General features: G+C 52.9%; 53 protein-coding genes (2 of these 53 running past the window's edge). 20 read left to right on the top strand and 33 right to left on the bottom strand.

Annotation, left to right across the window (positions count from 1 at the left end; all coding sequences use genetic code 11):
- The 3 genes from ispA to ACJY2G_RS11805 all read left to right on the top strand — a co-directional run.
- Positions 1 to 169 carry the end of a (2E,6E)-farnesyl diphosphate synthase gene (gene ispA / locus ACJY2G_RS11795; RefSeq protein WP_430318894.1) on the top strand. 761 nt of this gene lie to the left of the window's left edge, so the window shows 169 of its 930 coding nt (coding positions 762-930); the start codon falls outside the window, past its left edge; it ends in the stop codon at positions 167 to 169.
- Between the two features lie 18 nt (positions 170 to 187).
- Complete coding sequence (gene dxs, locus ACJY2G_RS11800) at positions 188 to 2,050, top strand: 1-deoxy-D-xylulose-5-phosphate synthase (RefSeq protein WP_129638313.1); 1,863 nt, start codon at positions 188 to 190, stop codon at positions 2,048 to 2,050.
- Between the two features lie 151 nt (positions 2,051 to 2,201).
- Entirely contained in the window at positions 2,202 to 3,176 is a 975-nt protein-coding gene (locus ACJY2G_RS11805; protein WP_159281240.1) for an aldo/keto reductase, read from the top strand.
- Positions 3,177 to 3,265: 89 nt separating this feature from the next.
- Here the strand turns inward: ACJY2G_RS11805 and pgpA are convergent, their stop codons facing one another.
- The 6 genes from pgpA to nrdR all read right to left on the bottom strand — a co-directional run bounded on the left by pgpA (position 3,266) and on the right by nrdR (position 7,618).
- Positions 3,266 to 3,760, bottom strand: coding sequence for a phosphatidylglycerophosphatase A (pgpA, locus tag ACJY2G_RS11810; protein ID WP_113876254.1), 495 nt, complete (start codon positions 3,758 to 3,760; stop codon positions 3,266 to 3,268).
- A gap of 62 nt (positions 3,761 to 3,822) precedes the next feature.
- Complete coding sequence (thiL, locus tag ACJY2G_RS11815) at positions 3,823 to 4,809, bottom strand: thiamine-phosphate kinase (protein WP_120160810.1); 987 nt, start codon at positions 4,807 to 4,809, stop codon at positions 3,823 to 3,825.
- A gap of 166 nt (positions 4,810 to 4,975) precedes the next feature.
- Positions 4,976 to 5,389 carry a transcription antitermination factor NusB gene (gene nusB / locus ACJY2G_RS11820; RefSeq protein ID WP_013576663.1) on the bottom strand — a complete coding sequence of 138 codons (414 nt, stop codon included), beginning with the start codon at positions 5,387 to 5,389 and terminating at the stop codon, positions 4,976 to 4,978.
- Positions 5,390 to 5,409: 20 nt separating this feature from the next.
- Positions 5,410 to 5,880 (bottom strand): 6,7-dimethyl-8-ribityllumazine synthase, encoded by a 471-nt coding sequence (gene ribH, locus ACJY2G_RS11825; protein WP_095924936.1) that lies wholly within the window; start codon positions 5,878 to 5,880, stop codon positions 5,410 to 5,412.
- A gap of 124 nt (positions 5,881 to 6,004) precedes the next feature.
- Entirely contained in the window at positions 6,005 to 7,159 is a 1,155-nt protein-coding gene (ribD, locus tag ACJY2G_RS11830; protein ID WP_430318893.1) for a bifunctional diaminohydroxyphosphoribosylaminopyrimidine deaminase/5-amino-6-(5-phosphoribosylamino)uracil reductase RibD, read from the bottom strand.
- A gap of 9 nt (positions 7,160 to 7,168) precedes the next feature.
- Positions 7,169 to 7,618, bottom strand: a complete 450-nt coding sequence (gene nrdR / locus ACJY2G_RS11835) for a transcriptional regulator NrdR (protein WP_015698341.1) — start codon at positions 7,616 to 7,618, stop codon at positions 7,169 to 7,171.
- A 160-nt stretch (positions 7,619 to 7,778) separates the two neighbouring features.
- On the opposite strand from nrdR, the gene ACJY2G_RS11840 reads away from it, so the two are divergent.
- Positions 7,779 to 8,366 carry a DUF3251 domain-containing protein gene (locus ACJY2G_RS11840; RefSeq protein WP_112287491.1) on the top strand — a complete coding sequence of 196 codons (588 nt, stop codon included), beginning with the start codon at positions 7,779 to 7,781 and terminating at the stop codon, positions 8,364 to 8,366.
- A 79-nt stretch (positions 8,367 to 8,445) separates the two neighbouring features.
- Here the strand turns inward: ACJY2G_RS11840 and secF are convergent, their stop codons facing one another.
- The 5 genes from secF to queA all read right to left on the bottom strand — a co-directional run bounded on the left by secF (position 8,446) and on the right by queA (position 14,106).
- A complete protein-coding gene (gene secF / locus ACJY2G_RS11845) occupies positions 8,446 to 9,357 on the bottom strand; it encodes a protein translocase subunit SecF (RefSeq protein WP_211334002.1) in 912 nt (303 codons plus the stop codon).
- A 73-nt stretch (positions 9,358 to 9,430) separates the two neighbouring features.
- On the bottom strand, positions 9,431 to 11,278 hold the full coding sequence (gene secD, locus ACJY2G_RS11850) for a protein translocase subunit SecD (protein WP_112287489.1): 1,848 nt from the start codon (positions 11,276 to 11,278) through the stop codon (positions 9,431 to 9,433).
- 27 nt (positions 11,279 to 11,305) lie between these two features.
- The gene (yajC, locus tag ACJY2G_RS11855; protein ID WP_013576670.1) at positions 11,306 to 11,638 is read right to left on the bottom strand and encodes a preprotein translocase subunit YajC; all 333 of its coding nucleotides are present in this window, start codon (positions 11,636 to 11,638) and stop codon (positions 11,306 to 11,308) included.
- A gap of 162 nt (positions 11,639 to 11,800) precedes the next feature.
- Positions 11,801 to 12,925, bottom strand: a complete 1,125-nt coding sequence (gene tgt / locus ACJY2G_RS11860) for a tRNA guanosine(34) transglycosylase Tgt (RefSeq protein ID WP_015698345.1) — start codon at positions 12,923 to 12,925, stop codon at positions 11,801 to 11,803.
- 110 nt (positions 12,926 to 13,035) lie between these two features.
- Positions 13,036 to 14,106, bottom strand: a complete 1,071-nt coding sequence (queA, locus tag ACJY2G_RS11865) for a tRNA preQ1(34) S-adenosylmethionine ribosyltransferase-isomerase QueA (RefSeq protein ID WP_113876156.1) — start codon at positions 14,104 to 14,106, stop codon at positions 13,036 to 13,038.
- A gap of 134 nt (positions 14,107 to 14,240) precedes the next feature.
- Between queA and ACJY2G_RS11870 the strand changes: the two genes are divergently transcribed.
- The 3 genes from ACJY2G_RS11870 (at position 14,241) to ggt (ending at position 17,657) form a co-directional block, all read left to right on the top strand.
- Positions 14,241 to 14,822 (top strand): ACP phosphodiesterase, encoded by a 582-nt coding sequence (locus tag ACJY2G_RS11870; RefSeq protein WP_430318892.1) that lies wholly within the window; start codon positions 14,241 to 14,243, stop codon positions 14,820 to 14,822.
- A gap of 224 nt (positions 14,823 to 15,046) precedes the next feature.
- Entirely contained in the window at positions 15,047 to 15,649 is a 603-nt protein-coding gene (locus ACJY2G_RS11875; protein ID WP_095924927.1) for a peroxiredoxin C, read from the top strand.
- Between the two features lie 256 nt (positions 15,650 to 15,905).
- A complete protein-coding gene (ggt, locus tag ACJY2G_RS11880) occupies positions 15,906 to 17,657 on the top strand; it encodes a gamma-glutamyltransferase (protein ID WP_430318891.1) in 1,752 nt (583 codons plus the stop codon).
- Positions 17,658 to 17,855: 198 nt separating this feature from the next.
- On the opposite strand, the gene proY is transcribed toward ggt, so the two are convergent.
- From proY to ACJY2G_RS11895, 3 genes are all read right to left on the bottom strand, one after another.
- Entirely contained in the window at positions 17,856 to 19,280 is a 1,425-nt protein-coding gene (proY, locus tag ACJY2G_RS11885; RefSeq protein WP_208644587.1) for a proline-specific permease ProY, read from the bottom strand.
- Positions 19,281 to 19,442: 162 nt separating this feature from the next.
- Positions 19,443 to 20,762, bottom strand: coding sequence for a branched-chain amino acid transport system II carrier protein (brnQ, locus tag ACJY2G_RS11890; RefSeq protein ID WP_112287484.1), 1,320 nt, complete (start codon positions 20,760 to 20,762; stop codon positions 19,443 to 19,445).
- 444 nt (positions 20,763 to 21,206) lie between these two features.
- Positions 21,207 to 22,310 (bottom strand): cobalamin-independent methionine synthase II family protein, encoded by a 1,104-nt coding sequence (locus tag ACJY2G_RS11895; RefSeq protein ID WP_113876159.1) that lies wholly within the window; start codon positions 22,308 to 22,310, stop codon positions 21,207 to 21,209.
- Positions 22,311 to 22,579: 269 nt separating this feature from the next.
- On the opposite strand from ACJY2G_RS11895, the gene ACJY2G_RS11900 reads away from it, so the two are divergent.
- Entirely contained in the window at positions 22,580 to 22,975 is a 396-nt protein-coding gene (locus tag ACJY2G_RS11900) for a type II toxin-antitoxin system RelE/ParE family toxin (protein ID WP_120160820.1), read from the top strand.
- Positions 22,968 to 23,300: a helix-turn-helix domain-containing protein gene (locus tag ACJY2G_RS11905; RefSeq protein ID WP_120160822.1), complete on the top strand. Its 333-nt coding sequence runs from the start codon at positions 22,968 to 22,970 to the stop codon at positions 23,298 to 23,300. The genes ACJY2G_RS11900 and ACJY2G_RS11905 overlap by 8 nt, the downstream gene beginning before the upstream one ends.
- 32 nt (positions 23,301 to 23,332) lie before the next feature.
- Here ACJY2G_RS11905 and phoR read toward each other — a convergent pair whose 3' ends face one another.
- Positions 23,333 to 24,652 (bottom strand): phosphate regulon sensor histidine kinase PhoR, encoded by a 1,320-nt coding sequence (gene phoR, locus ACJY2G_RS11910; RefSeq protein WP_120160824.1) that lies wholly within the window; start codon positions 24,650 to 24,652, stop codon positions 23,333 to 23,335.
- A gap of 22 nt (positions 24,653 to 24,674) precedes the next feature.
- On the bottom strand, positions 24,675 to 25,364 hold the full coding sequence (phoB, locus tag ACJY2G_RS11915; protein ID WP_112287479.1) for a phosphate response regulator transcription factor PhoB: 690 nt from the start codon (positions 25,362 to 25,364) through the stop codon (positions 24,675 to 24,677).
- A 238-nt stretch (positions 25,365 to 25,602) separates the two neighbouring features.
- Between phoB and sbcD the strand changes: the two genes are divergently transcribed.
- From sbcD to ACJY2G_RS11940, 5 genes are all read left to right on the top strand, one after another.
- Positions 25,603 to 26,841: an exonuclease subunit SbcD gene (gene sbcD / locus ACJY2G_RS11920; RefSeq protein ID WP_430318890.1), complete on the top strand. Its 1,239-nt coding sequence runs from the start codon at positions 25,603 to 25,605 to the stop codon at positions 26,839 to 26,841.
- Positions 26,838 to 30,086 carry an exonuclease subunit SbcC gene (gene sbcC / locus ACJY2G_RS11925; RefSeq protein WP_439291764.1) on the top strand — a complete coding sequence of 1,083 codons (3,249 nt, stop codon included), beginning with the start codon at positions 26,838 to 26,840 and terminating at the stop codon, positions 30,084 to 30,086. The genes sbcD and sbcC overlap by 4 nt, the downstream gene beginning before the upstream one ends.
- Before the next feature lie 236 nt (positions 30,087 to 30,322).
- A complete protein-coding gene (locus ACJY2G_RS11930) occupies positions 30,323 to 31,336 on the top strand; it encodes an ABC transporter substrate-binding protein (RefSeq protein ID WP_439291765.1) in 1,014 nt (337 codons plus the stop codon).
- A gap of 11 nt (positions 31,337 to 31,347) precedes the next feature.
- Positions 31,348 to 32,112 (top strand): ABC transporter permease, encoded by a 765-nt coding sequence (locus ACJY2G_RS11935; protein ID WP_120133568.1) that lies wholly within the window; start codon positions 31,348 to 31,350, stop codon positions 32,110 to 32,112.
- The gene (locus ACJY2G_RS11940) at positions 32,109 to 32,930 is read left to right on the top strand and encodes an ABC transporter ATP-binding protein (RefSeq protein ID WP_232829820.1); all 822 of its coding nucleotides are present in this window, start codon (positions 32,109 to 32,111) and stop codon (positions 32,928 to 32,930) included. The genes ACJY2G_RS11935 and ACJY2G_RS11940 overlap by 4 nt, the downstream gene beginning before the upstream one ends.
- Before the next feature lie 57 nt (positions 32,931 to 32,987).
- Here ACJY2G_RS11940 and mak read toward each other — a convergent pair whose 3' ends face one another.
- Complete coding sequence (gene mak / locus ACJY2G_RS11945; protein ID WP_113876166.1) at positions 32,988 to 33,908, bottom strand: fructokinase; 921 nt, start codon at positions 33,906 to 33,908, stop codon at positions 32,988 to 32,990.
- Between the two features lie 210 nt (positions 33,909 to 34,118).
- Between mak and rdgC the strand changes: the two genes are divergently transcribed.
- Positions 34,119 to 35,033: a recombination-associated protein RdgC gene (gene rdgC, locus ACJY2G_RS11950; protein ID WP_112287473.1), complete on the top strand. Its 915-nt coding sequence runs from the start codon at positions 34,119 to 34,121 to the stop codon at positions 35,031 to 35,033.
- 64 nt (positions 35,034 to 35,097) lie between these two features.
- Here rdgC and ppnP read toward each other — a convergent pair whose 3' ends face one another.
- The 8 genes from ppnP to ACJY2G_RS11990 form a co-directional block, all read right to left on the bottom strand.
- Positions 35,098 to 35,388, bottom strand: a complete 291-nt coding sequence (gene ppnP / locus ACJY2G_RS11955; RefSeq protein WP_013576688.1) for a pyrimidine/purine nucleoside phosphorylase — start codon at positions 35,386 to 35,388, stop codon at positions 35,098 to 35,100.
- A gap of 181 nt (positions 35,389 to 35,569) precedes the next feature.
- On the bottom strand, positions 35,570 to 36,247 hold the full coding sequence (locus ACJY2G_RS11960) for an AroM family protein (RefSeq protein WP_129638300.1): 678 nt from the start codon (positions 36,245 to 36,247) through the stop codon (positions 35,570 to 35,572).
- Between the two features lie 4 nt (positions 36,248 to 36,251).
- Positions 36,252 to 37,181, bottom strand: a complete 930-nt coding sequence (locus tag ACJY2G_RS11965) for a DUF1177 domain-containing protein (RefSeq protein ID WP_112288214.1) — start codon at positions 37,179 to 37,181, stop codon at positions 36,252 to 36,254.
- A gap of 131 nt (positions 37,182 to 37,312) precedes the next feature.
- The gene (locus ACJY2G_RS11970) at positions 37,313 to 38,890 is read right to left on the bottom strand and encodes an OPT/YSL family transporter (protein ID WP_430318887.1); all 1,578 of its coding nucleotides are present in this window, start codon (positions 38,888 to 38,890) and stop codon (positions 37,313 to 37,315) included.
- A 75-nt stretch (positions 38,891 to 38,965) separates the two neighbouring features.
- Positions 38,966 to 39,742 (bottom strand): IclR family transcriptional regulator, encoded by a 777-nt coding sequence (locus ACJY2G_RS11975; RefSeq protein ID WP_430318886.1) that lies wholly within the window; start codon positions 39,740 to 39,742, stop codon positions 38,966 to 38,968.
- A 542-nt stretch (positions 39,743 to 40,284) separates the two neighbouring features.
- Positions 40,285 to 40,809 (bottom strand): shikimate kinase AroL, encoded by a 525-nt coding sequence (aroL, locus tag ACJY2G_RS11980; RefSeq protein WP_113876171.1) that lies wholly within the window; start codon positions 40,807 to 40,809, stop codon positions 40,285 to 40,287.
- 274 nt (positions 40,810 to 41,083) lie between these two features.
- Positions 41,084 to 41,662 carry a class I SAM-dependent methyltransferase gene (locus ACJY2G_RS11985; RefSeq protein ID WP_112288210.1) on the bottom strand — a complete coding sequence of 193 codons (579 nt, stop codon included), beginning with the start codon at positions 41,660 to 41,662 and terminating at the stop codon, positions 41,084 to 41,086.
- A gap of 235 nt (positions 41,663 to 41,897) precedes the next feature.
- Positions 41,898 to 42,173: a DUF1471 domain-containing protein gene (locus ACJY2G_RS11990; RefSeq protein ID WP_112288209.1), complete on the bottom strand. Its 276-nt coding sequence runs from the start codon at positions 42,171 to 42,173 to the stop codon at positions 41,898 to 41,900.
- 386 nt (positions 42,174 to 42,559) lie between these two features.
- On the opposite strand from ACJY2G_RS11990, the gene ACJY2G_RS11995 reads away from it, so the two are divergent.
- On the top strand, positions 42,560 to 43,477 hold the full coding sequence (locus ACJY2G_RS11995; RefSeq protein WP_430318885.1) for a DUF808 domain-containing protein: 918 nt from the start codon (positions 42,560 to 42,562) through the stop codon (positions 43,475 to 43,477).
- Between the two features lie 53 nt (positions 43,478 to 43,530).
- On the opposite strand, the gene ACJY2G_RS12000 is transcribed toward ACJY2G_RS11995, so the two are convergent.
- A complete protein-coding gene (locus tag ACJY2G_RS12000; RefSeq protein WP_430318884.1) occupies positions 43,531 to 44,301 on the bottom strand; it encodes a class I SAM-dependent methyltransferase in 771 nt (256 codons plus the stop codon).
- A gap of 163 nt (positions 44,302 to 44,464) precedes the next feature.
- On the opposite strand from ACJY2G_RS12000, the gene ACJY2G_RS12005 reads away from it, so the two are divergent.
- From ACJY2G_RS12005 to sseA, 3 genes are all read left to right on the top strand, one after another.
- Positions 44,465 to 45,256, top strand: coding sequence for a helix-turn-helix transcriptional regulator (locus tag ACJY2G_RS12005; RefSeq protein ID WP_113876174.1), 792 nt, complete (start codon positions 44,465 to 44,467; stop codon positions 45,254 to 45,256).
- Positions 45,257 to 45,388: 132 nt separating this feature from the next.
- A complete protein-coding gene (locus ACJY2G_RS12010) occupies positions 45,389 to 45,937 on the top strand; it encodes a GNAT family N-acetyltransferase (protein ID WP_120160846.1) in 549 nt (182 codons plus the stop codon).
- Between the two features lie 34 nt (positions 45,938 to 45,971).
- Entirely contained in the window at positions 45,972 to 46,817 is an 846-nt protein-coding gene (gene sseA / locus ACJY2G_RS12015; RefSeq protein ID WP_120160848.1) for a 3-mercaptopyruvate sulfurtransferase, read from the top strand.
- A gap of 67 nt (positions 46,818 to 46,884) precedes the next feature.
- Here the strand turns inward: sseA and ACJY2G_RS12020 are convergent, their stop codons facing one another.
- From ACJY2G_RS12020 to purL, 6 genes are all read right to left on the bottom strand, one after another.
- Positions 46,885 to 47,676: a phosphate/phosphite/phosphonate ABC transporter substrate-binding protein gene (locus ACJY2G_RS12020; RefSeq protein WP_430318883.1), complete on the bottom strand. Its 792-nt coding sequence runs from the start codon at positions 47,674 to 47,676 to the stop codon at positions 46,885 to 46,887.
- 12 nt (positions 47,677 to 47,688) lie between these two features.
- On the bottom strand, positions 47,689 to 48,696 hold the full coding sequence (locus tag ACJY2G_RS12025; protein ID WP_430318882.1) for a fatty acid desaturase: 1,008 nt from the start codon (positions 48,694 to 48,696) through the stop codon (positions 47,689 to 47,691).
- 101 nt (positions 48,697 to 48,797) lie between these two features.
- Positions 48,798 to 50,099 (bottom strand): bifunctional glucose-1-phosphatase/inositol phosphatase, encoded by a 1,302-nt coding sequence (gene agp / locus ACJY2G_RS12030; RefSeq protein WP_430318881.1) that lies wholly within the window; start codon positions 50,097 to 50,099, stop codon positions 48,798 to 48,800.
- 186 nt (positions 50,100 to 50,285) lie between these two features.
- The gene (pagP, locus tag ACJY2G_RS12035) at positions 50,286 to 50,897 is read right to left on the bottom strand and encodes a lipid IV(A) palmitoyltransferase PagP (protein WP_112288200.1); all 612 of its coding nucleotides are present in this window, start codon (positions 50,895 to 50,897) and stop codon (positions 50,286 to 50,288) included.
- Positions 50,898 to 51,156: 259 nt separating this feature from the next.
- Entirely contained in the window at positions 51,157 to 51,780 is a 624-nt protein-coding gene (gene pagP, locus ACJY2G_RS12040) for a lipid IV(A) palmitoyltransferase PagP (RefSeq protein ID WP_430318880.1), read from the bottom strand.
- A 216-nt stretch (positions 51,781 to 51,996) separates the two neighbouring features.
- The gene (gene purL / locus ACJY2G_RS12045) at positions 51,997 to 55,887 is read right to left on the bottom strand and encodes a phosphoribosylformylglycinamidine synthase (RefSeq protein ID WP_430318879.1); all 3,891 of its coding nucleotides are present in this window, start codon (positions 55,885 to 55,887) and stop codon (positions 51,997 to 51,999) included.
- Between the two features lie 278 nt (positions 55,888 to 56,165).
- On the opposite strand from purL, the gene mltF reads away from it, so the two are divergent.
- Positions 56,166 to 57,626, top strand: a complete 1,461-nt coding sequence (gene mltF, locus ACJY2G_RS12050; RefSeq protein WP_430318878.1) for a membrane-bound lytic murein transglycosylase MltF — start codon at positions 56,166 to 56,168, stop codon at positions 57,624 to 57,626.
- Between the two features lie 13 nt (positions 57,627 to 57,639).
- On the opposite strand, the gene tadA is transcribed toward mltF, so the two are convergent.
- Positions 57,640 to 57,671 carry the end of a tRNA adenosine(34) deaminase TadA gene (tadA, locus tag ACJY2G_RS12055; RefSeq protein ID WP_120161145.1) on the bottom strand. 532 nt of this gene lie beyond the right edge of the window, so the window shows 32 of its 564 coding nt (coding positions 533-564); the start codon falls outside the window, past its right edge; it ends in the stop codon at positions 57,640 to 57,642.

A 57,671-nucleotide genomic window follows, 5' to 3' on the forward strand; every position in this document is an offset into this window, starting at 1 on the left:
GCTGGGAAAAAGTACCTACCCTGCCCTGCTGGGGCTGGACGGCGCCAAGGCCAAGGCCATGGACCTGTATCAGGAAGCCGTTTCAGCACTGGATCAGCTGGCAGCACTTTCTTACAACACCGCGCCACTTCTCGCGTTAGCCAGCTTTATCATTGAACGCGATAATTAAACTTACTATGAGCAACTGATGAGTCTTGAATTAGCCAAATACCCGACACTGGCGCTGGCGGAGGATCCTGAAGATCTCCGCTCACTCCCTAAAGAGAGTCTGCCTAAGCTCTGCGATGAACTGCGCCAATATTTATTGGCCAGCGTCAGCCAGTCCAGCGGACACTTTGCGTCCGGTCTGGGAACGGTGGAACTGACCGTTGCGATGCATTATGTCTACAACACGCCATTCGACCACGTTGTCTGGGATGTCGGCCATCAGGCCTATCCGCACAAAATTCTGACCGGCCGCCGTGACCGTATTTCTACCATCCGCCAGAAAGGCGGTCTGCACCCGTTCCCGTGGCGCGGTGAAAGCGAATACGACACGTTGTCCGTGGGTCACTCATCGACGTCCATCAGTGCAGGTCTGGGAATGGCTGTGGCTGCCGAGCGTGAAGGCAAAGGCCGCCGCACCGTGTGCGTGATTGGCGACGGCGCGATCACCGCGGGTATGGCGTTTGAAGCGATGAACCATGCGGGCGATATCAAACCCGACATGCTGGTTATCCTCAACGACAACGAAATGTCGATTTCCGAAAACGTCGGCGCGCTGAATAATCATCTGGCACAGCTCTTGTCCGGCAAACTGTATTCGCGACTGCGTGAAGGCGGTAAGAAAGTCCTTTCCGGCTTGCCACCGATTAAAGAACTGGTGCGCCGTACCGAAGAACATCTGAAAGGCATGATGGTGCCGGGCACGCTGTTTGAAGAACTCGGCTTTAACTATATCGGGCCAGTGGATGGTCACGACGTGGTGGCGCTGGTGCAGACGCTGAAAAATATGCGCGACCTGAAAGGGCCGCAGTTGCTGCATATCATGACCAAAAAAGGCAAAGGCTACGAGCCCGCCGAAAAAGATCCGATCAGTTTCCATGCGGTGCCGAAATTCGATCCGGCTTCCGGCACACTGCCGAAAAGCAAAGAAGGTCTGCCAACGTATTCGAAGATTTTCGGTGACTGGTTGTGCGAAACCGCCGCCAAAGACAGCAAGCTGATGGCAGTCACGCCAGCGATGCGTGAAGGCTCGGGCATGGTGCGTTTCTCGCGTGAATACCCGCAACAGTATTTCGATGTGGCGATTGCCGAGCAGCACGCGGTGACATTTGCCGCCGGTCTGGCAATTGGCGGATACAAACCGATCGTCGCAATCTACTCGACATTCCTGCAACGGGCTTACGATCAGGTGATCCACGATGTGGCGATCCAAAATCTGCCGGTGCTTTTTGCCATCGATCGCGGCGGTATCGTCGGTGCCGACGGACAAACACATCAGGGCGCATTCGATCTCTCTTTCCTGCGCTGCATCCCGAACATGACCATCATGACGCCGAGCGACGAGAACGAATGTCGTCAGATGCTGCATACCGGTTATCACCATAACAGCGGGCCGGTTGCCGTGCGTTATCCGCGTGGTAACGGGACGGGTGCCACCTGTGAACCGCTGGCGTCATTGCCCATCGGTAAAGGCGTGGTGCGCCGTGAAGGCGAGAAAGTCGCGATCCTCAACTTCGGTACATTGCTGCCGGAAGCGCTGGCTGCGGCAGAAAAACGTAACGCCACCGTGGTGGATATGCGCTTTGTGAAACCGCTGGATGACGCGTTAATTCAGGAACTGGCCGCCAGCCATGAAGTGCTGGTCACGCTTGAAGAAAACGCCATCATGGGCGGCGCAGGCAGCGGCGTGAACGAACTGCTGATGTCTAAGCGTATCCTGGTGCCGGTGCTGAATATCGGTCTGGCGGACAGCTTTGTCCCGCAGGGCACGCAGGACGAAATCCGTCATGATGTAGGGCTGGATGCCGAAGGCATCGACCGTCAGATCACCAACTGGCTGGCCTGATTATCCTCCCCTCTTTTAGTCTGAAAGAGGGGCATTTCCTTCCCCACTCCCTTCTTTGTCACACGTTCATCTCGTTCTGTGAGCTACAGTTATAGCAAGCTAATCATTTTCCACGGCTTCTGAAATCAACTTGTGTTTACCAGGAGATGTCATGCAATACACCACCTTAGGAAAAACCGGTCTGAACGTCTCACGCCTGTGTCTGGGCTGTATGACGTTTGGCGAACCCGATCGCGGAACTCATGCCTGGACGCTGCCCGAGGAAAGCAGCCGCCCGATCATTAAGCAGGCACTCGACGCGGGTATCAATTTCTTTGACACCGCCAACAGTTATTCCGACGGCAGCAGTGAAGAAATCGTCGGTCGCGCCCTGAAAGGCTTCGCAAAACGCGATGAGATTGTCGTCGCCACCAAAGTCTATAACGCGGTCACTGGCCTGAAGCCGGGACTGTCGCGCGCCTCGATTATGCAATCTATCGATGACAGCCTGCGCCGCCTTGGCATGGAATATGTCGACCTGCTGCAAATCCATCGCTGGGATTACGAAACGCCGATTGAGGAAACGCTGGAAGCGCTGAACGACGTCGTGAAAGCCGGTAAGGCACGCTTTATCGGTGCGTCATCCATGCATGCGCATCAGTTTAAACAGGCGCTGGATGTCTCAGCGCAAAATGGCTGGGCGAGCTTTGTGTCGATGCAGGATCAATACAATCTGATCCAGCGTGAAGAAGAAAACGAAATGTATCCGCTGTGTCTGGAAAGGAATATCGCGGTGTTGCCGTGGAGTCCGCTGGCACGCGGCAAACTGACCCGTCCGTGGGGAGAAACCACTGCACGTTCAGTTTCCGACAATTTTGCTAAAACGTTGTACGACGCTACCGATGAAGCTGACGGTAAAATCGCTGAACGTGTGGGTAAAATTGCCGAAGATCACGGCGTACCGCGCGCGCAGATCGCACTGGCGTGGATCCTGAGCAAGCACGTGGTAACGGCTCCGATTATCGGCGCTTCACGCGCAGCTCATCTGGAAGATGCTGTCGCCGCACTGGAGATAAAACTCTCCATTGAAGAAATCGCTGAACTGGAAATGGCCTATGTGCCGCACGAAGCCACCGGTTTCAAATGATACGAAGTGATTTGAAGTCATGTGAAGTCATAAAAAAGGCGTTGTCAGGGCAAACCTGGCAACGCCTTTTTACTGCTCTTTAATGCAGATCAGAACAAACCAAGCGGCCAGTGATGCCCGATCAGATAGATGATCGCCGCACCCAATACACCGGCGACGACATCATCGATCATGATGCCCATTCCGCCCTGCACGTTGCGGTCAAACCAGCGGATCGGCCAGGGTTTCCAGATATCCAGTACGCGGAAAACGATAAAGCCGATCAACACCCAGCGCCAGTCATTCACAGGGATCGCCATCAGCGTGATCCACATGCCAACAAATTCATCCCACACGATGCTGCCGTGGTCATGAACCCGCATGTCGCGCGCGGTCTGACGGCAGAGATACACGCCGATACAGATACTGAACATGACGATCATGGAATAGACCTGCCACGGCAGGTACGTCATGACAATCCAGAACGGGATCGCGGCGATGGAACCTGCGGTGCCCGGCCCGACCGGGAATAATCCGCTGCCAAAACCGGTCGCCAGCAAATGCCAGGGATTACGCAGATTTAAACGTTTTTTGGCCGCAGCCATGTCCTGAACCGGATCACCGGTTTTGCCTTTATACCCGGCTGGGCGTTTTTTACGGCCAATATTCACAGCAATTCCTCTGCGGCAAAGTGATCAAAACCCTGCCATTCAAGTTCTACCGGTGCGCCTGAACGCAAAAATTTAATCCCTTCAGACAGCGGCGCAATCTGACCGATACAGGTGAAATCAACACCCAGATGGCTCAGCGCTACATCCAGCGCGCCACGGTTGATTTCCGGGACGGTAAAGCAAAGCTCGTAATCTTCGCCACCGGTCAGTGCCCATTTCAGCGCCTGCTCAGGATCCGTGACATTCTTTAATGCGGCAGATAACGGGATGGCATCGAGATCGAGGCGAGCACCGCATTCACTGGCATTCAGTATATGTTTAAGATCCGAAATCAGCCCGTCAGAGAGATCGATAGCGGAGGTTGCCAAATCACGCAATGCCTGACCCTGCAACACGCGCGGCGACGGCCGAAGATGACGTTTAAGCAGGAATTCACGGGTATCGGACTCCGTCACATTCAGCTGTTCCAGCAGAATGGCGAGCCCCGCAGCACTGTCACCCAGCGTTCCGGTCACGAAAATCCAGTCACCAATACCGGCGCCGGAACGGGTTAATGCGCGCCCTGCGGGGACCAGCCCCTGAATGGTTAACGTCATGCTCAGCGGACCGCGGGTGGTGTCGCCGCCAATCAGCTGCATGCCGTAATAATTAAGTTGATCAAACAGACTGTCGCTGAATGCCTGCAGCCAGTCGGCATTGACTTCCGGCAACGTCAGTGCCAGAGAAACCCAGGCAGGATCAGCGCCCATCGCGGCCAGATCACTGAGGTTTACCGCCAGAGCTTTATAGCCCAAATCGGCCGGTGAAATCGTTTTTAGAAAATGAATGCCTTCAACCAGAGTGTCGGTACTGACTGCTAACAGCTGCTTCTCGCCAACCGTCAGTAAGGCACAATCATCACCAATGCCTAAATGAACGTCCTGTCGGGCGGTTCTGTAACGGTTAAAGTAGCGAGTGATTACATCAAATTCGCCGCATGACATAGTACATTTCCAAATCGTTAGAATGACTTAAGGCCGGAAATCCGGCCTTAAGAGGGGTGTCACACAAAAGATAAACCAGGTGACATCACCAGATTATCAACAGAGGCGGTATTCAGGCGAAAATGACTGTCGCCATTTGTGACTGAAGCCGGCACTTTTTTGATGATCATTTTTTACGAATATGCGGGCCTGCTTTATCCAGCACACCGTTGACGAACTTATGGCTGTCTTCCGCACCAAAAGTTTTCGCCAGTTCAATGGCTTCGTTGATCGCCACTTTGTAAGGGACGTCCTGGCGTTTGCTCAGCTCAAACAGAGCCAGACGCAAAATCGCTCTTTCCACCTGGCCCAGTTCATCCAGCTGGCGGGACAGGTATGGCGCCATCAGTGCATCGAGTTTCTCAGCACTGTTTGCTACACCAGCCAGCAGTTCGCGGAAATAGGCAATGTCTACGTCTTTGACATCCTGCTCGGTCAGGAATTCTAATTCAACATCGGCGATGTCATTTTTCGACAACTGCCAGGAGTAAAGCGCCTGAACGGCACATTCACGGGCGCGGCGACGAGCAGCAGGTTTCACGGATTTCCCCTTAACTAGATTCAGGCCTTAATAGCCTTGATAACATTAATCATTTCAAGCGCGGTCAGTGCAGCTTCTGCACCTTTGTTACCGGCTTTTGTCCCTGCGCGTTCGATGGCTTGTTCAATGCTTTCTGTGGTCAGCACGCCAAAGGCAACCGGGATTTCGCTGTTCATGGCAACGCTGGACAGGCCAGAGCTGCATTCGCCCGCTACAAATTCAAAGTGGGCAGTGCCCCCGCGGATCACGGTGCCAAGTGCAACAACCGCGTCAAATTTACCGCTTTCAGCCAGTGCACGAGTTGCCAGAGGCAATTCGTATGCGCCCGGGACCCAGACTACGGTGATGTTGTCATCGCTGACCTGACCGATACGCTTTAACGCATCAACAGCGCCGGAAAGCAGGCTGTCGTTGATAAAGTTGTTAAAACGAGCAATCGCGATCGCTACGCGCGCGTTAGGCGTGGCTACAACACCTTCGATAACGTTCATAGTTTTCCTTAAAGTGGGTTCAGGAGTTTCTCAACCCCAGCCGCAGGGGGGCGGATTCTATCATAAAATTACCCTGTCTGGACATGCGCTTTTAACGTCATTCCATCAGGGGGGAGTAAAATTCTCAGTACACCGGTTTCAGGCGTAAACGTAAGTCAGGGCCAATCTGGCGGATATCGCTGAAAGCAAACTCCGGCGCATCAGTCAGATGTTGTAAACCGGGCAACTCGCAAAGTGCTCGCCCATTATTACCCAATAACTTAGGCGCCATATAAACGATTAATTCATCAACCAGACCCGCTTGTAATAAGGCGCCGGCCAGCTGCGCACCCGCTTCCACCCAGATGGCGTTTATCTGGCGTTTTGCCAGCTGCATCATCAGCAGAACCAGATCAATACGGTTATCGCGCCCGGCCACGCGCCATTGTTCGACGGACTCCGGCCAGACCTGCGAATCGACTTCAAGGCGCGCCAGCAAGACATCACCGGGAATATTCACCAGCTGATGCTGCGGTGTAACACGATTCTGGCTGTCGAGAATGATACGCAGCGGCTGGCGCAGATTTCCCTCAGGATAAATCGCCTGCACTTCGCTGCCCAGCTCGCTCCAGCGTACATTCAGCGAAGGATTATCGGCCAGCACGGTGGCGCTGGTGCTCAGAATGGCCGAGCTTTCAGCACGAAAACGCTGAACATCCGCACGGGCTGCCGGAGACGTGATCCACTGGCTTTCGCCGGAAGCCATCGCCGTTCTGCCATCCAGAGACGCGCCCATTTTCAGCTGTACGTAAGGAAAACCTGTACGCATGCGTTTGAGAAAACCGAGGTTTACGGCTTCTGCCTGGGAATGCATCAGCCCGTGGCTGACGTCAATACCATTCTGTTTAAGGCGGTATAAACCACGACCGGCGACTTCCGGATTCGGATCCTGCATCGCGGCGACCACGCGGCTGACACCGGCGGCCAGCAAGGCATCGGCACAAGGCGGTGTGCGCCCGTGATGGCTGCAAGGTTCGAGGGTTACGTAGGCAGTCGCGCCGCGGGCTTTCTCACCGGCCATGCGCAAAGCATGGACTTCGGCGTGCGGTTCACCGGCACGCAAATGATAGCCTTCGCCGACAATTTCGCCATTTAATACAATGACGCATCCCACATTAGGATTGGGCGTGGTGGTAAAACGCCCGAGACGCGCCAGTTCGAAAGCGCGCGCCATATAGCGTTCATCAGCAGGTGATTCATCAGAAAGATTTTGAACAGAAGACGGTTGGTCAGGCAGCATCAGCTTTCCTTAGTCCTGAAGACGGGCGATCTCTTCACCAAATTCACGGATATCTTCGAAGCTGCGATACACCGATGCGAAGCGAATATAAGCGACTTTATCCAGCCCTTTCAGGGCGTCCATCACCAGATTGCCGATCATCTTGGCCGGGATTTCACGTTCGCCGGTTGCGCGCAGTTGCGACTTAATGTGACTGATGGCCGTTTCGACATCATCAGAGCTGACCGGGCGTTTTTCCAGCGCTTTGAGAAAACCACCACGCAGCTTGTCTTCGTTGAAAGGTTCGCGAACTTCATTGCTTTTAATGACGCGTGGCATCACCAGTTCAGCCACTTCAAAGGTGGTGAAACGCTCATGGCACACCAGACACTGACGGCGGCGGCGAACCTGCGATCCATCGCCTACCAGACGGGAATCGATGACTTTAGTATCAACAGCGGCACAAAATGGGCAATGCATAGCACTTCCTGATCGCGAACTCAATTGGACATTAGTTTAACCCGAAGTGTGCCGACAACAAAGGCTGTCGCTACTTTCATCGACATCGGGTTAAACTTAGTTATCTATATTGGTGCCCGGACGGAATGTTTCAACGGGCAGATGAAAGGAAGTCTCTGATATGACGAAACACCCGCGATTTTTACTGGCCTGTGCCGCGTTATTCAGTCTGGCGGGCTGCGCGAAGCAAAATCCTCAAATGCCGGAACTTAAAACGGAAGTGGGTCAGCTCAATCAAAAACTGCAACGCCTGACAGATCTGGCCATCGCGCTGGAGCAGCAGACCACGCTTAACCGCCAGTCATCAAATGGCGTGTATTTATTGCCGGCAGCGAAAAGCGCCGCGCTGCTGAAAAGTGATATCGGCCAGCTGGAAGTTCAGCTGACCCGCGTCGCACCCGATGCCACCGGCATTCAGGCCGTGCTTGAAATCAAAAACACCTCCGGTCAGCCATTGCCGCCGTTTACGGCTTCTTTAAGCTGGGGACAGCTGGATCCGGTCACCGGCAAACCGCTGACCGTCGATATGCAAACCCAGACGATTACCGTCGAGCCAGATTTATTACCGGGGCCGGTGAAAACCGTCGAGGTGAAGTTTAATCAGGTGACTGTCGACACGCTGGGATTTGTACACCTGCATAATATCTTGGCGACACCGCCGGCACAGCCGGTCGTAGCGACTGCCACAACGCCTGTCGTGGCTAAATAGCAGCAGCGAATTACAAACCAAAAAAAACCCCGCATCGCGGGGTTTTTGTTTTCAGGTCGGTAGCTGAACCATCGGCAAATTACGGAAGAATCGAAGGCTGATCTGCGCCCTCTTTTTCCACTTTCTGCTGCAACATGTGTTCACGCTTCATGCCCAGTTTCAGAGCCAGCGCAGACGCCACGTAGATTGACGAAACAGTACCAATTGACACACCAATCAACATGGTCAGAGAGAAGCCTTCCAGCAACGCACCGCCAAAGATATAGAGCATCAGTACAACCATCAGCGTGGTTGCTGAGGTCATAATGGTACGGCTTAACGTCTGGGTCAGGGACACGTTCATGATTTCGTAAGAGTTACCGCGACGAATTTTGCGGAAGTTTTCACGAATACGGTCCGACACCACGATGGAGTCATTCAGCGAGTAACCGATAACCGACATCAGGGACGCGATAATGGTCAGATCAATTTCGATCCTGAACAGCGACAATACGCCCATGGTGATGATCACGTCGTGCGCCAGTGCGATTACTGCACCCAGCGCCAGTCGCCATTCAAAACGGAACCCGACGTAAATCAGGATACAAATCAGCGCCATCAGCAGCGCCATGCCGCCAGCCTGCGCCAGATCGTTACCCACGCTCGGACCCACAAACTCGACACGTTTTACGGTGGCGTCTTTGTCGATATCAGCGTTTACCAGGCTAAGGACTTTATTCCCCAGTTCCTGACCGGCATTACCGGAAACAGGCGGAAGGCGAACCATCACGTCACGGCTGCTGCCAAAGTTCTGAACAACAGGATCCTTGAATCCTGCTTTTTCCAGATCGGCGCGCATGTCGTCGAGGTTAGCGGGCTGACTGAGGCTGATTTCAATGACGGTACCGCCAGTGAAGTCCAGACCCCAGTTGAATCCGCGAACACCCATAATCGCGACGGAAGCGATAAACAACAGGCCTGAAATACAGAAGGCCACGTTGTCCCAGCGCATAAAGTCGATGACTTTACGGCCGTAGTTCAGTTGTTCAACAGTATATGGTTGTTGCTGTGCCACAACGCACTCCTCAGATAGACAGCTTTTTAATGCGTTTGCCGCCGTAAACCAGGTTCACGATTGCACGGGTTCCCACGATCGACGTAAACATCGAGGTTGCCACACCGATAGCGGTGGTGATAGCAAAGCCTTTGATCGAACCGGTACCCACTGCATAAAGAATAATTGCCGTGATCAGGGTAGTAATGTTGGCATCGACGATACTGGAGAACGCACCTTTATAGCCTTCATGAATCGCCTGCTGAACGGAACGACCGTTCTTCAGCTCTTCCTTGATACGTTCGTTTATCAGTACGTTGGCGTCGACGGCTACCGCCAGCGTCAGCACGATACCGGCAATACCCGGCATGGTCAGCGTTGCCCCCGGCAGCAGCGACATGATCCCAACAATCAGAATCAGGTTAGCCACCAGCGCAGTCGTGGCAATAATGCCGAACTTACGGTACCAAACCACCATGAACAGAATGGATGCCACCAGACCCCACAAGCACGCTTCCAGACCCTGAGTGATGTTTTGCATCCCTAAGGTCGGGCCGATAGTACGTTCTTCAACAATCTGAATTGGCGCGATCAACGCACCGGCGCGCAGCAGCAGAGACAGCTGACGGGCTTCATTCGGATCGTTCACCCCGGTGATACGGAAGCTGTTACCCAGACGTGACTGAATCGTCGCCACGTTGATGACTTCTTCCTGTTTCGCCAGAATCGAACGGCCATTCGCATCTTTCTTACCGCTGTCTTTATATTCCACGAACAGGGTAGCCATCGGTTTGCCGATGTTATCCTTCGTGAAGTTAGACATGGCGTTACCGCCAGCGCTGTCGAGAGAGATGTTAACCTGCGGCTGATTGTACTCATCCATGCTGGATGTAGAATCAGTGATGTGGTCACCGGTCAGGATCACGCGTTTGTACAGAACTACCGGACGGCCATCACGCATGTTTTTCACTTCGCTGTCGCCCGGTACACGACCGGTTGAAGCAGCAGAAGCATCCACATTGGTGTTTACCAGACGGAATTCCAGAGTCGCGGTCGCGCCTAAAATTTCTTTAGCACGCGCAGTATCCTGAATACCCGGCAACTCAACCACGATACGGTCAGCACCCTGACGCTGTACCAGCGGCTCGGCGACACCCAGTTGGTTGACACGGTTACGCAGGATAGTGATGTTTTGCTGAACGGCATACTCGCGCGCTTCACTCAGGCGAGCATCAGTCATCACCACGCGAGCTGCATTATCGCCGCTGTTGGTGATCACTAAATCGCGGTGACGTGGGCTCAGGTAGCTGACCGCAGAATCACGGGTAGCAGCATCGCGGAAACGCACTTCAACGCCATAGTTGTCGAGCTTACGCACCGTGGCATAAGGAATATTCTTGTCGCGCAGGTCGCTGCGCATGTTGTCCATCGTTTGCTCTTGCAGCTTACTCAGCGCGGTATCCATATCCACTTCCATCAGGAAGTGAACACCACCACGCAAGTCGAGGCCCAGCTTCATCGGCTCAGCGCCCAGCATGCTCAACCAGCGCGGCGTTGCCGGCGCGAGGTTCAGTGCAATAACAAACTTGTCGCCCAGCGCTTCAGTCAGCGCTTCACGTGCACGAAGTTGTACATCCGTGTCTTTGAAACGGGCAAGAATAGCGCCATTCTCCAGAGCAACTGATTTGATCTGGATTTTGCTTTGATCTAATACGTTACGGACTTGGTCCAGCGTTGCTTCACTGGCGTCGGAACCCCGAGCACCAGTGATTTGAACAGCCGGATCCTCACCATAAAGGTTGGGAAGTGCATAAAGCAAACCGACGATGACCACAACGATCAACATCAGATACTTCCACGCAGGATAACGGTTTAACACGGCAGTTCCCTTCGGGAAAATCGAAAATTAGATAGACTTCATCGTGCCTTTTGGCAGAACTGCTGCCACGAAGTCACGTTTGATCATCACTTCGTTGGTGTCGTTCAGTGCGATAACCACATAACCGGTTTCGGCTACTTTAGTTACGCGACCGATCAGACCACCGGTGGTCATGACTTCGTCACCTTTACCGATAGAGTCCATCAGTTTTTTGTGTTCTTTAGAACGTTTCTGCTGCGGGCGCAGGATCATGAAATAGAAGATTAGACCAAAAACCACCAGCATGATAACCAGAGAGTAAGGACTTCCCTGTGACGGTGCGCCGGTCGCTGCGACTGCATCGGAAATGAAAAGACTCATTTAAATTCCCTCATTGTTGTTGTGAAGCAAATTGATGTAATACAAACCGAGAATCCGACCCGGAGTCTGGCGATGAAACGTCTCGCACAATACCCCATAATGCCGGTTCAAGAAATTATAAAATCGGCACCCCCTTTCGAAGATGCCGATACGAAAAAGAAATCAGAAGTTTAAAGGCGGAACAGGCTTGCCTTTACGCTCGTAGAAGTCTGTCACAAACGCTTCTAATTTACCCTCTTCAATAGCCTGGCGTAAACCGGCCATCAGACGCTGGTAATAGCGCAGATTATGGATCGTATTTAACCGCGCACCGAGAATTTCGTTGCAACGGTCAAGATGATGCAAGTAAGCGCGGCTGTAATTGCGACATGTGTAGCAATCACAGTGTTCGTCGAGCGTTGACGTGTCATCTTTATGCTTCGCATTTCGGATTTTCACGATGCCATCGGTCACGAAAAGATGACCATTTCGCGCATTACGCGTTGGCATCACGCAGTCAAACATATCGATACCGCGACGCACGCCTTCCACCAAATCTTCCGGTTTACCGACACCCATCAGATAACGAGGTTTGTCTTCCGGGATTTGCGGGCAAACGTGTTCGAGGATACGGTGCATATCTTCTTTTGGCTCACCTACCGCCAGACCGCCCACAGCGTAACCATCAAAGCCGATATCTACCAGCCCTTTTAATGATACATCTCGTAAATCTTCGTAAACGCTGCCCTGAATAATACCGAACAAAGCATTCTTATTATTCAATTCGTTGAAGCGATCGCGGCTACGTTTTGCCCAGCGCAAAGACATCTCCATAGAACGTTTTGCGTAATCCCAGTCAGCAGGATAAGGCGTACATTCGTCGAAGATCATCACGATGTCCGAACCCAGATCGTTTTGGATTTCCATCGATTTTTCAGGACTCAGGAAGACAGGATCCCCGTTGATAGGATTGCGGAAATGCACACCTTCTTCTTTGATTTTACGCATCGCGCCCAGGCTGAATACCTGGAAACCGCCGGAATCGGTGAGGATCGGGCCGTGCCAGTTCATGAAATCATGCAGGTCGCCGTGCAGCTTCATGATTTCCTGCCCCGGGCGCAGCCACAGGTGGAAAGTGTTACCCAGCAAAATCTGTGCGCCGGTTTCCTTTACTTCTTCCGGGGTCATGCCTTTTACGGTGCCGTAAGTACCCACTGGCATAAATGCCGGGGTTTCGACTACGCCACGTTCAAAGACCAGACGTCCGCGACGTGCGCGGCCATCGGTAGTGCTTAATTCGTACTTCACATTGCCTCCAGCATCAGAGAAACAGTCTGATGAGGTTAAGTCCGTGGCATGATGCCCGGAAAAGAAAGCCCGAATGCACCGAGTGCGTCCGGACCGTTAATTACAAAAAGCTACTGGCCGACCACTTCCTGCGGCGCCAGCGGGTTACGGTTGATGAACATCGCATCCCCATAACTAAAGAAACGGTACTGCTCTGCGACGGCCTGATGATAGGCATTCATCGTATTTTTATAGCCGGCAAACGCCGACACCAGCATGATCAGCGTCGATTCAGGCAGGTGGAAATTGGTAATCAGGGAATCAATCACCTGATAGTGATAACCCGGATAGATGAAGATTTTGGTATCGCCGAAGAATGGCGCAATCAATGCATCTTCACTGGCCTTCGCCGCACTTTCCAGCGAACGCACAGACGTTGTGCCCACGGCCACCACTTTATTGCCGCGCGCTTTACACGCCAGCACCGCATCCACGACTTCCTGAGGCACTTCGGCATACTCAGCGTGCATGATGTGGTCTTCAATGGTGTCCACGCGAACCGGCTGGAAAGTCCCTGCGCCCACGTGCAGTGTGACGAAAGCAAACTCCACACCTTTGGCTTTCAGCGCATCCATCAGCGGCTCATCGAAATGTAAGCCAGCGGTTGGCGCAGCTACCGCGCCCGGACGTTCGCTGTAGACGGTCTGATACAGTTCACGGTCAGCATCTTCATCAGGACGGTCGATATAAGGCGGCAGCGGCATATGGCCGATTTCGTTGAGCAGAGTAAAGACATCACGATCTTCATTAAATTCCAGCTCGAACAACGTATCGTGGCGCGCCACCATCGTCGCTTTAATATCTTCTTTATCTCCAAGCAGCAGTTCTGCACCCGGTTTTGGCGATTTGGACGCACGCACATGCGCCAGAACGCGGTGCGAATCGAGCACACGCTCAACCAGCACTTCAATTTTTCCGCCGCTGACCTTACGGCCAAACACGCGGGCCGGGATCACGCGGGTATTGTTAAATACCAGCAAATCGCCGGGATGGATTTTATCGAGAATATCGGTGAACACGCCGTGCGTTAACTCACCGCTAGGCCCGTCCAGAGACAACAAACGACAGCCGCTGCGCTGGGTCTGCGGATAGCGCGCAATCAGGGATTCAGGGAGTTCAAAAGAAAAATCGGCAACACGCATGGCTTTTCACTTCACTTAACGACAAAAACAGGCGGCTTAGTCTAGAGGGACGGGGCATCCCCTGCAAGCATCTGCGTCAATAAAGGCATCCGCTGCCCTGTCAGAGATCAACTTTCCTGCGTTATACTGCCGTCATGAATTTTCTCGCTCACCTCCATCTGGCCTCACTGGCCCAAAGCTCACTGACCGGCAACCTGCTGGCTGACTTCGTTCGCGGCAATCCTGACGGACAATATTCAGCTGAAATTGTCAGCGGGATCCGCATGCATCGCCGCGTAGATACCATGACCGATTCGCTGCCGGAAGTGAAAATTGCCCGCAGCTATTTTCGTGAAGATTTTCGCCGCGTCGCGCCCATCACGCTCGATGTGGTCTGGGATCATTTTCTCTCACGTCACTGGGACAGCATTCATCCTCAGCAGTCGCTGGAAGATTTTCTTGACGACTGCCAGCAGGAAATCGAGCCACAGTTGCCTGAAATGCCGGAACGCTTCCAGAATCTGAATGCGTATTTATGGCCGGAACGCTGGATGGAACGTTATGCCGTGCTGCCTTTTATTGGCGACGTATTGCGAGGCATGGCTAACCGGCGGCCAAAACTCGGCGCGCTGACCGGTTCCTTCCATGATATCGAGCTAAATTACGACGCCCTCGAACAGCTTTTTTGGCAGTTTTATCCGGTCATGATGCAACAGGCGAAAGACCGGCAAATCTGACAAACACCGCGAATTTTGTGATTCCATCCGCAATTCCCTGCAATCCAAAAGGTTGTTGTTAAAAAAGTTTGAGACTTACGTCAAAGACTGATAGCCGGATGCTATCTGATTGATTGGTGCGATGGGGTTTATTCACCTGCGGGTTGCCCCTATACTGGCAGTCGTTTTGTTCACCCTTCCTTCTCACCTACGACGCCCGTAAGGGTTTCATAAGGAGTAATATTATGGTTCTGGTAACTCGTCCAGCCCCTGACTTCACCGCAGCAGCAGTTCTCGGTAGCGGCGAAGTAGTTGAAAACTTCAACTTCAAAAAACACACTGCAGGCAAACCTACTGTTATCTTCTTCTGGCCAATGGACTTCACTTTCGTATGTCCTTCTGAGCTGATCGCTTTCGATCACCGTTACGAAGAATTCCAGAAACGTGGCGTAGAAGTGGTAGGCGTGTCCTTCGACTCCGAGTTCGTTCACAACGCATGGCGTAACACCCCTGTTGAGAAAGGCGGTATCGGTCCTGTTAAATACGCGATGGTTGCTGACATCAAACGCGAAATTCAGAAAGCCTACGGTATCGAACATCCGGACGCTGGCGTTGCACTGCGCGGCTCTTTCCTGATCGACAAAGAAGGCGTTGTTCGTCACCAGGTAGTGAACGATCTGCCACTGGGTCGTAACATCGACGAAATGCTGCGTATGGTTGACGCACTGCAATTCCACGAAGAGCACGGCGAAGTGTGCCCGGCTCAGTGGGAAAAAGGCAAAAAAGGTATGGGCGCTTCTCCGGACGGCGTGGCTAAATACCTGACAGAAAACGCGTCAAACCTGTAATCCCTTCACGGATTTCAAGGTCAATAACGGTCAGCTTAGCTGGCCGTTTTTTTTTGCCTGCCATCCGGCACGATCACAATTTCCCCTTCCCGCTCCCTGTTCTGCCTGTTTTACGTCTACGCTGAAAATGTTCCACTCCGGTCATTATGGCGTGCAGTTTGCATAGTTCTGATCGGATAAAACACACAAAAAAGCGTTATCACACAATAACCTGAAGGTTATGACTCATAAGACAGGGTAATAAACAGGAGCCCCTATGTTACGGAAATCACTCATCGCGCTGGCCTTACTGACCAGCTTCCCGCTGTATGCCGCGTCCAGTCCAGCAGTTGAAGCCAAAAACGGCATGGTTGTCACTTCGCAATATCTGGCCTCTCAGGTCGGTGTCGATATTCTAAAAATGGGCGGAAACGCCATTGATGCCGCCGTGGCCGTTGGCTACGCGCAGGCCGTCGTCAACCCATGTTGTGGCAATATCGGCGGCGGAGGCTTCATGACGGTGCATCTTGCTGATGGCAAGGACACTTTCATTAACTTCCGCGAAACCGCACCTGCCGCCGCCAGCGCCAATATGTATCTGGACGCCGATGGCAATGTGAAAAAAGGCGCCAGCCTGTACGGATATCTCGCGGCAGGTGTACCGGGCACAGTACTGGGCCTGGATACGGTGCAGAAGGAATACGGCAAACTGACGCGCCAGCAGGTGATGGCACCGGCGATTAAACTTGCCCGTCAGGGCTTTGTGCTGACCCGCGCCGATACCGATATTCTCGATACCAAGGTTGACCGCTTCAAAGAAGATCCTGAGGCAGCGCGCATTTTCCTGCGTAAAGACGGCAGCGCACTACAGCCGGGCGATAAACTGGTTCAAACCGATTTAGCCAATACGCTGGAATCCATTTCAAAACACGGGCCGGATGCTTTCTATAAAGGCAAAATCCCGGCAGCAGTGGAAGCGGCCTCGAAAAAAGGCGGCGGTATCCTGACAGCGGCAGATTTCGCGAACTATAAAGTCACTGAGGACGCGCCGATCACCTGCAGCTATCGGGGCTATAAATTCGTGTCCGCACCGCCGCCGAGCTCCGGTGGTGTGACGATGTGTGAAATTCTCAACATCGTTGAGGGCTACGACATCAAAAGCATGGGCTTCAACTCAGCGGCGTCGATTCATGTCCTCACCGAAGCCATGCGCCATGCTTACATGGACCGCAATACCTATCTTGGCGATCCGGAATTTGTGAAAAACCCGATTGACCGCCTGATTAGCAAAAGCTACGCCGAAGAAATTCGTAAGAAAATAGAAGCAGATAAAGCCACGCCTTCCACAGCCGTTCAGCCGGGGATGGAACCGCACGAGAAACCGGAAACCACCCATTACTCTATCGTCGATAAAATGGGTAACGCCGTCTCTACCACTTACACCATTAATGGCCTGTTTGGCTCTGTGGTCATCGCGCCAGGAACCGGTTTCTTCCTTAATGATGAAATGGATGACTTCACCACCAAAGTTGGTGAGAAAAACCTCTTCGGCCTGGTACAGGGCGTTAAAAACGCTATCGCCCCCGGTAAGCGCCCACTATCGTCTATGAGTCCGAGTTTAGTGACCAAAGACGGCAAAACCTTCATGGTTCTCGGCTCGCCGGGTGGTTCGCGCATCATCACCATCACTCTGCAAACAGCGCTGAATGTTATCGACCACGGTATGCCACCGCAGGAAGCGGTGAATGCGCCACGTATTCATCATCAATGGTTGCCGGATGAAGTCTATTACGAGCAGCGCGGCGTTTCACAGGACAGCCTGAACATTCTGCAGAAGATGGGTTACAAAATGGTGGAACAAACGCCGTGGGGTGCCGCAGAGCTGATTATGGTGGGATTACCGGGTGCTGCTGGCGTAACATCCGCGACCTCAGGTAATGATTCCGCAGTTTCAGGCAAGGTGCGCGAAGGTTATCTGTACGGCGCGAATGATGTGCGACGCCCCGCAGGTGCGGCCATCGGCTATTAACCGGCATCCTTCACGCTATCTCTGCGTTGGCTGCCTTCATTCACCCCGGTCACTTACCTGTTTAAGCTCCCGGGGATGTACTCAGTTGCCGCCTTGATATAGCCAGAATGATTTGGTTAATAAAATTTATAAACAGTAAAAAGCCCCCGGGATCATAAGATCCCGGGGGCTTTTCTTTACCGGAAGGTAAGTGCTTGCTTACGCTTTGTTGTTCAGCGCCAGCGCTTGTTTTTTGCGGTCATTGCGCAGTTTAAAGGCATAACCGACCAGCAGCGCCACAACCCAAACCATCCCGACATACAGCGAAATACGGGTATCCGGGAAGTAACCAATCAGGCCAATGATGAACACCAGGAAAATGATACCGAACACGGAGGTGTAAACACCCCCACGCAGCGGAAACTCCAGTTCTTTAACCTGCTGTTTGCTCAGCTTGCGACGGAAACCAATTTGGGAGAACAGGATCATAATCCACACCCAGACAGTTGCGAACGTCGCCAGAGACGCGATCACCAGGAACACGTTTGACGGCATGATGTAGTTCAGGTAAACCGCCACCAGCAGCGCCGCCATCATCACCAGCACAGTGACCCACGGCGTCCCCAGACGCGAAACCTTGCTGAACATTTTCGGTGCCTGTCCCTGCTCTGCCATACCGTGCAGCATACGGCCCACGCCGAACACGTCACTGTTAATGGCAGAAAGCGACGCGGTGATCACCACGAAATTGAGAATAGCCGCTGCCGCCGTAATGCCCATATGCTGGAAGGTCAGTACAAACGGACTGCCCTGCGTCCCCACCTGATTCCATGGGAAAATGGACATAATCACAAACAGTGTACCCACGTAAAACACCAGAATACGCAGCGGAACAGAGTTGATGGCTTTCGGAATGGATTGCTTTGGATTCTCAGCTTCACCGGCAGTGATGCCGATGATCTCAATTCCGCCGTAAGCAAACATCACCAGCTGGAGTGACAGAATCGTCCCCATGATGCCCTGGCTGAAGAAGCCGCCGTTGCTCCACAGATTGTGGATACCGGTCGCCTGTCCGCCGTTACCAATGCCCCAGAAAATAATGCCAAAGCCTGCCACGATCATGATGATGATGGTCAGTACTTTGAAGAAGGAGAACCAGAACTCCAGCTCGCCGAAGACTTTCACGCTGACCAGATTGATCGCGCCGATAATCAGCACCACGCTGAGCACCCAGGTCCATTGCGGCACATCCGGGAACCAGACGCCCATATAAATACCGAATGCCGTCACATCGGCGATGGCGACGATCAGGATTTCGAAACAATACGTCCAGCCGGTGATGTAACCCGCCATCGGCCCGAGATAATCCTGCGCATAACGGGAGAATGAACCGCTTTGCGGGTTGTGAACGGACATCTCACCGAGGGCGCGCATGATGATAAACGCAATGATCCCGCCGACCAGATACGCCAGCAATACACTCGGGCCCGCCATTTTGATGGCATCTGCCGAGCCATAAAACAGTCCGGTTCCGATGGCTGATCCCAGTGCCATAAAGCGAATATGGCGCGTTGTCAGGCCACGTTTTAACTTCGTGCCCGGCGCTTCGTTCTGCGCTGTTGGTTGTTCAGCTTCTTGCTGCATGTGCATTAACCCGTGTTGTTTTTTTAACTATCAAAAATCGTATTTTAAAAAATGACTTTTAGCCTGCCAATGAAAAAGCCACGGAAGGGTTCTCCGTGGCCTGATTGGCTAAATATTCTTCAGACGATCATTCTTTCAGGTCTTCGAACATTCACCCGATAATCATTGGTGCGCGGTGACGCTGCGCGGGCCGCTGATTTTGTCATAAATCCCGACCAGTACCAGCATTAATAATGACGGTGGTAACCAGGCAAGACCTTGCGCAGCCAGTGGCAAGTTCGCAGTCCAGGCTGGCATCAGATCAGCAAAAGCAGAAGCCTTAATACCGTCAACAATGCCGAACACCAGGCTCACGACCATGACCGGCGCCACAATACGTGTGGTGCTGTTCCACCAGCGCAGGGTAAAGCTCAGCACAACCAGCGCGATACATGGCGGATAAATAGCCGTCAGTACCGGCACAGAAATCTGGATCAGATGGCTCAACCCGAGGTTGGACACCAGCATGGAGAACAGACCCAGAATGAATACCAGCGTTTTGTAAGACAGCGGCAGATATTGGGCAAAAAATTCCGCACAGGCGCAGGTCAGGCCAACCGCTGTCACCATACAGGCGATGAAAATCAGCGCACCTAAGAAGAAACTTCCAACACTACCAAAAGTATGAGCGACATAAGCATGCAGGATAACCGCACCGTTGGTCGCATCCGGCACCAGCGAGGCGCTGTTTTCACCGAGTTTGAACAGGCTCAGATAAACCAGCATCAGTCCCAGACCGGCAATCAGACCGGCCAGAACAGTATAACGGGTCAGCAATTTCGCATCAGAAACACCGCGGGAACGCGCGGCATTAACGATAACGATACCGAACACCAGCGCACCCAGCGTATCCATGGTCAGATAGCCATTAACAAAGCCACTGGAGAAAGGAACGGTCTGGTAAGCGCCGACAGCAGGCATTGGCTGACCGGCAGGCCACAACAGTGCAGCGATACCCAGCGCAGCCAGTGCGACCATTTTCAGCGGTGCAAGGAAATGTCCGACAGTATCAAGCAAACGGCCCGGATACAGGGAAATACCGATAACCAGGCTGAAATAAATCACGCTGTAAATCAGCAGTGGCAGCGGGCCGTCACCGGTCATCGGCGCGATCCCCACTTCAAACGAAACCGTTGCGGTACGCGGCGTGGCAAACAGCGGCCCTACGGCGAGATAACAAACGGTAGCCAGAAGAATACCGGCACCACGACCAATTGGCGTACTCAGGGCATCCACACCGCCGCCAACGCGCGCAAGTGCAATTACCGTCATCACCGGGAGTCCGACCGCGGTAATCATAAATCCGGCGGCAGCCCACCAGACGTCATGACCTGCCTGCAGGCCAACCATTGGCGGGAAAATAATATTCCCGGCCCCGACGAATAAGGCGAAGGTCATGAAACCCAGCGCCATAATATCTTTATTTGTTAAACGAGTACTCATGATTGGTGTCGTGTTGCCTGTTCAAATGAATAAAGTGTCCGTTGCCGTCGCCGTGCCACGTCGTCAGAAGGATGAATGGCATAAAAGAGCCAGAGAGCATCCTATGAGGAACGAAGTAAGCTAAAAACGCCTGATGATATGCAGATAATTACGTTGTTATGCAGGGAGTATCGAGCGACAGCGGACGCTAAGGTAAACTTTTATAGCGTATAAAGGCAAGCCGCGATCCAAAAAGCAGAGTGTTTAACCAGATTAATAATAGAAGACAGGCATATTCACTAAATACAACGAAAAACACGCCATATGATATGTATGATTTTTGAACTAATGAAGCACAAGATATGCTCCGGTAAGACGAAAAATGCGTGAAATCACCACTCTCAGGTTATTTCACGCACAGTTTACAGCATTTTTACAAGGTCAAAATTCGACCACGTGCTGGCATTACCAGACGCGGGCGGCGATATCGACGACCAGCTTCAGTTTTTCCCACTGCTGCGCTTCGGTCAGGCTGTTGCCCTCTTCCGTTGAAGCGAAACCACATTGCGGGCTGAGGCAAATCTGGTTGATATCCAGATATTCTGCTGCTTCGGCCAGACGTGCCTCCACCGTTTTCGCCAGTTCAAGCTCACCGGATTTGGTCGTGATCAGACCCAAAACCGCCTGCTGATGGCCTTTTTTGATAAAACGCAGCGGCTCAAAGCCCCCGGAACGCTCGTTGTCATATTCCAGGAAGAAGGCATCGATGTTCACGCCACCAAACAGAATCTCTGCCACCGGTTCATAGCCGCCTTCTGAAATCCAGGTGGAACGGAAGTTGCCCCGACAGACATGCAGACCAATCACCAGATCATCCGGTTTACCGGCAATCGCTTTGTTCAGCACATCGGCGTAAGTGCGCGCTAACTCTTCCGGAGAGTCGCCACGTTCGCGGATTTGCTTCTTCTGATCTTCAGAACACAGGTAAGCCCAGACGGTGTCATCAAGTTGCAGATAACGACAACCGGCATCGTAAAACGCCTTAATCGCATCGCGGTAAACCTGCGCCAGATCGTCAAAGTAGTCTTTCAGATCCGGGTACACTTCTTTGCTGATCGCGTTACGGCCACCGCGGAAATGCATCACGCTCGGGCTTGGAATGGTCATTTTCGGCACTGCACTTCCGCTGATGCTTTTCAGGAAACGGAAATCTTCCAGCATCGGATGTGAGCCGAACCCCAGTTTGCTGACGACTTTGATGCTGCGTGCTTTAGTCTGTACGCCATTGAACTGGATCCCCTGCACCGCATCGTAACCTTCAACGCCTTCCAGACCTTCGAAGAAATCAAAGTGCCACCATGCGCGGCGGAATTCCCCGTCAGTGACCACTTGCAGACCGGCTTCACGCTGCAAATCCACCACTCGGCGGATTTCGGTATCTTCTACGGCGCGCAACTGCGCGGCATCAATCTCACCGGCCTGAAATTGCTTACGGGCTTCTTTAATCGCGGCCGGACGCAGGAAACTGCCAACGACGTCAGCGCGGAATGGAGGTGTTGTACGTTGCATGAAGAACTCCTTATGACATCCCGCCATTGGCGAAATGCGAATGATTCATTATGTAAATAATTACCTTGCGTTATATTTAGACATCTGGATGTCTAAACGTCTTTAGCAGGATACTGTCATGCAGATGCTTCACGGGCAACAGAGGAATCTTCATGGGACGTGAATAAAATTCATGTTCACTTCGCGATGTTTCATGATGCTGAACAATATGTGCCCCCTTGCGATCTGTAGTAATAAATACTATAGTTTATTTTACCAGGGACGATGGCATGAACGATTTACGTATTTTTGTTACAGAGGATTTTCACGACTTCATGACCGATAGCAAACTGTCGGAAAAGGATATCCTCAAGTCTGCACATGAACTGGCAAACGGACTTTTTGATGCGGACTTGTCTGGCAACATTTACAAGAAAAGAATTGCACCGACAGGAAGGTCGAAATCAGGGTTTGGCCGTGCCATCGTCGCATTCCGTTTTGAGGATAAGATTTTTTATATCGATGGCTGGCTGAAACACAGTGTTCGCAAGAACGGGCATGAAATTCCCGACAAACTTTTGTCTTTGTATAAGGCAGTTGCTAAAGATTTGCTCAATTTCACAGAGCAGCAACTCGAAATAGAACTTCGAACTGGATTAATTAAAGAGGTGATTTCTAATGGTTGATGAACGTTTGCTAAAACTGCAGCGGATGGCTCAACGCTTCCATGATTCATCTGGCGTGGTTTCACAAACCACGATGCGCGAAATTAACAAAATTGTTGATGAAGCCGTACAGGAAGAAAGGCTGAAAGCCTTTGCAGAACGCTCTGCTGAACGTATACGCGCGCTGCGGGAAAAAGAAAAAATCAGCCAGGGCGTGCTGGCCAGACTCATCAATATGTCGGCTAACAGCATTCAAAAATGGGAGCGTGACGAAACCAAACCCACCGGTGCGGCTCTGATCTTACTGATGCTGATCGAAGAAAAAGGTTTACAGATCATCTGCTAAAAGTAGCCACAGCGTGGGCTGTGGCTACTTTTTTATCCCTTCACATCGCTTTGGCTGGCCTGTTCCTGAGGAACAATCAGTTTCGGTGCCAGTGTAAATATAAAGCGGGTACCAACGCCGACTTCACTCATCACTTCAAGTTTGGCGTTGTGATGACTCAGGGCGTGTTTGACGATGGCCAGCCCCAGACCGCTGCCCCCCGTCTGGCGCGAACGCGCTTTATCAACCCGGTAGAAACGTTCAGTCAGACGCGGCAGGTGTTGCGGCGCAATGCCCGGCCCGTTATCACTGATCTGGAACTGCGCGCCATGCGGCGTTTGTTGCCAGCTGACTTCTATCCGCGTCCCCGCCGGGGTGTGGTTGACGGCGTTGTACACCAGATTCGACACCGCGCTGCGTAACTGATCTTCATTGCCAAAGACCTTCAGTTTCTCGTTTACACGGAACACCACTTCGTGACGGCCACCGCTTAAAGATTGCACTTCGCGCTCCAGCATGCCGAGCATCACCGGAATATCGACTTTCTCCTGCATATCGATATTTGCTGACGCTTCGATTTTTGACAATGTCAGCAGTTGCTTGACCAGCCCGTCCATGCGCCGCGTCTGTTCCTGCATGGTGTCCAGCGCTTTGGTACGAAACGGCTCTTCCAGTTTGGCGTCTTCCATCATTTCCAGATATCCCTGCAATACAGTCAGCGGGGTTCTCAGTTCATGACTAACGTTAGCGAAGAAGTTACGACGCGCACCTTCGAGCTGACGCATCTGCGTAACATCACGCGCCACCATCAGCAGTTGCCCTTCGGAATAAGGCATCACGCGAAACTCGACGTAATGCTCGTTATTGAGTTGCAAATTCAGGGCACGGCTGAAATCACGGGTCTGGATCCAGGTACGAAACTCGGGATAACGCAGCAGGTTAAAGATGTGTTGTCCGTTATCCTCCGGCCAGCGGAAACCGAGCAAATCTTGCGCCAGTCCGTTACACCAGAAAATATTGCCCTCTTCCGTCGTCAATACCACCGCATCGGGTAATGATTCGGCACCGCTGCGGAAACGTTTGATGAGCTGACCTAATTCACGACGGCGACGGCGGTTACGCATCTGCATCTGGTTCAGCCCGTAAAACAGAGGCTCCCAGCTCCAGCGGCCATTCGGCGGGGTTATGCTGCGGTCAAGCCACAGCCAGTGAGAGAGTTTGAGCTGGTTGTAATAATTCCAGCCCAGCGCCGCCAGCAGCGACGCAAAGAGGAGCCAGCCGAAATGGCCGACGAAGATACCGAGGATTAACGCGGGCAGGCAAAAGAGAAAGAATTCACCGGCCAATCGTTTCCATGACAAACGTTCTAGCACACAGATTCTCCGCTGTGGGGACTCAATAACGCGTTGAAAAACGGTATCCGGTTCCACGAACAGTCTGGATCATTCTGTCATGTCCACTGGTTTCCAGCGCTTTACGTAAACGACGAATATGCACGTCTACCGTGCGATCTTCCACATAAACGTTAGTGCCCCAGACGTTATTGAGCAACTGTTCGCGGCTGTAAACACGTTCGGAGTGGGTCATAAAGAAGTGCAATAATTTAAATTCGGTCGGCCCCATATCGAGCGCCTGCTCGTTGGCCATCACACGGTGAGACGACGGATCCAGGCTTAAACCCTGCATGTCGATCACTTCTTCCACCGCCATTGGCGAGATGCGGCGCATCACGGCTTTAATACGTGCAACCAGTTCTTTTGGAGAAAACGGTTTGGTGATGTAATCATCGGCACCGACTTCCAGGCCGCGCACCCTGTCTTCTTCTTCACCGCGGGCGGTCAGCATCATCACCGGAATTTCGCGGGTCAGTGCTTCACGTTTGAGATGTTTGATAAACTGAATACCGGAACCGCCGGGTAACATCCAGTCGAGCAGGATAAGTTCAGGGTAAGGTTCTACCAGCTGGCCAACGGCTGAATCAAAATCTTCAGCTTCTACTGCCTGATAGCCATTCTGTTCCAGTACAAAACACACCATTTCACGGATTGGAGCTTCGTCTTCAACCACCAATATACGTCTTGCCATCGTAGGTCCTGCCAATAGGTTAGCGATCTTTTATTTGATTGCGGGCGCCATTATGCGTCAGTTTTGTGACAGATTTATGAATAGAAAGGATGGTTCATTACAGTCAAATATGACAGATACATTTCTTCTATTCAGCTGCCATCTCGCTGAAATTGGTCCGATTTATCGGGGACAGCGTCCCCCGCCGACGTTTATACTTTGCCCCATTGTCGTCATCCAGGATCCATACGGGAGTCTCATGCGCCTGATCCACACGTCAGACTGGCACCTCGGCCAGTACTTTTTCACCAAAAGCCGCGCCGCCGAACATCAGGCATTTTTGCGCTGGCTGACCGGTCAGGTGCAGCAACATCAGGTAGATGCCGTGATTGTGGCAGGCGATATATTCGATACCGGTTCGCCGCCCAGCTATGCCCGCGAGCTTTACAACCGCTTCGTCGTCGAGTTGCAACAAACCGGCTGTCAGCTGATTGTACTGGCCGGAAATCACGATTCTGTCGCGACATTAAATGAATCACGTGAGCTGCTTTCCTGCCTGAATACGCGGGTGATTGCGACCGTCGGCGAAAACCTCTCTGAACAGATTTTAGTGCTCAACCAGCGTGACGGAAAACCGGGCGCGGTACTTTGCGCTATTCCGTTTTTACGTCCGCGGGATTTGCTCGCCAGTCAGGCGGGACAATCCGGCAGCGACAAACAGCTGGCATTACAGGAAGCCATCGCCGCGCATTATGACGCGTTGTGGCAGGCCGCGCAGACCAAACGCGACGAACTCGGCGTTTCGCTACCGATCATTGCTACCGGCCATCTGACCACGGTTGGCGTCAGCACCTCCGATTCCGTGCGCGACATCTATATCGGCACACTCGATGCCTTCCCGGCGCAGGCGTTTCCGCCGGTCGATTACGTGGCACTTGGTCATATCCACCGCGCACAGTGCGTCGCCAAAACCGAACATATCCGTTACAGCGGTTCGCCGATTGCACTGAGTTTTGACGAACTGAGTAAAGCCAAAAGTGTGTACTTACTCGATTTGGACGGCGCGACGCTCAACGCCATCGACACGCTGGAAATTCCCGTTTTCCAGCCGATGCAGATAATCAAAGGCTCGCTGGCAGAAATCGAAAAACAACTGGCGCAGTTCGAAGGCGGCGATGCGCAAAAGCCAGTCTGGCTGGATATTGAAGTCGCCACGCAAGATTATCTCAGTGATATTCAGCGCCGCATTCAGGCGCTGACGGAAGATCTGCCGGTAGAAGTGGTGCTTTTACGCCGCAGTAAAGAACAGCGTATCAACAGCATTGAGCAACAGGAGAAAGAGACACTCAGCGAACTGAGTGTCAGTGACGTCTTTGAAAGACGGCTGGCACTGGAACCGGATCCTGACGAACCGCGCCAGGCGCGGATGCGCACGCTGTTTGCGCAGGTTGTTGAACAGGTCACCAGCGGTCAGAATGCGGAGGACAGCGCACAATGAAAATTCTCAGCCTGCGTTTAAAAAACCTGAACTCGCTGGAAGGCGAATGGAAAATTGATTTCACGGCTGAGCCTTTTGCCAGCAACGGATTGTTCGCCATCACCGGCCCGACCGGCGCGGGGAAAACCACCCTGCTCGATGCCATCTGTCTGGCGCTCTATCACCAGACGCCACGTCTGAACATCACGCCAAGCCAGAACGAGCTGATGACCCGCCACACCGCCGAATCGCTGGCCGAAGTGGAGTTTGAAGTCAAAGGCGTTGGTTATCGCGCGTTCTGGAGTCAGCGCCGCGCCAAAAACTCGCCGGACGGCAATCTGCAGGCACCGAAAGTGGAGCTGGCATTACTGGCCGACGGCAAAATTCTGGCCGATAAAGTGCGCGATAAACTCGATGCCATCGCCACACTGACCGGGCTGGATTTCGGTCGTTTCACCAAATCCATGATGCTGTCTCAGGGGCAATTTGCCGCATTCCTGAATGCCGATGCCAATGACCGCGCCGAACTGCTGGAAGAACTGACCGGCACCGAAATTTATGGTCTGCTGTCTGAGCGCGTGTTTGAGCAACATAAAGAAGCGCGGATTACGCTCGACGGTTTGCATCAGCGCATGGCGGGTATCGAACTGCTCAGCGAAGAACAGCACCAGACGCTCGAAGCACAACTTGCTGAACTGAACGCGCAGGAAATCACGCTCAGTCAGCAGGCGCAGCAGCGCCAGCAGGATCTGAACTGGCTGCAACAGTGGCAGCAGGTGCAGCAAAAACAGCAGCAGTCTCAGCAACAACTGACCGCCGCAGAGCAGGAGAATCTGGCCGCCGCGCCGCAGTTACAGCAACTGGCGCGCAGCGAACCGGCAGAAAAACTGCGTCCGTTGCTCAACGATCGCCAGCGTTGTCAGGATGAATCGCAACGTCTTCAGCAGCAACTGGCGCACCTGACGCAGCAGCAGGAACAGCAAATCGCGCAAATGACGCCGCTGAATCTGGCGGTAGAGCAGGCACAAACGTCACGTCAGAAACAGGCGGAAGAACAGCGTCAGATGCAGACGCTGATCGAAGAAAAAATCCTGCCGATGGATGGCGAAATCACCCGCTTGCGTAAATCACTGACTGAAACACAGCAGTCGGTCACTGACGTACAAAAACTTGTCAGTGAGCATAACGCGACGCTGTTACAAATGACTACCGAACGGCAGAAGCTGGACGAAGAAAGCCGCCAGCATCAGACCCGCCAGACCGCGCTGACCGATGCACTCAACACTGCGCAACAGCGTCTGACTGAGCTGGAAAAACAGCACCCGCTGGCAGCATTGCATAAACGACAATCCGAACTCACGCAGCTGCGTCCGGTGCGCCAGCAGCTGTATTCGCTCGCGCAAATTTTCCCACAGCTTAATCAGCGCGTGCAGCAACAGCAAAAAGATTTCGTACAGTATCAAACGCAACTGGCTGAAGAAGAGCAGCGACTGGGGGCCATCCGCCTGCAATGTCAGAAACAGCTGGAGCATCTCAACGACGTTAAAGTACTGCATAAACAGGAAATGCTGATCGTCAGCCTCGAAGCCGAACGTGCGAATCTGCAAAGCGGCAAAGCCTGCCCGTTGTGCGGTTCCACATCGCATCCGGCGATTGAACATTATCAGGAGGTCAAACCTTCTGAAACGGCACAGCGCGTCGAGAAAATGCAACTGGAGTTCGATGCAGCAAAAGCCAGCGGTATCGAACTGGCAACAAAAATTAAAAGTCTGAAAGAACAGCAAACGCGGCTGCAAATCCAGCTGGAGCAAGACCAGCAGCAACTGAATGCACATACCGCAAACTGGCAACAGCTCAGCGCACCGCTGAATCTGACGTTTTCGCTACATGACACCGCCGACATCACTCAATGGCTGACCGCCCGCGATGAAGAAGAACAACAATCGCAGGCGCTGATTAGCCAGCACGAACAGCTGGCACGGGCGCTGCAACAGGCTAAAGATGCCCGGAACGACGCACTGAACGCGCAGCAGAAAGTGCAGCAGCAAAGCGCATTGCTGACCGAACGCATTACCCGGCTGGAAGAGACGCAGGCGAAATCTCAGCAAGACGTCGAACGGCTGCAAAAGTTGTTTGCAGAAGGCGAAAAAAACCTTTCAGAACTGACGGCTCAACGCCTTGAACTGTTCGGCGACCGCCAGGTGGCACAGGTTCGCGAGCACTTACATCAGCAACAACAGGCGGCAGAAAAAGCGGTCAGTGACGCGCAAACCGCATTGCAAAAAGCGCAGGAACAGCGCGATCAGCTGGCCGGGCAACTGGCGAGCACGCAACAGCAACAGTTGCAGACCACAGAACAACTGACGCAGGCGGAACAGGCGTGGCAACAGGCGCTGAGTGCCAGCGGATTTGCCGATGAAGCCGCGGTGAAACTGGCGCTGCTGGATGACGCACTCCGTCAGCAACTTCAGCAACGCAAAGAAAATCTGCAACAACAACTGGCGCAGGCGCAGGCGTTACTGGCGGATGCCGGTCAGCAGCTCGAAAAACATCGTCTTGCCCGCCCGGCTCATCTGAGTGAAACAGAAAGCGATCTTGATGTTCTGACAGCGCAACAGGCGGAAATGGCGCAACAGCTGAAAGCTTTACAGCAACGTCTGGGCGAAGTGAAAAATCAGCTGGAAAGTGACAAATTACGCCACAGCGGACAACAGGCGCTGATAGCTCAGATTGCGCAAGCGCAGCTGACCTGCGATGACTGGGGTTATCTGAATCAGATGATTGGCTCCAGCGACGGCGCGAAATTCCGTAAATTCGCGCAGGGACTGACGCTCGACCATCTGGTGTATCTGGCGAATCTTCAGCTCGAAAAACTGCACGGGCGGTATTTGTTGCAGCGCAAAACCAGCGATGCGCTGGAATTGCAGGTGGTCGATACCTGGCAGGCGGACGCCGTGCGCGATACCCGCACCTTATCCGGCGGCGAAAGCTTCCTGGTCAGTCTGGCACTGGCGCTGGCGCTGTCTGATCTGGTCAGTGATAAAACCCGCATCGACTCGCTGTTCCTCGACGAAGGTTTCGGCACACTCGACGCCGATACGCTGGACACCGCCCTGGACGCGCTCGACAGCCTGAATGCCTCGGGTAAAACCATCGGCGTGATCAGCCATGTGGAAGCGATGAAAGACCGTATTCCGGTGCAAATCAAAGTGACTAAGGTGAACGGTCTGGGCGTAAGCCGCCTGAGCAATGAGTTTAAAGTCTGACTGATTACCCTGCGGAGCACCTGACTGGTGAATTGCTAGCCATCTGCTCCGCAATGGATCCTGATTGTGAGCAACTGCGCAAAATTCGCACCAGCGCAGTGCGTTCATTGTTCCCAACCCGCTGAATTCCCGCTTATTCCCTCCTGCCGATAAACTGGCACGCCCTGTGCTTAACGTTATGTATACAAGTTGCAGTACAAGTTGCAGCGCCTGCATAACCGTTAAGGGAACCGCCTATGAATAACATCAAACCTGAAGTCGATAAAAAACGCCGCCAGCTGATGAAATGGCTCGCCATCACCGGCGGCGTCTCCACGCTTGGCGGTATGATCCCGACCTCGGTCTTTGCGGCTGATGACGATGAAATCCGCATTGGTTACTGGCCGATTGTCGGCGGTTTACCGTTATATGTGGCGCTGGAACAGGGCTTTTTTAAAGAAGCCGGACTGAATGTGAAAGGCATTAAATTCGCCAGCGCACAGCAAATTGTCGAGGGGATGATCACCGGCAGGATCCACGGGTGCGCTAACGGCACGGCCACGGGTGCGCTGGGTCTGGGGGCGATCACTGCACCGGATTTGTTCAAAATCATCTGCTCGAATCCGTCCAATCACCAGCTGGTTCTGGATGAATTTCTGGTGCCGCTGAACAGCACAGCGAAAGCGATCAGCGACCTGAAAGGTAAGAAGATCGCCTGTGGCCCGGGGATCCAGAACGTGACGATGGCGAAGATCATTCTGGAGAAAAATGGTTTCACTAATCCTTCAGTGATCGAACTGCCGGTCGGGCAGCACGCGCCTGCGCTGGCCGCCGGGCAAATTGACGGCGTGTATACGCTCGAACCGACCGGCACCGTCGGGCGGATGAAAAACCTTTCCCGCACACTGGAAACCGGCGTGATTTCTAAATATGTGCTCGGCAATGCAGACGCGCCCTGGTTCGGCGGCGCAGCGGCGCTGAACTCCAGCTTTATCGCCAGCAAACCGGAAGAAACCAAAAAGTTTATTGCCGCTTATCAGAAAGCGGTGGAATTCATTGCGGCGCATCCTGACAAGGCTCGCGAAAACGTCGCCGGTTACACCAGCATAGAACCGGCGCTGGTGAAAGAGGTGCCGCTGCCGGGCTTTGTGATGTATCCCGATTTAAAAGGCGACAACCTGCAATGGTTCCAGAAATTTTATGACGTCTTTACGGAAAGAAAAATCTTCAGCAAACCGGTGGATGTCGCTTCGCTGATTTATAAAGGATAAGGAGAAACAGGATGACTTCACGCTGGTCTTCAAGGTTACTGCCGCTGGTCGGCCCGGTGCTGCTGTTTTTATTCTGGCAACTGGCCGTCAGCGCAAAATGGCTGAATCCGGTGCTTCTGCCCTCGCCCGTCGAGACAATTGGCTACATGTTCCAGTCATTTTTCGATGCTTCCATGCGCACCGACATCGGCGCAACCCTTTACCGCACGCTGGTGTCTTTCGCTTTTGCCGCGGTGATTGGCGTGCCGCTCGGCGTCATTTTAGGCAGCAATGAAAAGATCTATCGCAGCCTGGAATTTCTGATCGACTTCTTCCGCTCCACGCCGTCATCAGCGCTGATCCCGCTGTTTATGCTGATTTTCGGCATTACCGATGCCAATAAAATTGCCATCGCCGCCTTTGCCGCGGTGCTGGTTATCCTGTTTAACAGCGCGTACGGCGTGATGAATGCCAAGAAAACCCGGCTGATGGCGGCCAGAGTGATGGGGATTTCGCGCTGGCATATTTTCAAAGACATTCTGCTGATGGAAAGCCTGGCGCAAACCTTCGTTGGCCTGCGCACCGGCGTGTCGATTGCGCTGGTGATCGTGATCGTCGCTGAAATGTTTATCGGATCGGAAACCGGCCTCGGCCACCGGATCATCGATGCCCAGCAGGTATTTAACATCAAAGACATGTACGCCTCAATCCTGATCACCGGCGCGCTGGGTTATCTGCTGAATCTGGCTTTTTTGCTGATCGAGAAAAAAACCGTCCACTGGAGTAGCAAAGCATGACGCAACCTCTCTCGCTGAACCCTGATTATAAAGGCCCGCAGTTGCCGCAGTACGCTACGCGCCCGGATACCCATGTGACGATCCGCGGACTGAGCAAGGCATTTGCCGGACAGCCGCTGTATACCGATCTCAACCTCGACTTACCGCGTGGAAAGATCGTGTCGATCTTCGGCCCGAACGGCTGCGGTAAATCGACGCTAATGAACATGATCGCCGGGCTGATCCCGGTGGATAAAGGCGACATTCTGTTCGACGGCAAAACGCTGGCGCAGACCACCATCGGTTATGTGTTTCAGAACTACCGCGACGCGCTGTTTCCGTGGATGAGTGCCCGCGCCAATATCGCGTATCCGCTGATCCGACACGGCATGAGCAAAGCGGACGTCAATGCGCGGGTCGAAGAACTGACGCAGATGTTTGATATCCGCTTCGACCTGAAACGCTATCCGTATGAGCTTTCAGGCGGCCAGCAGCAAACCGTGTGCATCATGCGGGCGCTGGCGACGCGTCCGGAAGTGATGTTCCTCGACGAGCCTTTCTCGGCCCTGGATTTCGAGATGACGCTGTTTATCCGCGATAAATTGCAGGAAGTGCAGCTGGCGACCGGCGTCACCATGCTGATTGTGTCGCATGATCTCGAGGATGCAGTGTTTCTGGCGGATGAGATTTTACTGCTGACACGACGACCGACGCAGATTGCAGAAATTGTGCCGTTTGACCTGCCGCGTCCGCGTGGTTCTGAAATCATGAGCCACCCGGAATTTATCCGCGTGAAGGCGCACACGCTGGACGTGTTTAAACGGGAAATGGCGCTTTAACTGTGAAGTTATGAGATCAGGGGCGCAAACTCTGCCCCCTGAAAATTGATGAAGAACTTATAACGCAAAACGCGATTGCGGCCAAAGCCAGGCGGCACCGCGCACTCCGCTCGAATCACCGTGTACCGCTTTGAGCATCGGCGTTTCACATTCCCCGCCAAATACCCATTGTTTAACCAGCAGCGGAACGGTCTGATACAAACGATCAACATTACTCATGCCGCCACCGAAGACAATCACGTCCGGATCGAGAATATTTACTACGTTTGCCAGCGCCTTAGCCAGACGACGCTCATAGCGACCCAGCGCCAGTTCCGCCGTTTCATCGCCCTGCTCAACCAGCGCAATAATCTCTGCGCCGTTTAAACGCTGACCGGAATGACGGAAGTAGTCTTCTGCAAAACCGGTGCCGGAGACAAATGTTTCGACGCAGCCTGATTTTCCGCAGTAGCACGGGACTTCGCGGGCAAACTGGATTTCCTCCTCATCCTGCCACGGCAGCGGATTGTGGCCCCACTCACCTGCGTTGCCATTGCCGCCCGCGTGCGCCACGCCGTTAAGCGCAATGCCGGAACCGCAGCCGGTGCCGATAATCACGGCGAATACGGTGTGACGGCCTGCGCCTGCACCGTCGGTGGCTTCGGAAACCGCCAGACAATTGGCGTCGTTTGCAATATGCACTTCGCGTTTGAGCAACAGCGCCAGATCCTCATCCAGTTGCTGACCGTTCAGCCAGACCGAATTGGCATTCTTCACTTTGCCGGTAAACGGCGATAACGTGCCGGGGATCCCCAGCCCCACGCTGCCGCGCTGTCCGGTGCCTTTCTCGGCGTCCAGTACCAGCCCTTCAATCGCCTTGAGTGTGCGCTCGTAGTCATTTCTCGGCGTATCGACCCGTTTGCGAAACAGCTCTTTGCCTTCATCCGATAACGCAATGACTTCTATTTTTGTGCCGCCTAAATCAATGCCAATTCGCACGTTTTATTCTCCTTTTTATGTCCTGCAGGGTCAGTTTTTCTGAGTCTGTTCAGTTTAGAAGCCAGTGGCCTCTGTCACCAGAATAAGCTGTTATGCAATGTTACAGGCCACGGCGATTTCTTAACGACGACCGGCGCTCAATTGGTTATCATGCCGCCCTGCATTCATTTATTCAGCGTACCACGAGTGCGCCGGGACAGGGATAACGCCATGTTATGGTTTAAGAATTTGTTGGTTTACCGTTTGAGCCGTGAAGTTTCGTTATCTGCTGACGAAATGGAAAAACAGCTCAGTGCTTTCACCTTTACCCCGTGCGGCAGCCAGGATATGGCGAAAACCGGCTGGGTTTCACCGATGGGTTCTCACGGTGGCGACGCGCTGACTCACGTCAACGGCGGGCAGATCCTGATCTGCGCACGCAAAGAAGAAAAAATTCTGCCTTCTCCGGTTATCAAACAGGAGTTACAGGCCAAAATTGATCAGCTCGAAGGCGAACAGCACCGCAAGCTGAAAAAGACCGAAAAAGATTCCCTGAAAGATGAAGTGCTGCACAGCCTGATGCCGCGCGCATTCAGCCGCTTCAGCCAGACGTTCATGTGGATTGATACCGTTAACGGCCTGATCATGGTCGATGCTGCCAGCGCCAAGAAAGCCGAAGATATGCTGGCGCTGCTGCGTAAAAGCCTCGGTTCGCTGCCGGTGGTGCCGCTGACCATGGAAAGCCCGATCGAGCTGACGCTGACCGAATGGGTACGTTCAGGCGAAACGCCTGCCGGTTTCACCTTACAGGACGAAGCTGAGCTGAAAGCGATTCTGGAAGAAGGCGGCGTGATCCGCTGTAAAAAACAGGCGCTTGTCAGTGACGAAATCGCCACGCATATCGAAAATGGCAAACTGGTCACCAAGCTGGCCGTTGACTGGCAAGAACGTATCGCCGTGGTACTGGCCGACGACGGCAGCATTAAACGCCTGAAATTCAGCGACGTTATTCGTGATCAAAATGAAGACATCGACCGCGAAGATTTCGCCGGACGTTTCGATGCTGATTTCGTGCTGATGACCGGTGAACTGGCGGCGCTGATCCAGAACCTGATCGAAGCATTGGGCGGCGAAGCGCAACGCTAAGACCGGATGCAGAACGTAAAAAAGGCGCTCATGAGCGCCTTTTTGTTTGTACTGTGTCTGTATATTATTTGGTCAGGTATTTACACAAGTACGAAGTCGTTTCGCCGACCTGTAAGTTGAATTCACTTTTACCCGGAATATAGAAAGTTTCGCCTGGCTTAAACACCTGCCAGTCCGGAGATCCCGGGATCAGCACTTTCAGTGAGCCGCTGATGACGGTCATTTCTTCCGGCTTTGCGGTACCGAACGTGTATTCACCGACGGCCATCACGCCAACGCTGGCTGAACCCGTACTTTCGCTGTCGAAACCAATCGACTTCACTTTCCCGTCAAAATACTCATTATTTTTCAACATAGATTGGCCCTTTGCGATAATTTTCAGAGCCTTCATATTAGGGGCAGAAAGCGTCTTCTGTCACTGATTATTACCGCTTTATCTGCACCAGACGACACCGCCCGCAAAGCGGCGTCACTGATTTGATTTTACGGTCACACAGTGCCATTGTGGATAGCTGTTTGCCCCGTCCGTCACATCCTCAGACCACCAGCTCCGCCGCCAGTTTTGCCATCAAGACATTCGATAACACCACCGGAATATTCAGATGCTTTTTCAGCACATCCTCGTGATGCCGGTTAAAGCCGATGCAGTCGAGCACCACCACTTCCGCCCCCTGTTCAGCCAGACGCATCGCGGCTTCCGTCAGGGTCTGGTCATCAGAAAGATACGGGCTGGCGACCGCAAAACACGGCGCTTTGGCTAATTTGCGCCACTTGTTGGCCTGTTCAACCACCTGGGATTCTACCGGTACCACAATGCCTGCGCGGTGCTGGCCGATAATCGAGCTAATCAGTGGCGGGATAATGCGGTCAGGTTCGAGAAGCAGGGCATTATTCGCGTGCAGATGGTTAAACTCGCCGGTACACAGCAGCAGAATGGTCATGCAACCCAGCGCTTCGAGCACATCAATCTTTTCCTGTAAGCCTCGCTCTACGCGCGGCGCGGCAAGCTTTACTTGCGAACCATCCAGCAAACGGGTGACCAGCACCGCGTCGCCTTCGGCAGGCGCATAGCGCTGCTCAATTTGCCCGGTGCTTAACCCGTCCAGTAAGCCAACATGCGTGACTGACCCGGCTGGCAGATGCGCCATCAGCAGCGGCATAATATCGCTGCGTGGCGCCTGTCCGATGGTTAACGTTGCAAAGGATGTCATCATGGTGTTACTTCCGGTTTTGCAGGTGGCGCAAGCTTCCGTACAGCGACAACAGGAGTTGATATTCATCGGCATCAAAGAACTGACAGGTGCCGCGGCCAAACTCTTTCGCGACTTCAACGGCGAACTTCGCCGCCAGTGCGATATCCACTTCATGACTTGCGCCGGTGCCACAACCGGGCACCACAGATTCCGCTGTAATCGCCACACCGACAACCGGAACGCTGGTCGCCGTTGACGGTTGCAGAATGCTGTTCAGGTGATGCACACCATTGCCGTAAGGCGTGATGTCCTGCGTGGTGATCGGGAAAGTGACTGCCGGTTTGCCGCTGGTCATTTCCATGATGCGCAGTAAATCTTCGGAAACACGCAGGATGTACCCCTCTTTCACCGTCGGCGAAATCGCGAATCCCTTGTGATTGATAATGCGGTTGCCTTTGGTGGTGTCGATAGAAAGTATCGCGTCCACGCCTTCAACCACTTCGTTATCATTCATGGTCACGTCATCAATCGGCGAATCCATAAAATCAACCGGATCGTGCGGACGGGTCGGCGCGTTCGGGCAAATGTGCGTCGTGATAATCACATCGCCTTCCAGCACATCGCCCTTGCGCTGCATGTCGGCCAGCTTCAGTGCGCTGGTGACGGCGGCAATGGCGCCGTCGGCATCGGATACCAGCCCGATACGCGTCGGACGCGCACCGATGCCGCCCAGACGACCAATAATTCCGAGCGTGGGCGCAGTGCCGCCGCTGCTCTTACCTTTGCTGCCCGGCACGGTGATGCGGACAAAATCGGTACCGCCTTTCGGGCCCTCCGCACGGTGTGTACTGGCGGTGATCCCCGGATAACGGGCGAATAAGTCCACAATGTCCTGGCCGCTGACATGTGCACTGTCAATCAGTTCGAATACGGTTAATGTCTGTTGCAAACTCATCACAAAATCCTCTTAAAACCCCGCAACCGGCGCATAAGGCGCAGTGGCAAAACGGTCGCGGGCGCTGTTCATCGTGGAACAGTCGGTGTGTCGTGCTGGCTGATTAAGCCCTGGTGTTGGTGCGGTACTCACTACTTTTTGGTGCTGAAAACCGAGGTGAAAAAGCTGTAAAGTGCGTCACCGGCAATAAATCCTGCCGCCAGCACTTCCATTGGCGTACGCCCTTTTTCACCCCAGATTCGAATAATGATAATGCGCAGCACGATGCCGCAGACGACTGCCCAACCGGCCATCACGCTGTTGATCAGCAAACCGGTGGCGAGCAGTACGCCGAGCTGGCGTTTCGGGCCGCCAATCAGCTGTATTAATGCGCCCGGAATGGCCCAGATCAGCAAACTGTGCGCAATCCCAGGCTGTGCGCCGGCCTGAATGGTTTTGGCATAAACCCGCGCAACTGGCGGCACTAAATCCTGCGCGAAATAGCCGTAATGGGCGTACCAGACCACAGGAATGGCGATAATAAAGGCCAGCAACGCGGCGAATAACTGGATGCGGCGGCCATAAAGTTCAGCCTGCAAATCTTTGCCATAGCCGCGCAGAATGAATCCGGCTTTCAGGTCGAAGCCCATATCGGCGAACGCCGGACCGGTAGCAGCGGTAAAGCCGGTCAGCACGCACAGCGCCAGTGGCGGGAAGCCAATCAGGATGCCGATAATCAACGTGATCAGCGCCACGGCAAAGGCCGGGAACCAGCCAGAATGCATCGCGGCAATTCCGACAATCAGCTCATGGAAGAATGCGGCAAAGGCGGCATAAATCACGAAGGCAATCAGCATGCTGACTGACATTTCGCTGTACAACCCGCTCCCCAGCGCCAGCAGTGCGGCAATGGCGATATAACCGAATGCGCCCAGCCCGAGTGCTTTGCGCACTTCTTTCGCTGGTTGGGTAAAAGTGGTTTTGGCGTCGGCGTTTTTAGCACGCACCACCTGAATCACCTGCAGCAGCGACACCAGCCCGGCGCCGACCATCATGCCGTGCGGAATATACATCGCATTAAGATCTAAACCGGCAAGCGGCTGGGCATAAGCGCGGATAAGCAAACCGATGCCAAACATGCTCAGCGCCCAGATATTGCCGATAAACGCCGTGCCGAACGCCGCCATAGGAATCTTAAGCATCGCGCCCGCCAGCCCGACCACCACACCGGCGACCAGCAACCACGCCTGGCGCCCGCCGTTATCACCGGCTTTGATGGCTTCAGCGGCAGCGACGCCCGGTGGCCACGCATTACTGGCCGGGAACACTTTGGTATCAAACAGACGATAAAGCAGGTAGGCATCGAGCAACATCGCCACCGCTACGCCGGTAAACATCGGCATAATCAGTTGCGGCTGGCCCATGACATAAGGGATGGCGATCGGCATCAGCAGGCTGTTTGCCGCACCAAAGGTCGCGGAAGAAATCACAGTTTGCGCCAGATTCTGCGTGTGAACAGAACGGTAGCGCTGAAAAGCCTGCATCGGGATGCGCGCCAGTAACATGGCAAACAGCGCACCGATAATCGACGTGTTGGGCGTCACGCCCAATGTGGTAATCAGCTGAACTCCGATGATTGCGCCCAAAACAGACAGCAGGATCATCACGATGAGAGTGCCAATATCCTTTAGCGGATTTTCCTTATTATTTTTAGCAGGTTGATCTGACATAAGGCCCCTGGTGTTGGCAAATATAGAAAACTGCGATTTTCCGGGTCCGTTATTAGTCATTACTTTCGCGGTTAATTACCGCTCTGGTAAATGCCAATACTCATCACCCAATTTTTCGGCGAGTTGCCGGGTTACGGCAATCAGCCCTTCCCTGATCCCTTCCGGAATTTCTTTTCCCTGCGCGGGGGAAGGAAAAGATAAACACAACCCCACGAGTTCATTGCGATGCTTATTAAAAATACTGGTCGCTAACGTACTTATTCCCAACAGCGTTTCATTGTTGGCAAAAGACACGCCGGTCAGTCGCACTTCAGCCAGGCGAGATAACAAAACGTCCAGACTTTTCGGTGCATTCACAGAATGCGCTTCGTAATGGCCGCTAAAACGCTGACGGACCTCTTCATCGGAATAACGCGATAAAATGGCCCGGCCAATCGCCGTTTCATGCGCGGGCAAAAGGCTTCCTGCCGGAGTGACCACTTGCAAATAGGTTCTGCCGGGGAACATACGCATCACCATAATGTCACGCCCTTCCAGCATCGAGATGTAACCGGTACATTGCGTAAGCTGACTGAGTTGCGTCATATAAGGCGACGCCAAATCCACCAGCGGCGCCGATAAATAATGGCTTGAGACGGCCAGTAATAACTTTCCAATCTGATAAAGACGGCTGTCCGGATCACGCTCCAGCAACCCTTGCGTTTCCATGGTCATTAGCAAACGCGATACCGTGCTTTTAGGTAATTTTAAATTTTCGACGACATCACTGAATGACAAACCGGGATGTCCCTGTCGGACCCCCTTTTTGGAAAATAACTTCAGCACTGCTGCTGCATTTTCTAAAGTAGTCATAAGGAGGCAGTTCCGGTATATGGAACAGGGTTCCTGTTAAGTTAAATAAAAACTAAAGCTGATACGTGTCAGCGTCAAGCCGTTTATTTTTCACGCACAAGAAGACAGATAAATGAATATGCTTAAAGAAATTCCTAAAGCCATTCAATTCACAGAAAGAGAGGTTGAATGCCGAGTAATAATGAGGTGACGGACGTAAAACTCAGCAGATAATTTTGATTAAATATTGCGCAAAATATAGAGTGCAATAGAGGCTTCAACAAGAATGATCGTCACTGACCATATCGCGGGCATCGCTTTCGCATGCTGGCTGAAGAAGTGTTTCAGGGATTTCATCATGGGTTCCGTTGCAGAAGTGGACGTAAAAATTAATAACCTGAGTGATTACTTTACGCCTGCACATCACTGCGTACAATACTTAAACACCCGTGACATTCATCACAAAAATGGCCCGTTTAATTTACACCTTCCGCCACTTCAGGATTTTGGGGCATAAAAAAACGAGCCACATGGGCTCGTCTTCAGAGAGGGTGACAGAGGATTTAACGCGCGACCGGCAGTGCCAGCGCATCGAGTATTGCATTCACCACACCCGCAGGATCCAGCGTTCCGTCCACCACATGATGCGCAGCCTGCTGATAAAGGGCTTCGCGCTCATTCAGGACTTCCATCATTTCTTCGGTAATCGGTTTACCCGTCAGCGTAGGTCGCTGATCTTCCAGCGGGGCATCTTCCAGACGGTTAGCCAGTGTTGAAGCCGGCGAACGCAGATAGATAACCGTTCCGGCATCACGCATGAAATCGCGGTTTTCCTGCGCCAGCACCACGCCGCCACCGGTCGCAATCACCGTGAAGGGCGCGCAAATCGCTTTCAGCGTCTCAGTCTCACGGCGGCGGAAACCTTCCCAGCCTTCACGCTCAACGATGTCCGCCACGCTCAGGCCAGAGGTGCGTAGCAATGTCAGATCGGTGTCGACAAATTTATAGCCCAGTGCTTTCGCCAGAGCGCTGCCGACCGTCGTCTTACCCGCACCGCGCGCGCCTACCATGAAAATGGGTTGTGTCATTACCGCTATCCTTTATTCCCCGGGAGCCGTTAGCCCGCCTGATGAAAATCCATCATCAATATGAAGTGTAAACATCAAAAGTGGTCATTGTACTGGCCTGAAAATGTACTCGCCAGATAGTACAACAAAAAAGCCTCACTGGCAGATTTTTATCACCTGCCGGTGAAGCTTCTGTAGCGTTTTATTTACGCTATGGTGCTCATCATACTGAAAAATCCTTGTTCCGCAAAGGCCTGCGGGCAGCTTTGCGACCCAGCTTCCATAAGTAACTGTATCAGCGAGGTTTACAGATATACACCAGCGCCGGGGGAAAATTCTTCACCACACGAATTTTTTTCCAGGTGAAGTAGCGTGACAGTAATTTCTCTGAGAGATGGCTGTATTGGAACAAAACAAGTACCCCGTCCTTTTCTTTCAACTGCTGGCGGGTGGCCTGCAAAATCCGGATGCTGGTTCGCACTGGCATCGACAGCAGCGGTAAACAAGAGAATACAGCGTCGTACTGCGTACTCATATGCTCAGCTGAATGCGCCATCACCTGCAAACGGGGATCATCCATCTGGTTTAGCTTGCGGACAAACGCAGGCTGAATTTCAAATGCCTCGAGTTTCGCGTCAGCACGCATCCGGCTGAGAATGCGGCGGGTCAGCACCCCGTCGGCTGCGCCCAGTTCAGCTATCTCCAGCGACGTCGCCCAGTCAATCTGGCTAAGCATCGCATGGCACAACCACGGGGATGACGGCATCAGCGTCCCCATCGTTCTTGGTGAAGTAATAAAATTCTGTAAATAGAAAAATTGGTTCTGAATCGAGACCCCAGTGTTCTTGATTGTCATTCTTGCGGCATTCAGCATATTAACTCCTCCTGAGGACATAGACCCTTATATAACGCAAAAATTCTTAAGAAATGATTAATAAGAGAAATTATTATCAAAAAGAAGAGGATAAATTAAAACACATGGGATGATTCTCAAAAGAGGCTATAAATGATGGTAATAAAAAGGCCAATGTCAGATGACATTGGCCTTCTCGCTACAGGAAATAACGTTAATCAAATTTTATAAAAAAGGCTTTCTATAAAAGCTGAGTTTATTTATACAACTCAACGCTTGCACGGTTCAGGCTTGAATCGCCCGGCGTACCCTGGCCGATGACACGGTAGTGTGTTGCACCTTTGTCGCTGGCGACCTGGTTCAGCTGGTCACGCATGCTGCCCGGGACGGTATTAGGTGCGCTCACTGAAACAACACCCAGGGACTGGAAATTACCACTTTGCGCCTGCATTTCTGAAATTGGCGTAGCAGCAAGAGCAGAGAATGAAGCAACGGTAATAGCAACAGCTGTGATTGCAGGTAAGAGTTTCATAATACGCACCTTTCTTTCGTTAGTTTAGTTAATTAATGGAGCGGAAGTTATCCGTTGAGTTAATTATCTGCGAAGCAATGAAAGGCGACGTAATCGAACGTAAAGAAATTTAACCTTTGTGGTAAAAATGAGGAGAGAATGCAAAGAAATATTTCTGCCGGTATAACTGCTGGAAAAATGAGGATATTTAATGGAGGAACTATGGAGAGATTTCAAAGTTATTTAAGAACGGGACAACATTCGCACAAATCGACGCCGCTATGCAATCACTGATATGATTATTTTTTATGAATTTTCTGTTGCTGTGATCTGATGCAAGGTCAGAACAGCAGAGTTCAGGCTCCGCGCGTGCGGAAAGCCTTTGCACAATGAAAAAGGGAGTGTTTATGGCGGGTGGAAGTCTTCTGGCATTGATCGATGATATTGCATCGATTCTTGATGATGTCGCGGCGATGAGTAAAGTCGCCGCAAAAAAAACAGCCAGCGTGTTGGGGGACGATCTGGCGCTGAACGCACAGCAGGTTACCGGAGTAAAAGCCGACCGGGAATTACCGATCGTCTGGGCTGTCGCAAAAGGTTCCATGATTAATAAAGCGATTCTGGTTCCTCTGGCGTTACTGATCAGCGCCTTTATTCCCTGGGCGATAACACCTTTACTGATGATTGGCGGCGCCTATCTGTGTTACGAGGGTTTCGAAAAAGTCGCCCACAAATTCATGCCCGGTGACCATCACGAAAAAGAAAAACCGGCGTCGGCTGAGGTAAAAAATGAAGCCGATGCTAAAAAGCAGGAAAAAGAAAAGGTCAAAGGTGCCGTTCGCACTGACTTTATTCTCTCTGCTGAAATCATTGTGATCTCACTGGGGATTGTGTCATCAGCACCTTTCCTTAATCAGGTTACTGTGATGGTGCTGATTGCCGTGGCAATGACTATCGGTGTGTATGGCCTGGTCGGGGCGATTGTGAAAATTGACGACGCCGGTTTGTACCTGAGCAAGCTGAACGGCGAAAGCGGCATGATGAATGCTGTACGCGCCTTCGGACGCGGCATTGTGAATCTCGCGCCCTGGCTGATGAAGATACTGTCGGTTGTTGGCACTATCGCGATGTTCCTGGTCGGCGGCAGCATTATCAGCCATGGTTTACCGTTCATGCACAGCCTGATTGAACCGCTGACACACGGCCATGAGAGTTGGGTTAATACGCTGATTACCGGCGCGACAGATTTGGTCGTTGGTCTGGTGGTGGGTGCCGCGGTACTGGCGCTGGTACTGCTGGGCAAGAAAATGTTTGGTAAGAAGTAAGAAGACAACTTCACGCCCTCCGTTCACCGGAGGGCGCATCACGCCGCAATTCTTTAGTTTTTCGACGCGACCAGCATCATAATATCGCTGGTAAATGAGCCGTCAGTTTGGATCTCAAAGTGTTTTATCACATCCTCGGACATCACTTTTTGCAGCTCTCGGATAGCGACGGCGAAATGTTCCGGCGTGCGCATACGCGCTATCCAGCTGGTGAATTCCAGCGGCAGGCGGTCGGTGGTGACTTCGCGGGCAATCAGACCGGCTTCTGAAGCCATGTTCAGCCATTCACCTGAGGAATAGTTGCGGACATGAGAAGTATCGCGCAGCACTTCAATCGTTTGCAGATAAATATCCAGCAACGGGTGCCCCGGCGATACCACATCCATCATGATGAACTTTCCGCCCGGTTTCAGCACACGCGCCACTTCACGCAGCGCCTGCCCGACATCATGCCAGTGGTGTGCCGAATAACGGCTGATAATGATATCCGCGCTGCTGTTGTCAAACGGCAGTGACTCCGCAACGCCCTGCTGTACCGTAATGTTATTCAGCTCTTTATCTTTTGCCGCCTGCGCCACGACGTCCAGCATCTGCGCCGACAAATCGTAGGCAACCACATTTTTAACGACCCGTGCAGCCACAAAACTGGCGTGCCCCGCGCCACATCCCAGATCAATCACATGCGCATCCGGAAAAGGTGCCAGCAGCGTCGCCAGACGTTGCAGATCCGCGCCCTGTGAGTGAACGGCACTGGTCAGATAATCTTTTGCCTGCGAGCCAAACTGCTTATCAACGGCCTGAGTATGGGTGTTATTCATGTTCATCATTGCTCCTGTCTGTCTTGTTTTTTTATTGATTTATTAGGGAAGAACGCGGTTTCAAATGACCTCAAAATCACTATAGGCATTGTTTTATACGGGTACAATATGAGCATTTATACTGGTATAAGTAGGTTCCTGTCTAAGAGCTCAAGTTTGAGAGGATGTCATGATTGATATCGCAGAGTCGCTCAGTGGCCCCAGGGCGCTGGGAACCTTTTTACGCACACACCGCGAACGGGTGACGCCGGAAATGGTGGGTTTACCAGGCTCACCCCGTCGCAGAACCAGCGGGCTGAGGCGTGAGGAGCTGGCACAAATCAGCGGTATCAGCGCAACCTGGTATACGTGGATTGAACAGGGACGCGATGTGTCGATTTCAGCCGCCACGCTTGACCGGCTGGCGAAATCGCTGCGTATGGAGCCTGCCGCACGCGAGTATTTATTCAGCCTCGCATCGGTGAAAGACCCTGAAGCGTTGCCGTCTTCCGCCGCGCCGGACGCCGGTCTGAAAGATTACGTCAATCAGCTGACCTGCCCCGGTTATCTGCTCGACAGTTGCTGGAATGTGCTGGCGTGGAATCCGCAGGCGGGTGTGCTCTTCAGCGGCTGGCTGGGCGTGGATGAAAATCCTAATTTGCTGGATTTTATGTTTCTGCATCCGCTGGCGCGCCAGCTGGTGACAAACTGGCCGGAGCGCGCCAAGCGCGTGGTGGCAGAATTTCGGGCTGAAACCAGCCATTACCCTCATTCCGAAGCGGTCCGCCAGGCGGTGCAGCGGTTACGGGAACGCAGCGCCGAATTCAGCCAGTGGTGGACACAACAGGAAGTGCTGGCTCGCGAAGGTGGCGAGCGGCGCTTTAACCATCCGCTGAGCGGTGAAATTCGCTACCGGCAGCAGACATTTTTTCCGGCGGGATATGCCGAATGCAAGCTGGTGATGTTGCTGCCGGAAGAGTAAAGCGTTTAGCAGACAGCCTGCTGTTTTTCTGGCTTATTTTTTCTGACTTAACCGGCATTTTCGCCAATTGACAGACGGATACATGATATGTGAGGCTGACTTATTGGTCTCCTCAATAACAGGATAACGCCCATGCTGACACGCCAGATTTATCAGGATGAAGAAATAGAAATCCGCGTTGCTACGGAGCTGGAAGCCATCACCCACTTTGCCGCCGTTCAGGCCTCGGTGGCTGAAATTGGTGCCTGGGAAAGCTGGTGTACCGATAAATATTCCCCTGATGACAGCCGCAAATATCTCACCGACAGTGAGCAAAAGCGTCATCGCGGGGCAGAATTCAATTTCTGTGTTTTTGAACGCTCCGGCGGAAATCTGATTGGCAGCGTGGGCATCAACCGCATCGTTCAGGAATATAAGTTTTCCAATCTTGGGTATTGGATCCGCACCGGTTATACCGGCCGGGGACTGGCAACGCTGGCGGTCAGAGCCGCAGCGCGTTTTGCGTTTACCGAACTGGAGCTGACCCGTCTGGAAATCGTCGTGATGGACGGCAATGAGAGCAGCCGCAGGGTGGCAGAAAAAGCGGGCGCGACGTCCGAAGGTCTGCACCGCAACCGGCTTTATTATCACGGTCAGCCGCGTGACGCCTGGATGTATTCATTGATCCCGGGCGATCTCTGAGGCTGGTTTCACAAAAAAGATAAGGCAACAGAACATGACTTTTTCTACCCATACCGTTTCTACACAATGGCTGGCAAAAAATCTGAACTCACCGGATGTCGTCATTATCGATTGTCGTAAATCCAAACCGGGCATTACGCCGCCGGTGGATTTTCATGGCAAATATCTTGAAGCGCACATTCCCAACGCAATTTATGTGGAAGTCGACAGCATTTCTGACTGCACCACCGGTCTGCCGCATATGATGCCGACCGCAGAGGAATTCGCTGCCTCGATGAGCCGTTTGGGCGTCGCGGATACGCAAACCATCGTGCTGTATGATGAGGGCGATCTGTTCTCCGCGCCCCGCGTGTGGTGGATGCTGACCAGCTTCGGCGCGAAAAGCGTACGCGTGCTGGATGGCGGCCTCAATGCGTGGATTGCTGAAGGGAAACCCACACAAAGCGGCGAGCACATCCGCGTCCCGACCACCTTTAACGCTAAACTGGTGCGTCCGGTCGTCGTCAGTGCGGATCAGGTAAAAGACGCGCTCGGCAAGGTACAGATTATCGACGCCCGTTCTCTGGCGCGTTTTAAAGCCGAAGCGCCGGAACCGCGTCCGGGCCTGCATGGCGGCCATATTCCGGGCAGCCTCAGCGTTCCGTTTACCGAGCTGACACAAGACGGGCATCTGAAATCGCCATCTGAGCTGAAAGCGACGTTCGAACGGCTGGGCGTTGATCTGAATAAACCGGTGATCACCAGTTGTGGTTCCGGTGTGACCGCAGCGGCGCTGGCGTTCGGACTGGATTCTCTGGGTGTTAAAGATGTGCAGCTTTACGACGGTTCATGGGCTGAATGGGGCGATGTGAACGAAGATTTCCCTATCGAAACGCACTGATTTATCGCTACTCAGAAATTATTACCGGGCGCTCAGGCCCGGTTTTTTTATGCAATATTTCAGAGCGTTATGACGTTGTCAGTTCGCGGACGCCAAACTCCTGAGCAATATTTTTCATCAATGTAATCACGCTATAGGCCTGACGCGGCACTTCACTGAACTCTTCAATCAGCAACGGTTTAGCGACCGGTTCATGCGCGATTTCATGCAATGCCTGACGCAAAATAGACAGATGTTCCGGAGACGTTTGTGACGAAGTGATCAGCGGTAAACCCGGCACGGCCGCCGTCTGGCCAATAATCACCAGACCGCTGAGCGCTGACGGCTCGTGGCGGTGCAACAGCGCCAGCGTCACGCAGTCGATCGCCGCCAGATCTGCCCGGTTTTGCTGAACATAATGCAGGGATTCACGATGGCTGCCGGTTGCTGTGGCCTGAGAGAAAAATTTTCCGGCCTGCGCCAGGGGTGCCACCAGCGCCCGCAGGCTGTTGTATCCGGACTGAGAATCGGTGCTGTTGAACGCCAGCCGCCGGTGACGAAAATCAGGCAAATGCAGTTTTGCATCGTCATCACGCGCCAGCAAAAAACTGCGGTATCGATAGCCGTCGCAGCCCGGCGCGCGGTAACTGAAAGTGCCGACCAATTGAACATCCGGCAGGCTTTCTACCAGCGGAAAACCACAGGTCTGACTGAGCAGCAGATCCGGCTGCTGCCAGTGAGTGAATAAATCCTGCGGCCAGCTCAGCGATTGCGGTGTGGCAATCAGACCTGCGCGCTTCAGTTTTTCCCGCAGAACACCGGCAAAAGCTTCCACGTCTGGTACAGAAACAGCATACATCGGTAAAGACATCAGCATCATCCGGCCACTCCGTCAGGGGGTTTCCTGCTGATAATCATAGTCGCTGCGCGCGGTTTGCACCGGCTCACCAGTGCTGGCAAACGGATGCGCTTCTACACAAACCGGTTTCTGCGAGTGTTGCCTGAACCACTGCCGGTAACCTTTCACCACAAACCCCTCGCTGCGCGCAATATAAGCTTCGCGTTCAGCAAAATACACCTGACGCAGTGCGAACCACGGCACGCCGGGCAAATCGTGATGTACCAGATGATAATTGAGATTAAGGAACAGCAGCCGCCAGATAAAACCGGCCTCATTAAGGGTTGAGCGTGCCTGTGGCGAATGTTCGGCGCGATGTTCATAAAAAGAACGGACTTTAGTCAGGCTCAGCGCCGGATAGCTCACCGCCAGAATGAAATACCCGGCAGACAGGCCGTGCAGCGACATCCAGTACAACAAACCTGTCAGCAAAACCCCGTGGAAACCCCACATGCCGACCGTGCGCCAGTCACCGCGCAATAACGCTGTCAGCGCACCGGTCAGCGTGGCGGAAATATCCAGCAGTGGCCCGATCAGCATCCGTCCCGGCAGTGTGTTACGCAGACGAACAACAGCTTTCATCAGCGGCGACAAGCTTTCCCAGCTGGCGCGGCTGAAATAATACGCCTCGGGGTCATCGCCCGGCAGCGTCAGATGTTCATTGCGATGATGCTGTAAATGCGTGTCGCGGTATAAACCATAGGGATACCAGACCGCCAGCGGCAGCGTGCCGAGCAGCTGATTCAGCCAGGGTTTACGGGTCGGGTGCCCGTGAATGAGTTCGTGTTGCAGCGACATATACCAGGCCGTGAACCAGATAAGCGCAGGCGTGGCAATCCACGGACCGAGATCTTCCCAGAAATAGACCAGCGCAAACCAGCCGCTGTAAACCGTGGCGATCAGTGTCCAGGTGGGGATTTCCAACCGCCACCAGAAACGGGCGGAGCGGGAAGCAATCTCTGCCCGCTGACGGGCGCTAAGGTAAAACGAAGAGGACGCCATAATGTGCCAGAGTGAGGAAACTTTGGCACATTATCTGGCTGAGGAAAGCCGCCGCTAACTAACTTAAAACGCTATCTATTGCCAGTTAGCGGCTTAAGGCATCAGCCCTGTAAATCCTTTTGCACGGCCTGATTAAATTGCTCCATCGGGCAGAAACCTTGCTTATCAACGGTACAACCTTCGATTTGCAGCGTGACGCGTTCAGGTGGATTTTTCAGGCTCAGCGCTACATTGTTGCGCAGCTGACGGGCGGTCGGATATACATACTCGATTTTCATCAGGTCTTTATCGGTCTTTTTATCGTGCCAGCGCTGGAAGACTACTGTCCCGTTGATTGGCGTACGTTCGTACTGCCCCGGCAGCTGGTAATCCTGGGTTTTCAGTGCCGCAAGCAGTGACGCGATATTGGAATCATGCCCGACCAGCACCGCCAGTTTTGCCTGCTGCGCCGCTTTCTGATCGGCGGTCGTTGCCAGTTTCGGATCCAGCACACCGGAAATAAAGGTCAGCAACGGTTTAGCCGCGTTGGCAGCAATCGCCGGCGAGCCGAACAGCGTTTCGTGATAAAGATTTTTGATATCCTCCAGTTTCTTCCACTGCTCCGGCGTCGTTATTTTCCCCCACGCCACGTCTTTCATCGGGTAACCTTCGTAGTATTGCAGCATAAACGCATCCGCCGCACCGGTCGCCATACGCAGCGGCCCCGTAATACCCGGTTCTTTACCCTGCGTCAGCACGACTTCTGATGGCTGCGAAGCCAGATCGCACTGCTGTTTTTCTTTGCAGATTTTACTGTTTTTATAATCGAGGATACTTTCCAGCAGCTGGTAGTTTGGCTTGAGGCGCTGATTCAGCCCTGCCAGACCGCCATCCCCGGCATGCTGGTTAACCGAATTCAGCGCGTTGGTTTTGAAAGTATCGTTCACATCAGCGGTGATAATCGGATTGAACACCGGATCCATTTTGCCGATTTCTACGCGATTAATAACTGAAACGTCGCAGCCCGGGAAAGCACCGGTGGAGAAATGTTTTGCAGTATCAATGGTGCGCGGCAAGCTGTTGGCATAAGTAAAGACCTGCGCACTTTCCGGGCAGCCGGTTGCAGGCAGCAATTTATCTTTTGCCAGCCATGCGCGGAAGTACTGGCCCATATGTTCAGAATTCTGACCACCTTTCGGCGTCAGCAACCCACCTTCAGTTTTCCACACCGGCCAGGTGTGCGTCGTGGATTCGGCGAGCACGTCACCGTAATTGACCAGCGGCGCACGGATACCGTGACGGCTGAGCACCAGGACTTGCTGGAGTTCTAAATTATCAGACTGAGCCGCCTGAGCGGCAGGAAGCGAGAGGGGTAAAACGCAGGCAAGTGCAGATAACGCAAGATAACGGGATGCTTTTTTCACGAATGATCCTCTTGATGAAGTGTTTTACAGATTCCCTGAAAACAAAAAATCACCGCAGAACCCAACAGATTGATTCTTGCGGTGAATTTTTAGCATAGTGGAATATTCATCAAAATTGGGGGATCAGGTTCACAACCTGTGCCCGGACTTTGTTCAGTCACAAAACTCATTCATAAAGAAAGCGCTTCAGAACTGATACCGCAGCCAGGCAAAGAAAACGTTGCCGTTATTGTAGGTTCCCGGAATATACGTCGCCTGAAAGGTCAGTTTGTTATAGCCGATGGAAGCCAGCGGTAACACGATCGGAATAGGAATATAGTTATAGTCGTCACGCGCCGTCACCGCCGCGGTATAACCTAAACCTAACCGAAAGTTTTTATCTTCTGCAGGTGTCCATATTTTTTCCCAGCCATAACCGCCGATCGGTTCCCATTTATTATGGGAGTCTTTAAACGCCATAAAATAAATGCCGTTCCAGTTGCCTTTTTCATCATAACGGGAAATACCATAACCCCCGCCCCACGGACGTTCATTATAACGATCGGTTTTCTCTTTATCGTATGTCAGACGGTTATGCCAGGTGATCACCGGCAGATACAGATCCTGTGAATCAGAATCATTCCATGTCGTTGAGACTTTATCGGTAAAGTCTGACCACACGTTCGCAGCCAGCGATTTATACTGGATGGTATCCGGATCGCTGACCGGATTAATGCCGCTGTTATTTGCCCACACGGATGAGCTCATACCCAGCGTTAGTATCATACCTGCACAACCGATTACTTTCTTGATCATCATATCTGTAATAGCTCCCTGCGTCAGGAGAGTATCATAGACAAATAATGTCTTTATAAACTAAACAAAGAAGTAACAAAAAACGTCTGTTTATTCAATTTCATGAATTTAAAGTCTTTCCGTAATTCATTATAGGAATTATCCCTAAAATAGGTAGGGTCTGTTTAGGCAATTAATTTACTTAAAAAACTCACCAATAAGAATAAACCGAAAAACATAACGGGGATTTTCTTAATACTTTCCCCTCACCTTACTCAGACGATTAAAACTGAAAACGGAACCAGCCGAACAGGACGTTCCCTTTGCTGTTGGTTCCCGGCACGTAGGTTGTCTGGAATGTCAGCCTTGAATAGCCTGCTGATACCAGCGGCAGCACCATGGGAAAAGGAATGTAATCATAATTGTCACGGGCTGAAACGGCGGTAATGTACCCTGCCCCTAAGCGGAATTCTTTATCATCAAGCGGCTGCCATATCTTTTCATAAGCGTAACCGGCAACAGGCTCCCATTTATTAAAGGAATCTTTAAAGGCCATCGCATAAATGCCGTGCCAGTTTCCTTTCTCATCATAACGCGAAATACCGTAACCTCCGCCCCACGGATGTTCGTTATATCCTTCGATTTGTTTTTTGCTGTGTGTATGCCGGTTATGACGAGTTAATACAGGAAGAAAGAGATCTTGCTGCTGTGGTGCATCCCACGTTTCAGCAATATTATTTTTGAATGAAGCCCATAAGCCTTCATTATTTTCCTGCGGGGAAACATTCTCTACCGTGGAATTACCAGGATGATCCTGTGCCTGCACATTAAGGGATATTAATAATGAAAGCATAAAAATTGGGCAAGCGAGTGCTGCACGAATATTCGCGAAAATGATATTTTTCATTGGCGTATAAGCCCTGTTGAGTTGACCTGGGCATTATATGACGATGATTACATATAAATAGTTAATGATAAATTAAGCAACAATCAATTCAATGAATATTAAATGATATAACTATTGAAAAACAGAGAGTTAGCGTTACTTTAGTTGTGGTAAGTCAGACAAAAAAATCCGCAGGCTTTCGCACTGCGGATTTTTATTACTGGAGCTTATTTAGCATCAGCCAAGCTGTTTACGCGCATTACGGAACATGCGCATCCACGGGCTGTCTTCACCCCACTCTTCCGGATGCCAGGAGTTACTGACGGTACGGAAAACACGCTCAGGGTGCGGCATCATCACAGTAACGCGACCTGACAGGTTGGTCACCGCGGTGATCCCGTTCGGGGAACCGTTCGGGTTCGCAGGATACGCTTCGGTTGCCTGACCGTTATTATCCACAAAGCGCAGCGCCACCAGATTGCTGTGCTCGATTTGTGCCAGATGCGCAGCGTCACGCACTTCCACATGGCCTTCGCCGTGGGAAACCGCGATTGGCATACGTGAACCGGCCATCCCCTGCATGAACATCGACGGGCTGGCAGTCACTTCAACCAGGCTGAAACGCGCTTCAAAGCGGTCAGACAGGTTGCGCACGAAGCGTGGCCAATGTTCTGCGCCGGGGATCAGCTCTTTCAGGTTCGACATCATCTGACAGCCGTTACATACACCCAGCGCCAGCGTTTGCGGGCGGTGGAAGAATTCTTCGAACTCTTCACGCACGCGGTCGTTGAACAGCACTGACTTCGCCCAGCCTTCACCCGCGCCCAGCACATCACCGTATGAGAATCCGCCGCACGCCACCAGCGTATGGAAATCCTGCAAATCACGGCGACCCGCCAGCAAATCACTCATGTGGACATCAACCGCATCAAAACCGGCACGATGGAAGGCAGCTGCCATTTCAACGTGGGAGTTCACACCCTGCTCGCGCAGCACGGCAACTTTCGGACGCGCGCCCTTCGCGATGTAAGGTGCAGCCACGTCTTCGTCAGGGGCAAAGTTCAGTTTGACGTTCAGGCCCGGATCCAGATCGTTGGTTTTCGCCTGATGTTCCTGATCGGCACATTCAGGGTTGTCGCGCAAACGCTGCATCTGCCAGGTCGTTTCAGCCCACCAGGTACGCAGCGTGGTGCGGCTTTCGCTGTACACCGGCTTGTCACCCGAAGAAATGATGAAGCGGTCACCGGTTTCGACGCTGCCGAGGTAATGCGTGCAGTCTGCCAGACCAAAATCAGCCAGCGTTTTCTCAACCGCTTCACGGTCAGACGTACGCACCTGGATCACCGCGCCCAGTTCTTCGTTAAACAATGCCGCCAGCGAATCAGTGCCCAGCGCCGCGATATCTGCGGTCAGACCGCAATGTCCCGCGAAGGCCATTTCAGCCAACGTCACCAGCAGACCACCGTCGGAACGGTCGTGATAAGCCAGTAATTTCTGCTCAGACACCAGCACCTGCATGGCGTTGAAGAAACCACCCAGTTGCTCTGCACTGCGCACATCCGCTGGCGTATTGCCGAGCTGACGGTAAACCTGTGCCAGCGCCGTCGCGCCCAGTGCGTTATGACCGGCACCTAAATCGACCAGCAGCAACGCAGTGTCACCTTTATCGGTACGCAGTTGCGGCGTCACGGTGTGGCGCACGTCTTCGACGCGGGCAAACGCGGTGATCACCAGTGACAGCGGTGACGTCATCTCGCGTTGTTCATTACCTTCCTGCCAGCGGGTTTTCATCGACATTGAATCTTTGCCCACCGGAATGGTGATACCCAGCGCCGGACAAAGTTCTTCACCCACCGCTTTTACTGCGGCGTACAGACCCGCATCTTCGCCCGGGTGACCGGCCGCAGACATCCAGTTAGCAGAAAGCTTAACGCGTTTCAGGCTGCCGATTTCGACGGCGGCAATGTTAGTCAGCGCTTCGCCAACGGCCATGCGGCCAGAAGCGGCGAAATCCAGCAAGGCAATTGGCGCACGTTCGCCCAGTGACATCGCTTCGCCGTGATAGCTGTCGAGGCTGGCGGTGGTGACCGCACAGTCAGCGACCGGGATCTGCCACGGACCAACCATCTGGTCACGCGCCACCATGCCGGTGACGGTGCGGTCGCCGATGGTGATCAGGAAGGTTTTCTCTGCCACAGCGGGCAGATGCAGAACGCGTTTTACCGCTTCTGCAATCTGAATGTTTTCCGCATTCAGGTCGTCGCCTTTCGCCTTCAGCGTGGTGACATCGCGGGTCATTTTCGGGGTTTTACCCAGCAGAACGTCCAGCGGCATATCAATTGGCTGGTTGTCGAAATGGCTATCTTCCAGAGAAAGATGCATTTCTTCAGTCGCTTCACCAATCACGGCATAAGGTGCGCGCTCACGCTGGCAGATAGCATCAAACTGTTCCAGCTGAGCCGGAGAAACTGCCAGTACATAACGTTCCTGCGATTCGTTACACCAGACTTCCAGCGGGCTCATACCCGGTTCGTCGTTCAGGATGTCGCGCAGCTGGAAACGCCCGCCACGGTTGCCATCGCTGACCAGTTCCGGCATGGCGTTGGATAAACCGCCGGCACCGACGTCATGGATAAACAGGATCGGGTTGGCTTCGCCCAGCTGCCAGCAACGGTCGATCACTTCCTGACAACGGCGTTCCATTTCCGGGTTGTCGCGCTGTACGGAAGCAAAATCCAGATCCGCGTCAGACTGACCCGATGCCATGGAAGACGCCGCACCGCCGCCCAGACCGATATTCATCGCCGGACCACCCAGCACAATCAGTTTTGCGCCAACGGTGATTTCACCTTTCTGCACGTGATCCGCGCGGATGTTGCCAATACCACCGGCCAGCATGATCGGTTTGTGGTAACCGCGCAGCTCAGGGCCGTTGTGGCTGTTGACGTTTTCTTCGTAAGTACGGAAGTAGCCCAGCAGCGCCGGACGACCAAATTCGTTGTTAAACGCTGCGCCGCCCAGCGGGCCGTCGGTCATGATATCCAGCGCAGTAACGATACGATCGGGCTTACCGAAATCTTCTTCCCACGGCTGTTCAAAGCCAGGAATGCGCAGGTTGGAAACAGAGAAACCGACCAGACCGGCTTTAGGTTTTGCGCCGCGCCCCGTTGCACCTTCGTCACGGATTTCACCGCCTGAACCGGTTGCCGCACCCGGCCATGGAGAGATCGCCGTCGGGTGGTTATGGGTTTCTACCTTCATCAGGATATGCGCCTGCTCCTGATGGAAATCGTACAGACCGTCTTTCGCATCGGCGTAGAAACGGCCGACCTGCGAACCTTCCATCACGGCGGCGTTATCTTTATACGCGGACAGCACGTGGTCAGGGGTCTGTTCAAAGGTGTTTTTAATCATCTTGAACAGGGATTTCGGCTGAGTTTCGCCGTCGATAATCCAGTCTGCGTTGAAGATTTTGTGGCGGCAGTGTTCTGAGTTGGCCTGTGCGAACATATACAGTTCGATGTCTGTCGGGTTGCGCCCCAACGACGTAAAGGCTTCCATCAGGTAATCAATTTCATCCTGCGCCAGCGCCAGACCTAATTTGGTGTTGGCGGCTTCGAGTGCCCCACGGCCAACGCCGAGGATATCCACATGTTGCACCGGGGCTGGCTGATGCTGCGCGAACAGCGCGCTGGCATCTTCCAGACGTGCAAAGACGGTTTCCATCATGCGGTCATGCAGCAATGCGCCCAGTTCGTTCCACTGCGCTTCGGTCAGTTGCGGTGCCTGAACATAAAATGCCAGACCACGCTCAAGGCGCAGAACCTGTGACAAACCGCAATTGTGGGCGATGTCGGTAGCTTTGGAAGACCAGGGAGAAATGGTGCCCGGACGCGGGGTGACCAGCAATAAACGACCAGAAGGAGCGTGTTCAGCGAGAGAAGGACCGTATTTCAGGAGGCGTTGTAACTTAGTTTGTTCGTCCGAATTCAGCGGTGCGCTGACGTCGGCAAAGTGTACATATTCGGCGTAGATATCGCTGACCGGAAGATGTGCTTCCTGACAACGGGACAACAATTTGTTAATGCGAAAAGCCGACAAAGCGGGCGAACCACGCAGTATTTCCATAATCACAGATCTCTCGTCTTCGAAGACACTGACCACAGTGCTTCATTGGGCGCAACAGGGGGAAAACGCGGGCTATTATAAAGAAAGCTGGCGTCCGACGAAACCGTTTGCGTCGGGAAACTTCATATTCCTTTATAGCCTTACCGTTACCATGGCTATTATGAATAAAGTTGCAGACTGCCGTTTTGTTGAGCAAAATGCGTCAGCACTGGGGATATAACCATACTAACTGCACAGCATAGCGTAAAAAAACAAGAGCGCCGCAGCGAGATAACTATTTGACGCGACTAAAAATTAATTATGTTCTGATGGGGATCGCCGCCCTGTTACTGGCACTGGCTTTGTGGCCTGCCGTGCCGTGGCACAGGGGTGAAGGTGACCAGCTGGATCAGATAAAATCCCGTGGAGAATTGCGCGTCAGCACGCTCAATTCTCCACTGACTTTTATGGACTCCCCTGAAGGCAATCTGGGCTTCGATTATGAACTGGCTAAACGCTTCGCAGATTATCTGGGCGTGAAGCTGGTGATTTCTCAGCACACCACCATCGAGAGCATGTTCGACGATCTTGATCAGGGTAAAACCGACATGCTGGCTTCCGGTCTGGTGTACAACAATGAGCGCCTGAAAAACTACCGCGCCGGCCCGGAATACTATTCCGTATCGCAGCAGCTGGTTTACCGGCAGGGTGCCGTGCGCCCGAAAAGTTTCGCCGACATCAAAGGCTCGCTGGTGGTGTCTGCCGGCAGTGCGCATATCGCCACGCTGGAAGCTGCCAGCCAAAAATATCCAGACCTCACCTGGTCCACCACCGATAAATTGTCACCCCGCGACCTGTTGCAACAGGTTGAAAACGGCAAACTCGATTATACGCTGGGGGATTCGGTCACTATCGCCCTGATGCAGCGTGTCTATCCGCGCCTTGCGGTGGCCTTTGATGCCACAGACGACGAACCGGTCACCTGGTATTACCGCAAACAACCTGATGACGACAGCCTTGCTGCCGCTATGCTGGATTTCTTCAGTCAGATTTCAGAGGACGGTACGCTGGAAAAACTGGAGGAAAAATACCTCGGGCACGTAGGTGATTTCGATTATGTCGATACCCGTACTTTCCTGAACGCCATCGACACAACGCTGCCGGATTTGCAGCCGCTGTTTGAAAAATATGCTCAGAACATCGACTGGCGTTTGCTGGCCGCTATCGCTTATCAGGAATCTCACTGGGATCCGCTGGCGAAATCACCGACCGGTGTGCGTGGCGTAATGATGCTGACCCGCGCGACGGCTGGCGGGCTGAATGTCGATGACCGGACAGATGCCGAACAAAGTATCCGGGGCGGTGCGCAATATCTGTCGCATCTGATGGATAAAATGCCGGAATCTATTCCGCAGGATGAACGGATCTGGTTTGCACTGGCGGCCTATAACATGGGTTACGGCCATATGCTGGACGCCCGCAAGCTGACCGCACAGCAAAAGGGGAATCCGGACAGCTGGGCGGATGTGAAGCAACGGCTGCCGATGCTCAATCAGAAACGTTTCTTCAGCCGGACGACTTACGGTTATGCGCGCGGCACGCAGGCGTATAATTATGTGGAGAATATCCGCCGCTATCAGCTCAGTCTGGTGGGATATCTGATGGAAAAAGAGAAACAGCAGGCCCAGAAAGCGGCGCTACAGGCTCAGCTGGGTCAGGGCTATCCGGTGGTGGATGCACAGGAAGCGCTGGGGAAATAAGGCCTGAACAGCCTTATTCTTTGGGATTATCAGAAGTGATGTCAC

Origin of the sequence: Rahnella sp. ATs2, assembly GCF_051851855.1 — a bacterium.
Classification (GTDB): Bacteria; Pseudomonadota; Gammaproteobacteria; order Enterobacterales; family Enterobacteriaceae; genus Rahnella; species Rahnella variigena.

Bases quoted from the DNA above. Each gene is read 5' to 3' on its own strand.
- yajC (WP_013576670.1), bottom strand. From the start codon at position 11,638: ATGAGTCTTTTCATTTCCGATGCAGTCGCAGCGACCGGCGCACCGTCA.
- sseA (WP_120160848.1), top strand. From the start codon at position 45,972: ATGACTTTTTCTACCCATACCGTTTCTACACAATGGCTGGCAAAAAAT.
- ACJY2G_RS11965 (WP_112288214.1), bottom strand. From the start codon at position 37,181: ATGAGTTTGCAACAGACATTAACCGTATTCGAACTGATTGACAGTGCA.
- phoB (WP_112287479.1), bottom strand. From the start codon at position 25,364: ATGGCAAGACGTATATTGGTGGTTGAAGACGAAGCTCCAATCCGTGAA.
- ribH (WP_095924936.1), bottom strand. From the start codon at position 5,880: ATGAACGTTATCGAAGGTGTTGTAGCCACGCCTAACGCGCGCGTAGCG.
- dxs (WP_129638313.1), top strand. From the start codon at position 188: ATGAGTCTTGAATTAGCCAAATACCCGACACTGGCGCTGGCGGAGGAT.
- ACJY2G_RS11840 (WP_112287491.1), top strand. From the start codon at position 7,779: ATGACGAAACACCCGCGATTTTTACTGGCCTGTGCCGCGTTATTCAGT.
- ACJY2G_RS12000 (WP_430318884.1), bottom strand. From the start codon at position 44,301: ATGAACATGAATAACACCCATACTCAGGCCGTTGATAAGCAGTTTGGC.
- ACJY2G_RS11905 (WP_120160822.1), top strand. From the start codon at position 22,968: ATGGTTGATGAACGTTTGCTAAAACTGCAGCGGATGGCTCAACGCTTC.
- thiL (WP_120160810.1), bottom strand. From the start codon at position 4,809: ATGTCATGCGGCGAATTTGATGTAATCACTCGCTACTTTAACCGTTAC.
- ribD (WP_430318893.1), bottom strand. From the start codon at position 7,159: ATGCTGCCTGACCAACCGTCTTCTGTTCAAAATCTTTCTGATGAATCA.
- ACJY2G_RS12020 (WP_430318883.1), bottom strand. From the start codon at position 47,676: ATGATGCTGATGTCTTTACCGATGTATGCTGTTTCTGTACCAGACGTG.
- ACJY2G_RS12025 (WP_430318882.1), bottom strand. From the start codon at position 48,696: ATGGCGTCCTCTTCGTTTTACCTTAGCGCCCGTCAGCGGGCAGAGATT.
- ACJY2G_RS11805 (WP_159281240.1), top strand. From the start codon at position 2,202: ATGCAATACACCACCTTAGGAAAAACCGGTCTGAACGTCTCACGCCTG.
- brnQ (WP_112287484.1), bottom strand. From the start codon at position 20,762: ATGAGTACTCGTTTAACAAATAAAGATATTATGGCGCTGGGTTTCATG.
- purL (WP_430318879.1), bottom strand. From the start codon at position 55,887: ATGGAAATACTGCGTGGTTCGCCCGCTTTGTCGGCTTTTCGCATTAAC.
- nrdR (WP_015698341.1), bottom strand. From the start codon at position 7,618: ATGCATTGCCCATTTTGTGCCGCTGTTGATACTAAAGTCATCGATTCC.
- proY (WP_208644587.1), bottom strand. From the start codon at position 19,280: ATGCAGCAAGAAGCTGAACAACCAACAGCGCAGAACGAAGCGCCGGGC.
- ACJY2G_RS11870 (WP_430318892.1), top strand. From the start codon at position 14,241: ATGAATTTTCTCGCTCACCTCCATCTGGCCTCACTGGCCCAAAGCTCA.
- ACJY2G_RS11970 (WP_430318887.1), bottom strand. From the start codon at position 38,890: ATGTCAGATCAACCTGCTAAAAATAATAAGGAAAATCCGCTAAAGGAT.
- queA (WP_113876156.1), bottom strand. From the start codon at position 14,106: ATGCGTGTTGCCGATTTTTCTTTTGAACTCCCTGAATCCCTGATTGCG.
- sbcC (WP_439291764.1), top strand. From the start codon at position 26,838: ATGAAAATTCTCAGCCTGCGTTTAAAAAACCTGAACTCGCTGGAAGGC.
- ppnP (WP_013576688.1), bottom strand. From the start codon at position 35,388: ATGTTGAAAAATAATGAGTATTTTGACGGGAAAGTGAAGTCGATTGGT.
- ACJY2G_RS11895 (WP_113876159.1), bottom strand. From the start codon at position 22,310: ATGCAACGTACAACACCTCCATTCCGCGCTGACGTCGTTGGCAGTTTC.
- ACJY2G_RS11975 (WP_430318886.1), bottom strand. From the start codon at position 39,742: ATGACTACTTTAGAAAATGCAGCAGCAGTGCTGAAGTTATTTTCCAAA.
- ACJY2G_RS11995 (WP_430318885.1), top strand. From the start codon at position 42,560: ATGGCGGGTGGAAGTCTTCTGGCATTGATCGATGATATTGCATCGATT.
- ACJY2G_RS11935 (WP_120133568.1), top strand. From the start codon at position 31,348: ATGACTTCACGCTGGTCTTCAAGGTTACTGCCGCTGGTCGGCCCGGTG.
- pagP (WP_112288200.1), bottom strand. From the start codon at position 50,897: ATGATGATCAAGAAAGTAATCGGTTGTGCAGGTATGATACTAACGCTG.
- secF (WP_211334002.1), bottom strand. From the start codon at position 9,357: ATGCGCTGGGACAACGTGGCCTTCTGTATTTCAGGCCTGTTGTTTATC.
- ACJY2G_RS11900 (WP_120160820.1), top strand. From the start codon at position 22,580: ATGAACGATTTACGTATTTTTGTTACAGAGGATTTTCACGACTTCATG.
- ACJY2G_RS11960 (WP_129638300.1), bottom strand. From the start codon at position 36,247: ATGATGACATCCTTTGCAACGTTAACCATCGGACAGGCGCCACGCAGC.
- pgpA (WP_113876254.1), bottom strand. From the start codon at position 3,760: ATGGCTGCGGCCAAAAAACGTTTAAATCTGCGTAATCCCTGGCATTTG.
- aroL (WP_113876171.1), bottom strand. From the start codon at position 40,809: ATGACACAACCCATTTTCATGGTAGGCGCGCGCGGTGCGGGTAAGACG.
- ACJY2G_RS11990 (WP_112288209.1), bottom strand. From the start codon at position 42,173: ATGAAACTCTTACCTGCAATCACAGCTGTTGCTATTACCGTTGCTTCA.
- ACJY2G_RS12005 (WP_113876174.1), top strand. From the start codon at position 44,465: ATGATTGATATCGCAGAGTCGCTCAGTGGCCCCAGGGCGCTGGGAACC.
- ACJY2G_RS11930 (WP_439291765.1), top strand. From the start codon at position 30,323: ATGAATAACATCAAACCTGAAGTCGATAAAAAACGCCGCCAGCTGATG.
- sbcD (WP_430318890.1), top strand. From the start codon at position 25,603: ATGCGCCTGATCCACACGTCAGACTGGCACCTCGGCCAGTACTTTTTC.
- ggt (WP_430318891.1), top strand. From the start codon at position 15,906: ATGTTACGGAAATCACTCATCGCGCTGGCCTTACTGACCAGCTTCCCG.
- pagP (WP_430318880.1), bottom strand. From the start codon at position 51,780: ATGAAAAATATCATTTTCGCGAATATTCGTGCAGCACTCGCTTGCCCA.
- ACJY2G_RS11985 (WP_112288210.1), bottom strand. From the start codon at position 41,662: ATGCTGAATGCCGCAAGAATGACAATCAAGAACACTGGGGTCTCGATT.
- ACJY2G_RS11875 (WP_095924927.1), top strand. From the start codon at position 15,047: ATGGTTCTGGTAACTCGTCCAGCCCCTGACTTCACCGCAGCAGCAGTT.
- ACJY2G_RS11940 (WP_232829820.1), top strand. From the start codon at position 32,109: ATGACGCAACCTCTCTCGCTGAACCCTGATTATAAAGGCCCGCAGTTG.
- ACJY2G_RS12010 (WP_120160846.1), top strand. From the start codon at position 45,389: ATGCTGACACGCCAGATTTATCAGGATGAAGAAATAGAAATCCGCGTT.
- rdgC (WP_112287473.1), top strand. From the start codon at position 34,119: ATGTTATGGTTTAAGAATTTGTTGGTTTACCGTTTGAGCCGTGAAGTT.